At 70.3% G+C, this 56887-nt stretch carries 54 protein-coding genes (2 of these 54 cut by a window edge); 21 read left to right on the top strand and 33 right to left on the bottom strand.

The window, feature by feature from the left end; genetic code table 11:
* The 4 genes from ilvD to OG734_RS28100 all read right to left on the bottom strand — a co-directional run.
* Positions 1–1472, bottom strand: partial view of a dihydroxy-acid dehydratase gene (gene ilvD, locus OG734_RS28115; protein ID WP_330290267.1) — the 5' portion only. Its footprint begins 382 nt before the window's first position; the window shows 1472 of its 1854 coding nt (coding positions 1–1472); the start codon lies at positions 1470–1472; the stop codon falls past the left edge of the window.
* 175 nt (positions 1473–1647) lie between these two features.
* Complete coding sequence (locus tag OG734_RS28110; RefSeq protein ID WP_330290266.1) at positions 1648–2262, bottom strand: TetR/AcrR family transcriptional regulator; 615 nt, start codon at positions 2260–2262, stop codon at positions 1648–1650.
* Positions 2259–3098, bottom strand: coding sequence for a sugar phosphate isomerase/epimerase family protein (locus OG734_RS28105; protein WP_330290265.1), 840 nt, complete (start codon positions 3096–3098; stop codon positions 2259–2261). Before OG734_RS28105 ends, OG734_RS28110 begins: the two co-directional genes overlap by 4 nt.
* Before the next feature lie 179 nt (positions 3099–3277).
* Positions 3278–4222 carry a Ppx/GppA phosphatase family protein gene (locus OG734_RS28100; RefSeq protein WP_330290264.1) on the bottom strand — a complete coding sequence of 315 codons (945 nt, stop codon included), beginning with the start codon at positions 4220–4222 and terminating at the stop codon, positions 3278–3280.
* An 83-nt stretch (positions 4223–4305) separates the two neighbouring features.
* Between OG734_RS28100 and OG734_RS28095 the strand changes: the two genes are divergently transcribed.
* Entirely contained in the window at positions 4306–5181 is an 876-nt protein-coding gene (locus OG734_RS28095; RefSeq protein ID WP_330290263.1) for a hypothetical protein, read from the top strand.
* Positions 5182–5191: 10 nt separating this feature from the next.
* On the opposite strand, the gene OG734_RS28090 is transcribed toward OG734_RS28095, so the two are convergent.
* Entirely contained in the window at positions 5192–6994 is a 1803-nt protein-coding gene (locus OG734_RS28090; RefSeq protein WP_330290262.1) for a hypothetical protein, read from the bottom strand.
* A gap of 218 nt (positions 6995–7212) precedes the next feature.
* Between OG734_RS28090 and radA the strand changes: the two genes are divergently transcribed.
* Both radA and disA read left to right on the top strand, forming a co-directional pair.
* A complete protein-coding gene (gene radA, locus OG734_RS28085; protein WP_330290261.1) occupies positions 7213–8622 on the top strand; it encodes a DNA repair protein RadA in 1410 nt (469 codons plus the stop codon).
* Positions 8623–8703: 81 nt separating this feature from the next.
* Positions 8704–9828, top strand: coding sequence for a DNA integrity scanning diadenylate cyclase DisA (disA, locus tag OG734_RS28080; protein WP_330290260.1), 1125 nt, complete (start codon positions 8704–8706; stop codon positions 9826–9828).
* A gap of 98 nt (positions 9829–9926) precedes the next feature.
* On the opposite strand, the gene OG734_RS28075 is transcribed toward disA, so the two are convergent.
* The 4 genes from OG734_RS28075 to OG734_RS28060 all read right to left on the bottom strand — a co-directional run bounded on the left by OG734_RS28075 (position 9927) and on the right by OG734_RS28060 (position 12810).
* Positions 9927–10781 carry a hypothetical protein gene (locus OG734_RS28075; protein WP_330290259.1) on the bottom strand — a complete coding sequence of 285 codons (855 nt, stop codon included), beginning with the start codon at positions 10779–10781 and terminating at the stop codon, positions 9927–9929.
* 173 nt (positions 10782–10954) lie between these two features.
* On the bottom strand, positions 10955–11545 hold the full coding sequence (locus OG734_RS28070; RefSeq protein ID WP_330290258.1) for a TetR/AcrR family transcriptional regulator: 591 nt from the start codon (positions 11543–11545) through the stop codon (positions 10955–10957).
* Between the two features lie 52 nt (positions 11546–11597).
* Entirely contained in the window at positions 11598–11945 is a 348-nt protein-coding gene (locus OG734_RS28065) for a hypothetical protein (RefSeq protein WP_330290257.1), read from the bottom strand.
* A gap of 49 nt (positions 11946–11994) precedes the next feature.
* Entirely contained in the window at positions 11995–12810 is an 816-nt protein-coding gene (locus tag OG734_RS28060) for an oxidoreductase (protein ID WP_330290256.1), read from the bottom strand.
* A gap of 246 nt (positions 12811–13056) precedes the next feature.
* On the opposite strand from OG734_RS28060, the gene OG734_RS28055 reads away from it, so the two are divergent.
* The 5 genes from OG734_RS28055 (at position 13057) to cseC (ending at position 17802) form a co-directional block, all read left to right on the top strand.
* On the top strand, positions 13057–14007 hold the full coding sequence (locus OG734_RS28055) for an A/G-specific adenine glycosylase (RefSeq protein ID WP_330290255.1): 951 nt from the start codon (positions 13057–13059) through the stop codon (positions 14005–14007).
* A gap of 307 nt (positions 14008–14314) precedes the next feature.
* Positions 14315–14857, top strand: coding sequence for a SigE family RNA polymerase sigma factor (locus OG734_RS28050; RefSeq protein ID WP_319210306.1), 543 nt, complete (start codon positions 14315–14317; stop codon positions 14855–14857).
* 161 nt (positions 14858–15018) lie between these two features.
* The gene (locus tag OG734_RS28045; protein ID WP_330290254.1) at positions 15019–15675 is read left to right on the top strand and encodes a hypothetical protein; all 657 of its coding nucleotides are present in this window, start codon (positions 15019–15021) and stop codon (positions 15673–15675) included.
* A gap of 28 nt (positions 15676–15703) precedes the next feature.
* Positions 15704–16411 carry a two-component system response regulator CseB gene (gene cseB, locus OG734_RS28040; protein ID WP_330290253.1) on the top strand — a complete coding sequence of 236 codons (708 nt, stop codon included), beginning with the start codon at positions 15704–15706 and terminating at the stop codon, positions 16409–16411.
* An 11-nt stretch (positions 16412–16422) separates the two neighbouring features.
* Complete coding sequence (cseC, locus tag OG734_RS28035) at positions 16423–17802, top strand: two-component system sensor histidine kinase CseC (RefSeq protein WP_330290252.1); 1380 nt, start codon at positions 16423–16425, stop codon at positions 17800–17802.
* A 190-nt stretch (positions 17803–17992) separates the two neighbouring features.
* Here the strand turns inward: cseC and OG734_RS28030 are convergent, their stop codons facing one another.
* Positions 17993–19624, bottom strand: coding sequence for an MDR family MFS transporter (locus OG734_RS28030; RefSeq protein ID WP_330290251.1), 1632 nt, complete (start codon positions 19622–19624; stop codon positions 17993–17995).
* Between the two features lie 159 nt (positions 19625–19783).
* Between OG734_RS28030 and OG734_RS28025 the strand changes: the two genes are divergently transcribed.
* The gene (locus OG734_RS28025) at positions 19784–20371 is read left to right on the top strand and encodes a TetR/AcrR family transcriptional regulator (protein WP_330290250.1); all 588 of its coding nucleotides are present in this window, start codon (positions 19784–19786) and stop codon (positions 20369–20371) included.
* Between the two features lie 38 nt (positions 20372–20409).
* Here OG734_RS28025 and OG734_RS28020 read toward each other — a convergent pair whose 3' ends face one another.
* The gene (locus OG734_RS28020) at positions 20410–21006 is read right to left on the bottom strand and encodes a M23 family metallopeptidase (protein ID WP_330290249.1); all 597 of its coding nucleotides are present in this window, start codon (positions 21004–21006) and stop codon (positions 20410–20412) included.
* A gap of 450 nt (positions 21007–21456) precedes the next feature.
* Between OG734_RS28020 and OG734_RS28015 the strand changes: the two genes are divergently transcribed.
* Positions 21457–22116, top strand: a complete 660-nt coding sequence (locus OG734_RS28015) for an HAD family acid phosphatase (protein ID WP_330290248.1) — start codon at positions 21457–21459, stop codon at positions 22114–22116.
* A gap of 149 nt (positions 22117–22265) precedes the next feature.
* Here OG734_RS28015 and OG734_RS28010 read toward each other — a convergent pair whose 3' ends face one another.
* The gene (locus OG734_RS28010; protein ID WP_330290247.1) at positions 22266–24794 is read right to left on the bottom strand and encodes an ATP-dependent Clp protease ATP-binding subunit; all 2529 of its coding nucleotides are present in this window, start codon (positions 24792–24794) and stop codon (positions 22266–22268) included.
* A gap of 440 nt (positions 24795–25234) precedes the next feature.
* On the opposite strand from OG734_RS28010, the gene OG734_RS28005 reads away from it, so the two are divergent.
* A complete protein-coding gene (locus tag OG734_RS28005) occupies positions 25235–25921 on the top strand; it encodes an SCO3374 family protein (RefSeq protein ID WP_330290246.1) in 687 nt (228 codons plus the stop codon).
* Here the strand turns inward: OG734_RS28005 and OG734_RS28000 are convergent.
* The 10 genes from OG734_RS28000 to OG734_RS27955 form a co-directional block, all read right to left on the bottom strand.
* Positions 25900–26235, bottom strand: coding sequence for a histone-like nucleoid-structuring protein Lsr2 (locus OG734_RS28000; RefSeq protein ID WP_330290245.1), 336 nt, complete (start codon positions 26233–26235; stop codon positions 25900–25902). The genes OG734_RS28005 and OG734_RS28000 overlap by 22 nt on opposite strands.
* 227 nt (positions 26236–26462) lie before the next feature.
* Positions 26463–26996, bottom strand: coding sequence for an amino-acid N-acetyltransferase (locus tag OG734_RS27995; protein WP_330290244.1), 534 nt, complete (start codon positions 26994–26996; stop codon positions 26463–26465).
* Positions 26997–27005: 9 nt separating this feature from the next.
* Positions 27006–27401, bottom strand: a complete 396-nt coding sequence (locus tag OG734_RS27990; protein ID WP_443064922.1) for a BlaI/MecI/CopY family transcriptional regulator — start codon at positions 27399–27401, stop codon at positions 27006–27008.
* 102 nt (positions 27402–27503) lie between these two features.
* The gene (locus tag OG734_RS27985; RefSeq protein WP_330290243.1) at positions 27504–27686 is read right to left on the bottom strand and encodes a hypothetical protein; all 183 of its coding nucleotides are present in this window, start codon (positions 27684–27686) and stop codon (positions 27504–27506) included.
* Positions 27687–27783: 97 nt separating this feature from the next.
* On the bottom strand, positions 27784–28425 hold the full coding sequence (locus OG734_RS27980; protein ID WP_330293808.1) for a hypothetical protein: 642 nt from the start codon (positions 28423–28425) through the stop codon (positions 27784–27786).
* Between the two features lie 193 nt (positions 28426–28618).
* Complete coding sequence (locus tag OG734_RS27975; protein ID WP_189150564.1) at positions 28619–29416, bottom strand: type III pantothenate kinase; 798 nt, start codon at positions 29414–29416, stop codon at positions 28619–28621.
* 7 nt (positions 29417–29423) lie between these two features.
* Positions 29424–30401 carry a carboxylating nicotinate-nucleotide diphosphorylase gene (gene nadC / locus OG734_RS27970; RefSeq protein WP_330290242.1) on the bottom strand — a complete coding sequence of 326 codons (978 nt, stop codon included), beginning with the start codon at positions 30399–30401 and terminating at the stop codon, positions 29424–29426.
* A gap of 5 nt (positions 30402–30406) precedes the next feature.
* Positions 30407–32170 (bottom strand): L-aspartate oxidase, encoded by a 1764-nt coding sequence (locus tag OG734_RS27965; RefSeq protein WP_330290241.1) that lies wholly within the window; start codon positions 32168–32170, stop codon positions 30407–30409.
* Entirely contained in the window at positions 32167–33189 is a 1023-nt protein-coding gene (gene panC / locus OG734_RS27960) for a pantoate--beta-alanine ligase (protein WP_330290240.1), read from the bottom strand. The genes OG734_RS27965 and panC overlap by 4 nt, the downstream gene beginning before the upstream one ends.
* A complete protein-coding gene (locus OG734_RS27955) occupies positions 33186–34139 on the bottom strand; it encodes a Rossmann-like and DUF2520 domain-containing protein (protein WP_330290239.1) in 954 nt (317 codons plus the stop codon). Before OG734_RS27955 ends, panC begins: the two co-directional genes overlap by 4 nt.
* A gap of 194 nt (positions 34140–34333) precedes the next feature.
* On the opposite strand from OG734_RS27955, the gene OG734_RS27950 reads away from it, so the two are divergent.
* Entirely contained in the window at positions 34334–35512 is a 1179-nt protein-coding gene (locus tag OG734_RS27950; RefSeq protein WP_330290238.1) for a threonine aldolase family protein, read from the top strand.
* A gap of 48 nt (positions 35513–35560) precedes the next feature.
* Here OG734_RS27950 and OG734_RS27945 read toward each other — a convergent pair whose 3' ends face one another.
* Together OG734_RS27945 and OG734_RS27940 are read right to left on the bottom strand one after the other, a co-directional pair.
* Positions 35561–36232, bottom strand: coding sequence for a response regulator transcription factor (locus OG734_RS27945; protein WP_330290237.1), 672 nt, complete (start codon positions 36230–36232; stop codon positions 35561–35563).
* 59 nt (positions 36233–36291) lie between these two features.
* A complete protein-coding gene (locus OG734_RS27940; RefSeq protein WP_330290236.1) occupies positions 36292–37494 on the bottom strand; it encodes a sensor histidine kinase in 1203 nt (400 codons plus the stop codon).
* Between the two features lie 119 nt (positions 37495–37613).
* Between OG734_RS27940 and OG734_RS27935 the strand changes: the two genes are divergently transcribed.
* Complete coding sequence (locus OG734_RS27935; protein WP_330290235.1) at positions 37614–38603, top strand: SAM-dependent methyltransferase; 990 nt, start codon at positions 37614–37616, stop codon at positions 38601–38603.
* 54 nt (positions 38604–38657) lie between these two features.
* Here OG734_RS27935 and OG734_RS27930 read toward each other — a convergent pair whose 3' ends face one another.
* Positions 38658–39827, bottom strand: coding sequence for an NADH-quinone oxidoreductase subunit D (locus OG734_RS27930; RefSeq protein WP_330290234.1), 1170 nt, complete (start codon positions 39825–39827; stop codon positions 38658–38660).
* Positions 39828–39858: 31 nt separating this feature from the next.
* On the opposite strand from OG734_RS27930, the gene OG734_RS27925 reads away from it, so the two are divergent.
* Together OG734_RS27925 and OG734_RS27920 are read left to right on the top strand one after the other, a co-directional pair.
* On the top strand, positions 39859–40386 hold the full coding sequence (locus OG734_RS27925; RefSeq protein ID WP_330290233.1) for a PH domain-containing protein: 528 nt from the start codon (positions 39859–39861) through the stop codon (positions 40384–40386).
* On the top strand, positions 40383–41720 hold the full coding sequence (locus tag OG734_RS27920) for a PH domain-containing protein (RefSeq protein WP_330290232.1): 1338 nt from the start codon (positions 40383–40385) through the stop codon (positions 41718–41720). Before OG734_RS27925 ends, OG734_RS27920 begins: the two co-directional genes overlap by 4 nt.
* A 53-nt stretch (positions 41721–41773) precedes the next feature.
* Here the strand turns inward: OG734_RS27920 and OG734_RS27915 are convergent, their stop codons facing one another.
* Positions 41774–43105, bottom strand: coding sequence for a hypothetical protein (locus OG734_RS27915; RefSeq protein ID WP_330290231.1), 1332 nt, complete (start codon positions 43103–43105; stop codon positions 41774–41776).
* A 124-nt stretch (positions 43106–43229) separates the two neighbouring features.
* Entirely contained in the window at positions 43230–44351 is a 1122-nt protein-coding gene (locus OG734_RS27910) for an alpha/beta hydrolase (RefSeq protein ID WP_330290230.1), read from the bottom strand.
* A 233-nt stretch (positions 44352–44584) separates the two neighbouring features.
* Between OG734_RS27910 and OG734_RS27905 the strand changes: the two genes are divergently transcribed.
* The 6 genes from OG734_RS27905 to OG734_RS27880 all read left to right on the top strand — a co-directional run bounded on the left by OG734_RS27905 (position 44585) and on the right by OG734_RS27880 (position 49787).
* A complete protein-coding gene (locus OG734_RS27905; protein WP_330290229.1) occupies positions 44585–46393 on the top strand; it encodes a phosphatidylglycerol lysyltransferase domain-containing protein in 1809 nt (602 codons plus the stop codon).
* Positions 46394–46604: 211 nt separating this feature from the next.
* The gene (gene folP, locus OG734_RS27900) at positions 46605–47501 is read left to right on the top strand and encodes a dihydropteroate synthase (protein WP_330290228.1); all 897 of its coding nucleotides are present in this window, start codon (positions 46605–46607) and stop codon (positions 47499–47501) included.
* Complete coding sequence (locus OG734_RS27895; protein WP_330290227.1) at positions 47498–48007, top strand: nuclear transport factor 2 family protein; 510 nt, start codon at positions 47498–47500, stop codon at positions 48005–48007. The genes folP and OG734_RS27895 overlap by 4 nt, the downstream gene beginning before the upstream one ends.
* Positions 48008–48274: 267 nt before the next feature.
* The gene (folB, locus tag OG734_RS27890; protein WP_189150548.1) at positions 48275–48634 is read left to right on the top strand and encodes a dihydroneopterin aldolase; all 360 of its coding nucleotides are present in this window, start codon (positions 48275–48277) and stop codon (positions 48632–48634) included.
* Positions 48631–49242, top strand: a complete 612-nt coding sequence (gene folK / locus OG734_RS27885) for a 2-amino-4-hydroxy-6-hydroxymethyldihydropteridine diphosphokinase (RefSeq protein WP_330290226.1) — start codon at positions 48631–48633, stop codon at positions 49240–49242. The genes folB and folK overlap by 4 nt, the downstream gene beginning before the upstream one ends.
* 59 nt (positions 49243–49301) lie before the next feature.
* Positions 49302–49787, top strand: a complete 486-nt coding sequence (locus OG734_RS27880; RefSeq protein ID WP_330290225.1) for a DUF3180 domain-containing protein — start codon at positions 49302–49304, stop codon at positions 49785–49787.
* A 48-nt stretch (positions 49788–49835) separates the two neighbouring features.
* On the opposite strand, the gene folE is transcribed toward OG734_RS27880, so the two are convergent.
* From folE to dacB, 6 genes are all read right to left on the bottom strand, one after another.
* Positions 49836–50441, bottom strand: a complete 606-nt coding sequence (folE, locus tag OG734_RS27875; RefSeq protein ID WP_330290224.1) for a GTP cyclohydrolase I FolE — start codon at positions 50439–50441, stop codon at positions 49836–49838.
* A gap of 148 nt (positions 50442–50589) precedes the next feature.
* On the bottom strand, positions 50590–52626 hold the full coding sequence (gene ftsH / locus OG734_RS27870) for an ATP-dependent zinc metalloprotease FtsH (protein ID WP_330293807.1): 2037 nt from the start codon (positions 52624–52626) through the stop codon (positions 50590–50592).
* Between the two features lie 232 nt (positions 52627–52858).
* Positions 52859–53419, bottom strand: coding sequence for a hypoxanthine phosphoribosyltransferase (gene hpt / locus OG734_RS27865; protein WP_330290223.1), 561 nt, complete (start codon positions 53417–53419; stop codon positions 52859–52861).
* A gap of 63 nt (positions 53420–53482) precedes the next feature.
* Positions 53483–54526, bottom strand: coding sequence for a tRNA lysidine(34) synthetase TilS (tilS, locus tag OG734_RS27860; RefSeq protein ID WP_330290222.1), 1044 nt, complete (start codon positions 54524–54526; stop codon positions 53483–53485).
* A gap of 190 nt (positions 54527–54716) precedes the next feature.
* A complete protein-coding gene (locus tag OG734_RS27855; RefSeq protein WP_330290221.1) occupies positions 54717–55850 on the bottom strand; it encodes a zinc-dependent metalloprotease in 1134 nt (377 codons plus the stop codon).
* Between the two features lie 181 nt (positions 55851–56031).
* Positions 56032–56887, bottom strand: partial view of a D-alanyl-D-alanine carboxypeptidase/D-alanyl-D-alanine endopeptidase gene (dacB, locus tag OG734_RS27850; protein WP_443064920.1) — the 3' portion only. 881 nt of this gene lie beyond the right edge of the window; only the last 856 of its 1737 coding nucleotides appear in the window; its start codon lies beyond the right edge, outside the window — the gene reads right to left on this strand; the stop codon is at positions 56032–56034.

Here is a 56887-nt window from a genome sequence, read left to right as displayed (position 1 = left end):
CCCTTGGGACCCTCGTAGCGGATAACGACGACGTCGCCGTCCGTCACCTGCTTGTTGAGGATCTTCTCGACGGCCTCCTCCTGCGACTCGCAGACGACCGCGGGGCCCTCGAAGGTCCAGATCGACTCGTCGACGCCGGCCGTCTTCACGACGCAGCCGTCGACGGCGAGGTTGCCCTTGAGGACCGCCAGGCCGCCGTCCTTGGAGTACGCGTGCTCGGCGCTGCGGATGCAGCCGCCGGCCGCGTCCGTGTCCAGGGCCTCCCAGCGCTCGGACTGGGAGAAGGCCTCGGCGGAGCGGACACAGCCGGGCGCCGCGTGCCACAGTTCCAGGGCCTCCGGCGACGGCGAGCCGCCGCGCACGTCCCAGGTCTTCAGCCAGTCCGCGAGGGACGAGCTGTGAACCGAGTTCACGTCCTCGTTGAGCAGGCCCGCGCGGTGCAGTTCGCCGAGGAGGGCGGGGATGCCGCCGGCCCGGTGCACGTCCTCCATGTAGTACGTGCGGTCCTTGGCGACGTTCGGCGCGACCTTCGCCAGACACGGCACCCGGCGCGAGACCTCGTTGATCTCGTCGAGGCCGAACGGGACGCCCGCCTCCTGGGCGGCGGCCAGCAGGTGCAGGATCGTGTTGGTCGAGCCGCCCATCGCGATGTCGAGGGCCATCGCGTTCTCGAAGGCCGCGAGGGTGGCGACGTTGCGGGGCAGGACCGTCTCGTCGTCCTGCTCGTAGTAGCGGCGGGTGATGTCCATCACCGTGCGGCCCGCGTTCTCGTACAGCGCCCGGCGGGCCGTGTGCGTGGCCAGGACCGAACCGTTGCCCGGGAGGGCCAGCCCGATGGCCTCCGCCAGACAGTTCATCGAGTTGGCCGTGAACATGCCGGAACAGGAACCACAGGTCGGACAGGCGTTCTCCTCGATACGGAGGATGTCCTCGTCCGAGATCTTCTCGTTCACCGCGTCGGAGATCGCATCGACCAGGTCGAGCGTGCGGACCGTGCCGTCGACCAGCGTGGCCCGGCCGGACTCCATCGGGCCGCCGGAGACGAAGACCGTGGGGATGTTGAGCCGCAGCGCGGCGTTCAGCATGCCCGGGGTGATCTTGTCGCAGTTGGAGATACAGATCAGGGCATCGGCGCAGTGGGCCTCGACCATGTACTCCACACTGTCCGCGATCAGATCGCGGGACGGGAGGGAGTACAGCATGCCTCCGTGGCCCATCGCGATGCCGTCGTCGACAGCGATCGTGTTGAACTCGCGCGGGATGCCTCCAGCGGCGGTGATGGCCTCGCTGACGATGCGGCCGACCGGCTGGAGGTGCGTGTGGCCGGGCACGAACTCGGTGAAGCTGTTCGCGACCGCGATGATCGGCTTCCGCCCGATGTCGGCACCCGGTACACCGGAGGCACGCATAAGGGCGCGGGCGCCCGCCATATTGCGGCCGTGGGTGACTGTGCGGGACCTCAGCTCGGGCATCTTCGCTCGCCTCGCTACTTCGGAGAGTAATGACTCCGTCGAGCGTACGCCGGTTATCCACGGATCGGACGTTCGGTCCGGAATGCGGGATGGTTGTCTCGGCTTTCGAGTGCGGGTTGTGGTGGGTTGCTCGCGCCCACGCGGCGGAGCCGCACATGTCACAGCCCCGCGCCCCTTACGGGGCTGTCAGGTGGACCTGTATTACAGGGGCCACCCTCTCGATGATCAGCTCCGGGGCCGCCGAGGCCAGAGGCTCCACCTTGATGACGTAGCGCAGCATCGCGATGCCCACGAGTTGGGCGGCGGCCAGTTCGGCGCGCAGTTCGGCGTCCGGGAGGTCCAGCTGGACGGCGATGCGGCGCAGCAGCTGGGCGGAGATCAGGCGGCGGAAGACGCCTGCCGCGGCCTCGTTGTTCATGGCGGAGCGGACGATCGCGAGGAGCGCCTTGCGCGTGGCCGGGTTCTCCCAGACCCCGAAGAAGAAGCGGGCCAGCCGCTCGCCGACGCCGTCGAGGGGTCCTTCGCCGATCGAGCCGGGGGCGTTCAGGAGGGGTCCGACGGCGACCTCGATGGACGCCTCGAAGACCTGCTCCTTGGTGCCGAAGTAGTGGTGCACGAGCGCCGGGTCCACGCCTGCGGCCTTGGCGATGCCGCGTACGGACGTCTTCTCGTAGCCCCGCTCGGCGAACTCATCGCGGGCCGCCGCCAGGATGCGGTCGCGGGCGGCGGGGGTGTCCGCGGAGTCCGTACGGGAGGGGCGTCCCCGGCGGCGGGGGGCCGCGCTGGTCATGGGCGCGGTCCCCCGCCGGGAACGACTCTGACGGCCGAGGCCAGGTGGAGGCGGGTGAACGCGAGCGCCTCGGCGAGGTCGGCCTCGCGCTCGACGCCGGACATCGCGCGGCGGGTGTTCACCTCGATGACGACATGGCCGTCGAATCCGGTGAGCGCGAGCCGTTCCAGCAGCTCGGCGCAGGGTTGCGTGCCGCGGCCCGGGACCAGGTGCTCGTCCTTGTTGGAGCCGTTGCCGTCGGCGAGGTGGACGTGGCCGAGACGGTCGCCCATGAGGCCGATCATCTCCATGGCGTCGCTGCGGGCCGTCGCGGTGTGGCTGAGGTCGATCGTGAAGTGGCGGTAGTCGTCCTTCGTGACGTCCCAGTCGGGGGCGTACGCGAGCATCTCGCGGTCGCGGTAGCGCCAGGGGTACATGTTCTCGACGCCGAACCGGACGTCCGTCTCGTCGGCCATGCGCCAGATGCCGGTGACGAAGTCACGCGCGTACTGGCGCTGCCAGCGGAAGGGGGGGTGTACGACGACGGTCGACGCGCCGAGCTTCTCGGCGGCCGACTGAGCTCGCTGGAGCTTGGTCCAGGGGTCCGTGGACCAGACGCGCTGGGTGATGAGCAGGCAGGGCGCGTGGATGGCCAGGACGGGGATCTGGTGGTAGTCGCTCAGCCTGCGCAGGGCTTCGATGTCCTGGCTGACGGGGTCCGTCCAGACCATGACCTCGACACCGTCGTAGCCGAGACGCGCGGCGACCTCGAAGGCCGTCGCCGTCGACTCCGGGTACACGGAGGCTGTGGACAGCGCGACCTTCGCATCCGGGATGCGTACGACTGGTTCCGCCACGGGGACAGGGTACGGGGTGTGTATGTGGGGGTGGGTCGGGGGCGCCTGGTCGCCGTTGGGGTTCGGTGGTTCGGCGGGTGCGGGTCCGTGCGTGGCTTGTCGCGCAGTTCCCCGCGCCCCTGAGGTATGTGCAGCACAGGTTGATCGAGAAGTGCCGGAGCTTGTCCCGTGAGAGGGACCTACTCCGTGCCCATGTGGGTGCCCATGTGGTCCAGGCGGCGGAGGATGACGCCCTCCCGCAGGGCCCAGGGGCAGACCTCCAGGGTTTTTACGGCGAAGAGGTCCATCGCCGCCTCGGCCACTAGGGCGCCCGCGACGAGCTGGTTGGCTCGGCCTTCCGAGACTCCGGGGAGGGCTGCTCGTTCCGCCGTCGTCATGGAGGCCAGTTCGGGCACGAGGGCCTGCAGAGACTCGCGCTTCAGTTCGCGCTGGACGTAGAGGCCGTCCGTGGAGCGGGCCGCGCCTGCCAGGCGGGCGAGCTGCTTGAACGTCTTCGACGTGGCGACGACGTGGTCGGGAGCGCCGAAGCGGCTGAACTCGCCCACCGTACGGGCGATCTGGGCGCGTACATGGCGGCGCAGGGACCTGATGTCGTCGGGGTCGGGCGGGTCGCCGGGGAGCCAGCCCGCGGTCAGACGGCCGGCGCCGAGCGGGAGGGAGACGGCGGTGTCGGGCTCCTCGTCGATGCCGTAGGCGATCTCCAGGGAGCCGCCGCCGATGTCGAGGACGAGGATCTTGCCGGCCGACCAGCCGAACCAGCGGCGGGCGGCGAGGAAGGTGAGACGCGCCTCCTCGGAGCCGGTCAGGACCTGGAGCTCAACGCCTGTTTCGGCCTGCACGCGCGCGAGGACGTCGTCGGCGTTGCTGGCCTCGCGCACGGCGGAGGTGGCGAACGGCAGCAGGTCCTCGACGCCCTTGTCCTCGGCGGCCTGGAGCGCGTCCTGGATCACGGCGACGAGTTTGTCGACCCCCTCGGGGCCGATGGCTCCGGCGTCGTCGAGGAGCTGGGCGAGCCGCAGCTCGACCTTGTGCGAATGCGCGGGCAGGGGGCGCGCGCCGGGGTGCGCGTCCACCACCAGCAGATGCACCGTGTTCGATCCCACGTCGAGGACACCGAGTCTCATGGGCGGAACGCTACTGCCAGCCGCGCCCGCATCCGTCGCCGGAGCGGTGCCGAAAGAGAGCCCGGGCGTCTTACCCTGGACGCGTGCCAAAGACGAAAAAGGCAAAGGCCGACAAGTCGGCAACGTCAGCCCTCTCCGCGAAGTCTGCGAAGTCCTCGACGTCCCCGAAATCTGCGAAGTCCACAAAATCTTCGACGTCAGCCAAGGTGAGTGACGAGAAGGGCCTCGACTTCGCGCGCGCGTGGGTGGAGTTCCCTGATCCGGCGGACGCCGAGCAGGTCTTCCGCTGTGATCTGACCTGGCTGACCTCTCGCTGGAACTGCATCTTCGGAAGCGGCTGCCAGGGCATCCAGGCCGGCCGCGCGGACGACGGCTGCTGCACGCTGGGTGCCCACTTCTCCGACGAGGACGACGAGAAGCGCGTCGCCGGACATGTGGCACGGCTCACGCCCGACATCTGGCAGCACCACGACATCGGCACCACGTCCGGCTGGACCTCCGAGGACGATGAGGGGTCGCGGCAGACCCGGCCGTACCAGGGGTCCTGCATCTTCCAGAACCGGCCCGGGTTCGCGGGCGGCGCGGGGTGCTCGCTGCACATCCTGGCGCTGCGCGAGGGCCTGGAGCCGCTGGAGACCAAGCCGGACGTCTGCTGGCAGCTTCCGGTGCGGCGGACGTACGACTGGATCGACCGACCCGACGACACGCGCGTGCTCCAGGTGTCGATCGGTGAGTACGACCGGCGCGGCTGGGGGCCGGGCGGCCACGACCTGCACTGGTGGTGCACGTCGGCGACCTCGGCGCACGGCGCGGGCGACCCGGTGTACGTGTCGTACCGGCCGGAGCTGGTCGAGCTGATGGGCAAGGCGGGGTACGACCGGCTGGTCGAGCTCTGTGAGGAGCGGCTGGCTTCGCAGTTGCCGCTGCTGGCTCCGCATCCGGCTGATCCCGTTCGCTGACGCGGCGGGCTCAGAAGGCCGTCGCGGGGCTCGGGGTGCCGCTGTCGACGGGTGGCGACGAGCCCCCGGGGTCGGCTGGCGTCGAGGTCACCGAGGCCGTCGGGGTGGAGGTCGGGGTGGGCTCCGGGTCCGGTGACGAGGACGGTGGCGGGTTGCTGGGTGGCGGGGTCGACGGCGCGGTGGGCGTCGGGTGCGGGGGCGGGGTGCTCTGGTGCGGCGGGCCGGGGGCCGGTGGGTTCGCCGGGGCCGGGTCCAGGGGTGTGGGCGCGGTGCCGTACCCCTCGATGGAGACGACGGCGGACGCCGGTGCGATCGACACCCGCGCGCTCCAGTGGCCGGCCGGCTCGCGCAAGGGATCGACGTACACCTTGATCGTGAACGACTCGCCGGGCCTCAGCGTTCCCGTCGACCGGCTCGGGTACAGCCAGGACGCCCCGGTGTACGCCGTCCAGCGCACCGGCGTGTGCCCGGACGCGGTGAGGGTGATGAGCGTCGTGTCGCCGTCGCTGGACGCCTCCACGGTGAGCAGGCCCGGGCTCTCCTTCGCGCCGGGGACCGCGCTGACGACCTCCACGGAGACGTCCGGGGTGCCGTGGTCCTTTTTGACGATGCCGCTGTCGGGGCCGGTGCCGACGTTGCCCGCGTTCCCGGCGTTCTCGTAGCCGCCGCCCGTTGCCTCGCCGTCGAGGGTGTCGGGGCGCTGCGCCTCGCTCGCCGTGGCCGACCGGTCCCCGGGGACGCCCTCGCCTGTCACCGGCGCCCCACGGTAGGCGGCCCACAGGGCGAGCACGGGGGCGGCGACCACGGTGGCGACGACCGTGGTCGTGACGGCACGCGCGCGTAGGCGGTCCCTTCGGGCGGCGCGGTCCTTGGGGTCCATCGGGAAGCCGCGCCGGTCGAAGCGTGGGGCGGCGGCGCCCCGCGCGCGCGGGAGGTGCGCCATGGCGACATGGAGGGCCGCACGGGGTGCCTCCAGGACGGGCAGTTCGGCGGGCGTGACCTCGGCGCCGGGCCAGGTGCCGGGGACGGCTCGCTCGGCGATACGGCGGCACCGCGGACAGTCGTCGACATGCCGGACCAGTTCGCGGCGCAGCGCGCTGCTGAGCACCAACTGGTGGTCGCCGGTGAGGCGCGCGACGCTCGGACAGGTGCCGGTCTCGACGACGGCGAGGGCGGCGCGGGTGCGTTCGACCTCGCAGGCGGCGGAGGCGAGCAGTTCACGGGCCGCGGTGGCGTCCAGGCCCAGGACGGCGGCGACCTCGGGGGCGGCGAGCTTGTGACGCACGGCGAGTTCGAGCGCCTCGCGCTGTTCGGGGGTGGTACCGGCGGCCTCCGGCCAGGCGAGCTGGGCCAGTTCACGGCGGTGCGCTTCCTGGGCCTCCGCGGAGACGGGGGCTGGGGAGGAGGCCGCGGAGTCGGGGGCGGCCTGCGGCGCGGGCGTGGCGGACGCCTGCCGCTTTCCGCGCCGGCCGGCCGCGTGCGTGCTCTGACGTTTCTGCTTGGCCTCGGCGAGCTTGCGCAGACAGGACCAGCGGGCGAGGGCGTACAGCCAGGCCCTGCGGTCACCGGCGGACTCCGGACCGCGCGGGCTGCGGCGCTCGGCGAGCGCGAGGACGTCACCGAGGGCGGCGGTGGCCGTGTCGTGGTCGCACAGGACGGACAGGCAGTAGGTGAACAGGCCGTCCAGATACGGCTCGTAGCGCGCGGGCGGGCGCTGGACCAGCGTGCGCCCCGCCGACCGGTCGCGCGCCTCACGGTGCGCCCGGTGTGCACCGGTGCTGCGGGTCGGGGTGTCCGGACTGCTGCTCGTCATCCGTGCGACCGTAGGCGTCTTACGACGACCCCTTCGCCTACCTTGAGCACTTTTAATCCGTACGGGTGAAACGATCCCTCAATGGGGGACAGGAACCCCGGATTCCGTGGCCTGTTCCCGTCCTGACGTGGCTGATTAGCGCGGGGAGCATCGGCTTCCGGCACCCGTCGGCGACGGTGACGACGGTGATGTCAGTGGGCCCGGATACGGTTCGTCTCATGGCTGTCCGTACGAAGACCGCGAAGGACCGACCGTCCTACCGATGCACCGAGTGCGGCTGGCAGACGGTCAAGTGGCTCGGCCGCTGCTCCGAGTGCCAGGCGTGGGGCACGGTGGAGGAGTACGGCGCGCCCGCGGTCCGTACGACGGCACCGGGCCGCGTCACCACCTCCGCGCTCCCCATCGGCCAGGTCGACGGCCGCCAGGCAACCGCCCGCTCCACCGGTGTACCCGAGTTCGACCGCGTCCTGGGCGGCGGGCTGGTCCCGGGAGCTGTGGTCCTGCTGGCCGGTGAACCGGGCGTGGGCAAGTCGACGCTCCTCCTGGACGTGGCGGCGAAGTCGGCGAGCGACGAGCACCGCACGCTCTACATCACGGGTGAGGAGTCCGCGAGTCAGGTCCGGCTGCGCGCCGACCGCATCAAGGCGATCGACGACCACCTGTACCTCGCCGCGGAGACCGACCTGGCGGCTGTCCTGGGCCACCTGGACGCCGTGAAGCCGTCCCTCCTGATCCTCGACTCCGTCCAGACCATCGCCTCGCCCGAGATCGACGGCGCGGCGGGCGGCATGGCGCAGGTCCGCGAGGTCGCCGGGGCGCTGATCCGCGCATCCAAGGAACGCGGCATGTCGACGCTCCTTGTGGGCCATGTCACCAAGGACGGCGCGATCGCAGGACCGCGCCTCCTGGAACACCTGGTGGACGTGGTCCTGTCCTTCGAGGGCGACCGGCACGCCCGCCTCCGCCTCGTCCGGGGCGTCAAGAACCGCTACGGCACGACGGACGAGGTCGGCTGCTTCGAACTGCACGACGAGGGCATCACGGGCCTCGCCGACCCGAGCGGACTGTTCCTGACCCGGCGCGCCGAGCCGGTGCCGGGCACCTGCCTGACCGTCACCCTGGAGGGCCGCCGCCCGCTCGTCGCCGAGGTCCAGGCCCTCACCGTCGACTCACAGATCCCCTCCCCCAGGCGTACGACATCGGGTCTGGAGACGTCCCGGGTCTCGATGATGCTCGCGGTTCTCGAACAACGGGGCAGGATCAGCGCGCTCGGAAAGCGCGACATCTATTCGGCGACGGTGGGCGGGGTGAAGCTCTCCGAGCCGGCCGCGGACCTCGCGATCGCCCTCGCGCTGGCCTCCGCCGCGAGCGACACCCCGCTGCCCAAAAACCTGGTGGCGATCGGCGAAGTGGGCCTCGCGGGCGAGGTCAGACGGGTGACGGGGGTCCAGCGACGACTGGCCGAAGCCCACCGTCTGGGCTTCACCCACGCCCTCGTTCCGTCGGACCCCGGCAAGATCCCCGCCGGTATGAAAGTCCTCGAAGTCGCCGACATGGGGGAGGCTCTGCGGGTGCTCCCGAGGTCGCGTAGGCGAGAGGCACCACGGGACGAGGAGGACCGCCGGTAGACTTTGCGCAGGTCTCGCCCGTCCGTACGAACAACGTGTGCGAAACGGGAGCGCCTAAGAACCTGCGACCGGAGGAGTGCAGTGGCAGCCAACGACCGGGCAGCAGCTCCCGGAAAGTCCGGTGGGAGCTCCGGTGCCGATGGCCTGATGCGCGCCTCACTGAGCGCTGTGGCACCCGGCACGGCGCTGCGCGACGGGCTTGAACGGATTCTCCGCGGTAACACCGGCGGACTCATCGTGCTCGGCTCCGACAAGACTGTCGAAGCGATGTGCACAGGCGGTTTCGTCCTGGACGTCGAGTTCTCGGCGACGCGGCTGCGCGAGCTGTGCAAGCTCGACGGCGGCATCGTGGTCTCCTCGGACCTGTCCAAGATCCTGCGGGCCGGCGTACAGCTGGTCCCCGACCCGATGATCCCCACCGAGGAGACAGGCACCCGGCACCGCACCGCCGACCGCGTGTCGAAACAGGTGGGCTTCTCGGTCATCTCGGTCTCCCAGTCGATGAGACTCATCGCGCTGTACGTGGACGGCCAGCGCCGGGTCCTGGAGGACTCGGCGGCGATCCTCTCCCGCGCGAACCAGGCCCTGGCGACCCTGGAGCGCTACAAGCTCCGCCTCGACGAGGTCGCGGGCACGCTCTCCGCCCTGGAGATCGAGGACCTGGTGACGGTCCGGGACGTCTCGGCGGTGGTGCAGCGTCTGGAGATGGTCCGCCTCATCGCGACGGAAATCGCCGGGTACGTGCTCGAGCTGGGCACCGACGGGCGGCTTCTGGCCCTCCAGCTGGAGGAGTTGATCGCGGGCGTGGAGCCGGAGCGCGAACTGGTGGTCCGGGACTACGTACCCGAGCCGACCGCCAAACGCTCGCGCACGGTCGACGAGGCGCTCGCGGAACTCGACGCGCTCAGCCACGCCGAGCTGCTCGAACTCTCCACGGTGGCCAAGGCCCTGGGCTACACGGGCTCACCCGAGACCCTCGACTCGGCGGTCTCCCCCCGCGGCTTCCGCCTCCTGGCGAAGGTGCCACGCCTGCCCGGCGCGATCATCGACCGCCTGGTGGAACACTTCGGCGGCCTGCAGAAGCTGCTGGCGGCGAGCGTCGACGACCTCCAGACGGTGGACGGGGTCGGCGAGGCGAGGGCGCGCAGCGTGCGGGAGGGGCTGTCGCGGCTGGCGGAGTCGTCGATTCTGGAGCGGTACGTGTAGGTGGGGTGCGTGGAGACGGGGTCGAGGGGCCGAACTGCTCGGCCCTTCTCGGTCCTTCTCCGTCCTTCTGCGTCTTCCCCAGTCCTTCTTGGTCCTTCTCAGTCCTTGTCCAGTACGAAGGACGTCTGGGCCTTCGGGAAGCCCTGGGCCTGTGCCTCCACGAGGTAGGTGTCGGCCGTTGCCGACCCCGCCTTCGGAGTAGCGCACTCAGGGGCGCTCGCCTTGCGGTCCCACTCGAACGTGTACGTGATGCTGTCTCCGGCCGAGACACGGAACAGCAGACCGGACGTGTCCTTCGGGCAGTCGTCCGAGGACCAGATGTCGTCGTCGCTACTCGTCTGCGTGATCGTCACGACCGCCGTCCTGGGGCCGAGGTCGATCTTGCAGTCGTTGGCGGAGGAGTTCTTGGCGACCAGCTGGAAGGTGGGCGTCTCGTCGGGTGCATACGCGTTCTGCACACTGCGCAGGCTCAACTGGACGACACCGGCGGTGCAGTTGGGCAGGGTGGAACCGGCGGGAAGGGTGTCGCCGCTGCCTACGCTGCCGTTGACGCCGTCGTCCGTACCGGCACCGCCGCCACCCGTCCCGGCGGAACCGCTGTCGCCGCCGGAACCGGAGTTCGAACCGCCGGAGCTCGCTGAACCCCCGGAGCCTCCGGAGCCCCCCGAGGCGGAACCGGAGTCCGCGCCGCCGCTGCCCGTGCTGCCCGACTCGTCGCGTCCGCCCGGGGCTTGACTGATCGCGGGCCCCGAACCGGACGGTCCCGGGGTGATCGTCTGCACGGGATCCTTGCCGTTGGCGCCGTCCGTACCCTTGTTGCCGCCTCCGCCGCCGGAAGCGACGATCCAGATGCCCAGCAGCGCCAACAGGGCGAGCACAGACAGCAGAACGGCCCTCCGTCGCCAGTAGATGGAGGAGGGAAGCGGCCCGACCGGATTGCGCATAGATCCCACGGCGCAAACTGTACGAGAGATCAGACAGTTCACTCGCCCCACCCGCCGCCGGGGCACCAACTTTTCCGGATCATCATCCCGGCGAAGGGGGTGGTGACGTGGCTGAACTCCCCCCGGAGGGGAAACCGTTCACACCGGGGCCGCCTCTGCCCACCCGCCCCCACCGCTCCTTCTCAGTCGAGCTGCTCGGCATCCAGTAGTGCGAGGGCGTTGCGGATGCCCTGTTCGAGGAGTTGGTCGGCGAGTTGCTGGTCGGTCAGGGCGCGGGAGAGTTGCAGTGTCCCGGCCATCATGCCGAGGAGGCCGAGTGACTTCAGGCGTGCCGAGGGTGGGTCGTGGGGTGCCAGGCGGGCGGCGAAGCCGTCGATGAGGATCAGTGCCCTGTCGGTGTACGCCTGTCTGGTGCGATCCGTGGAGCGTCCGATCTCGTCGAGGAGGGCGGCGTTGGGGCAGCCGTCGTCGATGTTGTCGCGCTGTTCGGTGGAGAAGTACCAGCGGATCAACTGCTCGAGTCCGGCTCGGCCGGGTGCCGCCTGCGCGACGATGTTCTCGTGCTGGGCGCGCACCTGGTCGGCGACCGCGGTGGCGATGAGTTCGTCCTTGGAGGCGAAGTAGGCGTAGAAGGTGCCGTTGGTCAGGCCGGCGTCCTTCATGAGCGTGGAGATCCCCGAGCCGTCGATGCCGTCGCGCTTGAACCGGCGGCCGGCCGTCTCGACGATCCGCTGCCTCGTCTCCTGCTTGTGTTCTTTCGCGTAGCGCACCATGTGTTCCTCCATGGCAGCCGGGGCCTGCGCCCCGGCTGTCGTCCTGGTCGGGTCAGTGTGCCGCGCCTGCGAGGAGCGCGGGGAAGTTGATCCTGGCGGTCTGTAGTTTCGGGTCGTGGGGGTCGGGGACTCCGCCGTCGGTGATGTAGAGCCGGTCGCCGCGGACCGCGGTCGCGGAGGGCGAGGCGAGACCGTCCGCGCCGGTCAGGACGGGCTTGATGGTGCCGTTGGGGTAGATCACCACGACCCTGTCCGGGCCGTTGTTCGAGGAGGAGCCGTTCTGCGCCGCGAACACCACATCGGAGAAGGGGGTCAGGAAGCTGAGGTCGTCGATGTTGGGCAGGCCGCCCGCGACCTGGCGGACGGGACCGGCCGCACCGGTGGCGGCGATGTCGGGCACATCGGAGATCTTCGGGCGGAATCGATGCCCTGGAAGCCGGACCGGGAGGTCAGGCGGGCATGCGGTTGCTCTTGCGGATCTGCTTGTCGAACACTCCGGCAGGGACCAGGCGGCGCGCGGTGGTGACGCGCGAGGCCAGCGGCCCGGCGGCGTAGCGCAGCCTGGGCTTCTTGTCGGTGGCCGCGGTGACGATCACCTTGGCGACGACGGCGGGGTCGTCGCCGTCCTTCATCGCCTGCGCCATCACCTCGTCGAAGACGCGCCGCCGCTCCGCATACAGGGGCAGCGGGGTGTCGGGCTGCGCGGCGTTGGTGTCGAAGCTGGTCCTGGTGTAGGCGGGCTGGACGAGGAGGACCCGGACGCCGTGCTCGCGGACCTCGTGGTCCAGCGACTCGGTGTAGCCCTCGATGGCGTGCTTCGTCGCGACATAGAGGGCCATGAAGGGCTGGGGGACGACCCCGAGGACGGACGAGACATTGATGACCCGCCCGCCACCCTGGGCGCGCATGTGCGCCAGGACGGCCTTCGTCATACGGATGACACCCAGGACGTTGATGTTCAGGACGTTCTGGGCCTGAGCGACGGAGTTCTCCTCGACGGCGCCCGCCGAGCCGAGGCCCGCGTTGTTGACCAGGACGTCGATGCGCCCGAACCGGTCGATCACCTCTGCGACCGCGGCGGTGGCCGAGTCGTCACTGCCCACGTCGAGATCGATGTACGTCACACCGGCGGGCGGAGTGAGCCCGGAAGTCCTACGGCCGGTGCCGATCACCTCGAAACCCGCCGCGACGAAGGCACGGGCCGTCTCCTTGCCGATCCCCGATGAGGCACCTGTCACGAGCACCACCGGCCGAGTTGTCGCCATCAGGATCTCCCACGCCTTTAAATTACGCTCGTATGTCTTACGTCTGTACGACCATACGGGGATCGTCGATCGATGGCAAGTGGACACGGCCGCCGATTCAGAGAAGGCCCGGCATTCCAGCCCGTCCGGCGTTTGAGGACGAGGTCCCTTCAGGGCCGAAGGGGGGCCTCGGGGCGAAAACAACCCGCCCCGTACCGCACCGCATCGCGCACCCCCGCACCCCCACATGGCAGGATCGGAACCGCCATGACTGCGCCCACGAAGCCCCCGCACCGCGACGACAGCACGCCCGCCGGCACCCCCGTCCACACCCCCGCCGCCGACGGCACCCCCCTCCACTCCCCCGTCATCGACTGGTTCGACGACCACGCCCGCGACCTCCCCTGGCGGCGGCCGGACGCCGGGCCCTGGGGTGTGATGGTCAGCGAGTTCATGCTGCAGCAGACGCCCGTCAGCCGCGTGCTCCCGGTCTACGAGCAGTGGCTCGCCCGCTGGCCCCGCCCCGCCGACCTCGCCGCCGACCCCTCCGGCGAAGCCGTCCGCGCCTGGGGCCGGCTCGGCTACCCGCGCCGCGCCCTGCGCCTGCACGGCGCCGCCGTCGCCATAACGGAACGCCACGGTGGCGACGTACCCACGAACCACGCCCAGCTGCTCGCCCTGCCCGGCATCGGCGAGTACACCGCCGCGGCCGTCGCCTCCTTCGCCTACGGCCAGCGGCACGCCGTACTGGACACCAACGTGCGCCGCGTCTTCGCTCGCGCCGTCACCGGCGTCCAGTACCCCCCGAACGCCACCACCGCCGCCGAACGCAAGCTCGCCCGCGCCCTGTTGCCCGACGACGAGCCCACGGCCGCCCGCTGGGCAGCCGCCTCGATGGAACTCGGCGCGCTCGTCTGCACGGCCAGGAACGAGACCTGCCACCGCTGTCCGATCGCCGCCCAGTGCGCCTGGCGGCTCGCCGGGAAGCCCGAGCACGAGGGGCCGGCGCGCCGCGGCCAGACGTACGCGGGCACGGACCGTCAGGTACGCGGCAAGCTGCTCGCCGTACTCCGCGAAGCCCACACCCCCGTACCGCAGGCCGCGCTCGACCGCGTGTGGCACGAGCCGGTCCAGCGTGCCCGGGCCCTCGACGGCCTGGTCTCCGACGGCCTGGTCGAGCCCCTGCCGGACGGGCTGTACCGCCTGCCGCACAGCTGAGACAGACAGCCGAGACACGCAGCCGGACCCACATGACCTGCAAAGCCGAAACACATGCTCGGCGTCCTGTAACGCCGCGACACACTCCCGCCCCGCTCCCAAATCCCCCCATACCGCCATGATTTACCCTCCCCGCTTACCCCTTCCCCATTTCCGTTACACAACCGACGGACAGCCGCGCGCTCCCCGCAGGCTGGCTCGGACACCCCCGTGACAACGCCTCCGTAGCTTCATCCCTGTACAGACCACAAGGCAGTGAAAGCCGGCCGGAAGACAGGTCGGAAACGGGGAGCGGGAGGCGGTCGACATGGCGCAGCAGGGCGAGGTGCTCGAGTTCGAGGAGTACGTCCGCACACGGCAGGACGCGCTGTTGCGCAGCGCCCGTCGACTGGTCCCGGACCCCGTCGACGCGCAGGACCTGCTGCAGACGGCGCTCGTGCGTACGTACGGCCGCTGGGAGGGCATAGCGGACAAGCGGCTCGCGGACGCCTACCTCCGCCGGGTGATGATCAACACCCGGACGGAGTGGTGGCGGGCGCGCAAGCTGGAGGAAGTGCCCACCGAGCAGCTCCCGGACGCGTGCGTCGACGACTCCACCGAACAGCACGCGGACCGCGCACTTCTGATGGACGTCATGAAGGTTCTCGCACCCAAGCAACGGAGTGTCGTCGTGCTGCGACACTGGGAGCAGATGTCCACGGAGGAGACGGCCGCCGCCCTCGGCATGTCGGCCGGAACGGTCAAGAGCACGCTGCACCGGGCGCTCGCCCGGCTCCGGGAGGAGCTGGAGGCCCGCGATCTGGACGCACGCGCGCTGGAGCATGAGGAGCGGGAGCGTTGCGCGGCCTAGGCACAGGGGCGACCGACTCCGGGATACCCCGGACACGGACGGATTCCGGCACGGGCTCGGACTCGCCCCCGGGCCATGGTCCGCCTGGTGCGGATGCGAGTCCGGGCGCGAGTACCGGTACGGGTTCACGGGGGTGGCCGGAGCATGCTCCGGGGCTGCTCATGGGGCCGTCGGCCCTGTCCGCCCCTGCCCGGCGGGCCTTTCAGGCGGTGATCACGGCGACTGCCGTGCTCGCCGCCCTCGGCCTGTTTGTCTCCGCCTGCGCCACCGGCGGCACCGGCGCCCGTGACGAGGGCCCGGCGGGCGCCGACGCCGTCGCGGGCAAGCTCAAACCCACGACCCCGATGGCCTCCGCGTACGCCACTCCGGACGACGTGGACGCGGTCAGGCTCGTGCTGGACGACCCGGGGGTCGCGCCCTCGGTCAAGCGCGCGCTGCAGCCGTGCGTCGGGGACGAGTACCCGGTCGACGTGTCGTACGGGGACCTGACCGGCGGGTCCGGCGACGACGTCGTCGTCAATGTCATGACGTGCAGCGATGCCGTCGGCGTCGGCTCCTTCGTGTACCGCGAGGCGGGTGACGGGTACCGGAACGTCTTCAGGGCCGAGGAATCCCCGGTGTACGCGGAGATAGACCGCGGCGATCTGGTGGTCACCAAACAGGTGTACAAGAAGGACGACCCGGTGACGAGCCCGTCCGGCGAGAATGTGATCACCTACCGCTGGACGGCGGGCCGCTTCACACTGGAGTACCGCACACACAACGAGTACAGCAGCGCGGTCGACGGCGCCGACGCACCGACGACGGCCCCGAACTGACACAAGACGAGAACTGAGAGCACCCGGGATGGCAGACCAGACCCACGTCCTCTTCGTCGAGGACGACGACGTCATCCGCGAGGCCACCCAACTCGCCCTGGAGCGGGACGGCTTCGCGGTCACCGCCATGCCCGACGGGCTGTCGGGCCTGGAGGCGTTCCGCGCGGACCGACCCGACATCGCGCTCCTGGACGTCATGGTCCCGGGCCTCGACGGGGTCAGCCTGTGCCGGCGTATCCGCGACGAGTCCACCGTGCCGGTGATCATGCTGTCGGCGCGTGCCGACTCGATCGACGTGGTCCTCGGCCTGGAGGCGGGCGCCGACGACTACGTCACGAAGCCCTTCGACGGTGCCGTCCTGGTCGCCCGGATCCGCGCGGTCCTGCGCCGCTTCGGCCACGCGAGCGGCCCGAACGCGGCGGCCGCTGAGGGCAGCGCGCCCGTGACCGGCGGGGTGCTCGTCTTCGGCGACCTGGAGATCGACACCGAGGGCATGGAGGTCCGCAAGGAAGGCCGGACGGTGGCCCTGACTCCCACCGAGATGCGGCTGCTGCTGGAGTTCTCGTCCGCGCCGGGCACGGTCCTCTCCCGCGACAAGCTCCTCGAACGCGTGTGGGACTACGGCTGGGGCGGCGACACCCGCGTCGTCGACGTCCATGTGCAGCGGCTTCGTACGAAGATCGGCCAGGACCGGATCGAGACGGTCCGCGGCTTCGGCTACAAGTTGAAGGCCTGAGCGGGGCACCCATGCGCTCCAGAGAAATACGGTCCAGCCGGTCCAGCCAGTTCAGGCGGTCCAGCCAGTTCAACCGGTTCGCGGGCATCCGCACCGGGCTCCGATGGAAGCTGAGCGCCGCCATCGCGCTGGTCGGCGCGCTCGTGGCGGTCACGCTCAGCCTGGTCGTGCACAACGCGGCCCGGGTCTCGATGCTGGACAGCGCACGCGACCTCGCGGACGAACGCGTTCTGATCGGGCAGAGCAACTACAACCTGTCGGGGCGGCCCAACTTCCCCGGCATCAAGGTCGACGACCCGAACCTGCCGGAGGAACTGCGGGAGAAGGCGGCGCAGGGCCGCCGGGCGACCTATGTGACCGACCGGCCGGACGGTGTGCCGGACATCTGGGCGGCCGTACCGCTCAAGAACGGGCAGATCATGTCGCTGCACACCGGGTTCACCGACCGCAGCACGGACATCATGGCCGACCTCGACCAGGCGCTGATCATCGGCTCGATCGCCGTCGTCCTCGGCGGCAGCGCGCTCGGCGTGCTCATCGGCGCCCAGCTGTCGCGCCGGCTGCGCAAGGCGGCGGCCGCCGCGAACCAGGTCGCCAGGGGCGAGACGGACGTACGGGTGCGGGACGCCATCGGCGGTGTCGTACGGGACGAGACCGACGACCTCGCCCGCGCGGTGGACGCGATGGCGGACACCCTGCAGCAGCGGCTGGAGGCGGAACGGCGGGTCACGGCCGACATCGCGCACGAGTTGCGTACGCCGGTGACGGGTCTGCTGACGGCCGCCGAACTCCTGCCGCCCGGGCGCCCGACGGAGCTGGTCCTGGACCGGGCGAAGGCCATGCGCACACTGGTCGAGGACGTCCTGGAGGTGGCCCGTCTCGACGGGGCGTCCGAGCGGGCCGAGTTGCAGGACATCATGCTGGGCGAGTTCGTGGCCCGGCGGGTGCTCGCGAAGGACCCGGAGATCGCCGTACAGGTGGTGCACGAGTCGGAGGTCACGACGGATCCGCGCCGGCTGGAGCGCGTGTTGTTCAATCTGCTGGCCAACGCGGCACGGCACGGGAAGGCGCCCATAGAGGTCTCCGTCGAGGGCCGGGTCATCCGCGTACGCGACCACGGCACCGGCTTCCCCGAGGACCTGCTGGCGGACGGCCCGAGCCGCTTCCGTACGGGGAGCAGTGACCGGTCGGGACAGGGCCACGGTCTCGGCCTCACCATCGCCGCAGGCCAGGCCCGAGTCATGGGCGCCCGCCTCACATTCCGCAACATACGCCCGCCGGGCGCCCCGGAGGACGTCCCCGCAGAGGGAGCGGTAGCAGTCCTGTGGCTCCCGGAACACGCCCCGACCAACACGGGCAGCTACCCGATGCTGCCGCGCACGAGCCGTTGAGAGCCGGCACCCCCGGCCCGGCCGGCGCTTGAGGACAAGGCCCTTCAGGGCCGGAGGGGGGTTTGGGGGCACAGCCCCCAAGAAGGGATGGGACGGGTAGGGGCGGCGGGGGCGAGAACAAAAGCCGAAGACCCCCGGGGCAGACACCACCCGAGGGCCTTCAACGCCTCACCGTCCCCCCACCACCACGTCAAACCGCCTCAACCGCAGGCCCCTTGACCGAAGGCGATTGCGACCCCGAAGCCGAGCCCGGGCCCGAGCCCTCATCCCCCTTCTCCGGCCCCGCCCCCTTCAACGGAACCTCCGTGACGAACACCGCCGTCACCAGCACCACGACCGCCACCACAGCCCCCAGCAGAAACGCCGAGTGCGTCCCGGAGGACACCGCGTACTGGTACGCCTCCCGCGCCGCCGCAGGCAACTTCGCCAGGCTCGCCGCATCCAGCTGCGCCGACTGCTCGGTCACCTTGGACCCCAGCGCCCCGGCCCGCTCGCTCATGACGTCCTGCACGCGGCTGTTGAACAGCGCCCCCATGATCGCGACCCCGAACGAGGACCCGAGCGTACGGAACAGGGTGGTCGTGGAGGACGCGACGCCCATGTCCTTCATCTCTACGCTGTTCTGCGCGACCAGCATGGTGATCTGCATCAGGCAGCCGAGGCCCGCCCCGACCACCGCCATGTACACACCGGACGTCAGCCGCGAGGTCTCCGTGTCCATCTGCGCGAGCAGATACAGCCCCACGCTCAGCAGCACACCGCCGGCCAGCGGGAACACCTTGTACTTGCCGCTGCCCGTCGTCACCCGCCCCGCGACCATGGACACGATCATCATCGCCGCGAGCATCGGAAGCAGCAGCAGCCCGGAGTTGGTCGCGGACGCGCCCTGCACGGACTGCTGGTACAGCGGCAGGAACAGCACCGCGCCGAACATCACGAACCCGGTGATGAAGCCGATGATCGACATCAGCGTGAAGTTGCGGTTGCGGAAGATGTGGAGCGGGATGATCGGCTCGGCGGCCTTGGTCTGCCAGAACACGAACCCGACGAGCGAGGCGACGCCGATCCCGATGAGCTCCATGATCATGGCGGAGCTCCACGCGTACTCCGTGCCGCCCCAGGTCGTGACGAGCACGATCGAAGTGATACCGACTGTCAGCAGCGCGACGCCCGGGTAGTCGATCCGCGTCTTTGCGCGCTTCTTCGGCAGGTGCAGTACGGCGCTGATGGCGGCGAGCGCCACCACACCCAGCGGCAGGTTGATGTAGAACGACCAGCGCCAGCCCAGGTGGTCCGTCAGCGCTCCGCCGACCAGCGGTCCGCCGATCATGGCGAGCGCCATCACACCGGCCATCATGCCCTGGTACTTGCCCCGCTCACGCGGCGGAATAAGGTCCCCGATGATCGCCATGACGCCGACCATCAGGCCACCCGCGCCGAGCCCCTGCACGGCACGGAAGCCGATCAGCTGTCCCATGTCCTGGGCCATACCGCTGAGCGCCGAGCCGATCAGGAAGAGCACGATCGAACTCATGAAGACGCCCTTGCGCCCGTACATGTCGCCGAGCTTGCCCCAGATCGGGGTGGAGGCGGCGGTGGCGAGCGTGTAGGCGGTCACGACCCACGCCAGGTGTTCGAGCCCGCCCAGTTCGCCGACGATCGTCGGCATCGCCGTACCGATGATCATATTGTCCAGCATCGCGAGCATCATCGCGATCATGAGCGCGAGCAGCACCACCCGCACACTCCGCGGCTGCTTGCCCTGCCCGTCCTGCTCGCCCTGCCCGCCCTGCTCATCCACAACTGCCCGCGTGTCCGCCATCGTCTCCGACCCACTCCCCCAGGAACTCCTACTTACTTGCCGCCCGGCAAGTTGACTACACTGGGGAAGCTAGACCCCTAACTAGCCGGGCGTCAAGTAAGTTTTCTCTCAAGGGCCCCCGAGGGTCTTCAGCAGCAGAAGCAGAAGCCGGAGTAGAGCATGGACCGCACCAAGCAGCGCCGCCGCGGGGACACCCGCCAGCGCATCCAGGACGTGGCGCTCGAACTCTTCGCCGAACAGGGCTACGAGAAGACCTCGCTGCGGGAGATCGCGGAACGCCTCGATGTCACGAAGGCGGCACTCTACTACCACTTCAAGACCAAGGAAGAGATCGTCGTCAGCCTGTTCGAGGACCTGACGAAACCGATCGAGGACCTGATCGAGTGGGGCCGGCAGCAGCCGCACACCCTCGCCATGAAGCAGGAGATCGTACGCCGCTACAGCGAGGCGCTCACCGAAGCGGCCCCGCTCTTCCGCTTCATGCAGGAGAACCAGGCGACGGTACGGGATCTGAGCATCGGCGACATGTTCAAGACGCGCATGCTCGGTATGCGGGAGATCATCATCGACCCGGACGCCCCCCTGGTCGACCAGGTCCGCTGCATCAGCGCGATGTTCACTCTGCACGCCGGGATGTTCGTGCTCCATGACCTCGCGGGCGACGCGGACGAGAAGCGCGCGGCGGTCCTGGAGGTCGCGATCGGCCTGGTGACCCAGGCACACGAGGGCGCGGGACAACCGTCATAGGCCCACCGCCCGGGCTGGACAGCCCGCCGTCCCACCCGTCAGACAGTCACACCCTTGGCCCGCAGAAAGGCCACGGGGTCGACGGCTGACCCGTAGTTCGCGCTCGTACGGATCTCGAAGTGCAGGTGCGGGCCGCTGGAGTTGCCCGTGTTGCCGGACAGGGCGATGCGCTGCCCGGTCGTCACGACCTGGCCGACCTTCACACCGATCCGCGAGAGATGGGCGTACTGCGAGTACGACCCGTTGCCGTGCTTGATGACGATGGCATTGCCGTACGCCGGCCCGTCACCGGCGCCGTTGCCGCCGGCCTTGACGACGGTGCCGCCGTGCGCGGCGACGACCTTGGTACCGCTCGGCACGGCGAAGTCCTGGCCGGAGTGGGTGGACGACCACATGTTGCCGGCCTGGTTGAAGCTGGCGCTGAGCTTGTACTTCTTGACCGGGTCCACCCAGGAGACGGCCTTCTTGGCGGCGGCCTGAACCTGTACGGCACCCGTCGCACCGGTCCCGGCGGCAGCAGCGACCCCGGACACCCCCAGGACGATCGACGCCCCGAGGCCGGCGGCCAGAACCGAGACACGGGAGACACGGGCCGTACGGGAGTCGCGGGACGGGGTGGTGGCGCGCTGGAACATCGATACCTCACGGGGACGGGGACAGAAAAGCCACCCGGCACGAGCGTTCCCGCCGGATGGGCAACCCCTTGGTACCCCTGCCCCCCACCCAACCCCAAACCCCCGAACTACGACACAAGGTAGTAATGGTCCATCAATTCACCCACTTATTGACAAAACCACACCACCAATCGCCTCACACAAACCGTGATCCACCCGCACTGTCACCCACTAATCACCCTAGTAACGGACATTTCACCTGTGCATCATGTCACCGGACCGCAAGATCCAGAAACGCACGACTGTGACGCGTACAACGCGCCGAATAAACCCACTCCGACTACTGGCACCTCGTCGCTACCCGTGAGTAATGTGCCCTTCCCACCCGCGCCACTCACTCCCGCAAGCATGCCCCTGACATCTGCATGCCCGGCCACCGCACGGACCTATGTGAGAGGACCCCCAGCCCCGATGACAAGAGGCTCAAGAGGCACAGCAGGCTCCCGGACGCCTTGGACGCGCCGTATCGGCCTGACGGCGGCCGCCGCGGTCGCCGCGGTGACGCTGGCCGGCCCCGGCACCGCCCAGGCCGCGACCACCGCGACCGCCGCGTCCGTGTCGGCGGCTGCCGCCGAGGACGTCGACTACGCCACCTGGCAACAGGACTGCCAGGCCCTGATGGACCAGGCGCTGCCCTATCTGAAGCAGCGCATAGCCGCCGCCTCCAAGGGCGAGAAGCCCGCGATCGTCTTCGACATCGACAACACCACCCTGGAGACCGACTTCGGCTTCAGCTACCCGTCGCCGGCCAACGCGCCCGTGCTGAAGGTCGCCCAGTACGCCCAGGACCACGGCGTCGCCCTCTTCTTCGTCACCGCCCGCCCGGACATCATCGGCCCCGTGACGCAGTACAACCTCACGCACGTCGGCTACGACATCACCGGGCTGTACGTCCGCAATCTGATCGACCTCTTCAAGAACGTGGCCGACTACAAGACCGCGAAGCGCGTCGACATCGAGTCGAAGGGCTACACGATCATCGCCAACATCGGTAACAGCGCCACCGACCTGTCGGGCGGCCATGCCGAGAAGACGTACAAGCTGCCGGACTACGACGGCCAGCTGTCGTAGGTCGTCAGGGCATGCGAGAGGGGCCGGTGCTGTGAAGCACCGGCCCCTCTTGTTCAGGCAGAACCTTCAGGCAGAACCTTCAGGCAGAACCTTCAGGCACATCCTTCGGGCGAACCCTCAGGCAGAGCCCTTGGACGAACCCCGGAGGGTCACGCCTCCTTGCTCAGGTTCGGTCCGGCACCGCCGGCCGCCTGCTCGATCGGCGGGACGTCGGGCAGCGCCGACTTCTCCTCACCCCGGAAGGTGAAGGCCGCGGTCTCGCCCTCGCCCTCCGTGTCGACGACCACGATGTGACCGGGGCGCAGCTCGCCGAAGAGGATCTTCTCGGAGAGCGTGTCCTCGATCTCGCGCTGGATCGTGCGACGCAGCGGGCGGGCGCCCAGAACGGGGTCGTAACCCTTCTTGGACAGCAGCTCCTTGGCGGCCTGGGAGAGCTCGATGCCCATGTCCCGGTCCTTGAGGCGCTCGTCCACCTTGCCCACCATCAGGTCGACGATCTTGAGGATGTCGGCCTGTGTGAGCTGCGGGAAGACGACCACGTCGTCGACGCGGTTGAGGAACTCGGGGCGGAAGTGCTGCTTGAGCTCGTCCGAGACCTTGTTCTTCATGCGCTCGTAGTTGGACTTCTTGTCACCCGAGGCCGCGAAGCCCAGGTTGAAGCCCTTCGAGATGTCCCGCGTGCCGAGGTTGGTCGTCATGATGATGACCGTGTTCTTGAAGTCCACGACCCGGCCCTGGGAGTCGGTCAGGCGACCGTCCTCCAGGATCTGCAGCAGCGAGTTGAAGATGTCCGGGTGGGCCTTCTCGACCTCGTCGAAGAGGACGACGGAGAACGGCTTGCGGCGGACCTTCTCGGTCAGCTGGCCACCCTCTTCGTAACCCACGTATCCGGGCGGGGAACCGAAGAGGCGCGACACCGTGTGCTTCTCGCTGAACTCCGACATGTCGAGGGAGATCAGCGCGTCCTCGTCACCGAAGAGGAACTCGGCCAGCGCCTTGCTCAGCTCGGTCTTACCGACACCGGACGGGCCGGCGAAGATGAACGAACCACCGGGACGCTTCGGGTCCTTCAGACCGGCACGCGTACGACGGATCGCCTTCGACAGCGCCTTGACGGCGTCGACCTGGCCGATGACCCGCTTGTGGAGCTCGTCCTCCATGCGCAGCAGGCGGCTCGACTCCTCCTCGGTCAGCTTGAAGACCGGGATGCCGGTGGCGGTCGCCAGGACCTCGGCGATCAGCTCGCCGTCGACCTCGGCGACGACGTCCATGTCGCCGGCCTTCCACTCCTTCTCCCGCTTGGCCTTCGCGGCGAGGAGCTGCTTCTCCTTGTCACGCAGAGAGGCGGCCTTCTCGAAGTCCTGCGAGTCGATCGCGGACTCCTTGTCGCGACGCACGCCGGCGATCTTCTCGTCGAACTCGCGCAGGTCCGGCGGAGCGGTCATCCGGCGGATGCGCATCCGGGAACCGGCCTCGTCGATGAGGTCGATCGCCTTGTCGGGCAGGAACCGGTCCGAGATGTACCGGTCGGCGAGCGTCGCCGCCTGCACCAGGGCCTCGTCGGTGATCGAGACGCGGTGATGCGCCTCGTACCGGTCGCGCAGGCCCTTGAGGATCTCGATCGTGTGGGGGAGGGAAGGCTCCGCCACCTGGATCGGCTGGAAGCGGCGCTCAAGGGCCGCGTCCTTCTCGAGGTGCTTGCGGTATTCGTCGAGCGTGGTCGCACCGATGGTCTGGAGCTCACCACGGGCCAGCATCGGCTTGAGGATGGAGGCCGCGTCGATGGCGCCCTCGGCGGCACCCGCGCCGACGAGCGTGTGCAGCTCGTCGATGAACAGGATGATGTCGCCGCGGGTGCGGATCTCCTTGAGGACCTTCTTCAGGCGCTCCTCGAAGTCACCGCGGTAGCGGGAGCCGGCGACCAGCGCGCCGAGGTCCAGGGTGTAGAGGTGCTTGTCCTTGAGGGTCTCGGGCACCTCGCCCTTGACGATGGCCTGGGCGAGACCCTCGACGACGGCGGTCTTGCCGACGCCGGGCTCCCCGATGAGGACCGGGTTGTTCTTCGTACGGCGGGACAGCACCTGCATGACCCGCTCGATCTCCTTCTCGCGCCCGATGACCGGGTCGAGCTTGGATTCGCGGGCGGCCTGGGTGAGGTTCCGGCCGAACTGGTCGAGGACCAGGGACGTCGAGGGGGTGCCCTCGGCAGGACCGCCACTGGCGCCGGCGGTCTCCTTGCCCTGGTAGCCGGAGAGCAGCTGGATGACCTGCTGCCGCACCCGGTTGAGGTCTGCGCCCAGCTTGACGAGGACCTGGGCGGCGACGCCCTCGCCCTCGCGGATCAGGCCGAGCAGGATGTGTTCCGTGCCGATGTAGTTGTGGCCCAGCTGAAGGGCCTCGCGGAGCGACAGCTCCAGGACCTTCTTGGCACGGGGGGTGAAGGGGATGTGCCCGGACGGGGCCTGCTGGCCCTGACCGATGATCTCCTCCACCTGCTGGCGGACCGCCTCGAGCGAAATCCCGAGGCTCTCCAGGGCCTTAGCGGCGACACCCTCACCCTCGTGGATCAGGCCCAGGAGGATGTGCTCGGTGCCGATGTAGTTGTGGTTGAGCATCCGGGCTTCTTCCTGAGCCAGGACGACAACCCGCCGCGCGCGGTCGGTGAACCTCTCGAACATCGTTAATCGCTCCTCAGAGCGGTCAGGCAGTAAGGGGACGCTCCCCTCCCTGTCCTTCCGCAGCTTAGTCCCGCAAGCGGGGACCGCTCATTCCAACTGCCGACACCGGACCGAGAACCAACACAGCCTCCTGACCCCGTACGCCGACATATGCTCCAACCCGATCGTGCGAGACGATGTTCCCGCAGGCCAGGCAGATACCCTCACTATCAGTACGCCGATGGCGAACGTGAGACGGCCTTTTCTGCGTGTCGCCCCCTCCCACTAGGGATGTCTTACCCGTACGGACTGACACTCCATGCCGGATGCACGAGTTCCCTCCGCTACGGGCGAACAACCTTGCGCCGCCGACCAGCTCCGCGCGTCCCGAAATCGGCACTCTGCGCATCCGTCGGGACACCCAGCGTAACTCGCGGCCTCTTGTGACGGTTGGCTTTGGCATGGTCTCCGCTGTCCCCCTTCCTCGTCGTCCTCTTGATACGGGCGACACCACGAGTGGTCTCACCAGTAGCGCCGGTAGCGATGTCCCGAGTGACGTCCCGAGTGATGTCCGGCGTTGGTACGAGAACGAACTGGGGTGGGCGACAGTGCCCGGTTCGGGTTCCGCGACACTTCCGCTGCGGCTGGTCGCGGGCCTGCGCTTCGACGTGCTGGACGTGCCGGCGGAAGCGGGCTTCGCGGCGCTGCGGCACCGGGGACAGACACGGGCGCCGCGTTCTCCGGTGGCCCTGAGCGACGACCGGATGCTGCTGCTGGTGGCCGCGGGCAGCGCGGACGAGTTGCCGGGGCTGCTGGACTGGCTGGAATGGGGCCGGCTCACCCCGGACCTGAGGGCGATCGGAGCGGGCGGTGACATCGAGGCGCCCCTGCCGCTCGGACCGCGGGGACAGCCCGGACCGCCCGTCGCTACGGGCGACTCCCCGGGCCGTACAAATCCGCAGGGGGCCGCTGTCTGGCTGCGGCCCCCTGAATCAGGGTGCGGGACGGAAATCCCGCTGCCGACGATGTCGGCCCTGGGGGGCGTCGGAGGCGCCCCCGATCTCGTACGGCTGGTGGACACGCTGGCGACGCAATGCCATCGGGTCCGACTACGGCGCGCGTGCGCTCAGCCGTTGGCCTTCTCGTAAGCCTCGCGAATGGACGCGGGAACACGGCCACGGTCGTTGACCTCGTAACCGTTCTCCTTCGCCCAAGCACGGATCTGAGCGGTGTCCTGGCTGCCACCGGAAGCGACGCGCGCCTTTCCACGCCCACCCGAAGCACGGCCACCGGTACGACGGCCGCTCTTGGCGAAGGGCTCGAGAAGACCGCGAAGCTTGTCAGCATTGGCAGTCGTGAGGTCGATCTCGTACGTCTTGCCGTCCAACGCGAACGTCACGGTCTCGTCGGCCTCGCCGCCGTCGAGGTCGTCGACAAGAAGGACCTGAACCTTCTGTGCCACCGGATTTCCTTTCATCGATAACTTGGGAGCCGAGACCTGCGGCGTGCGCCGCTGTTTCGCGTCCCCTGTTATATGCAGTACTGCAGTACGTCGGAAAGCAAACCGCTTTTGCCGGAAAAACACAAACCCCCGGGAGAGACCGACCGCCCTTCCACCGACCGGAAACGTGCGCGTTTCGGACATAGGGAACCTGGGCAGGGCGGCTCACAGAAATTGCCGGATGCCGATCACAGATGCAGAAGCATCCGGCTGTTGCCCAAGGTGTTCGGTTTCACTCGTTCGAGACCGAGGAACTCCGCGACGCCCTCGTCATAGGAACGCAGCAGCTCGGCGTAGACATCGGTGTCGACGGGTGTCTCGCCGATCTCCACGAAGCCGTGCTTCCCGAAGAAGTTCACTTCAAAGGTCAGACAGAAAACGCGCCGAACGCCGAGCCAGCGGGCGGTCTGCAGCAACTTCTCCAGCAACTGATGCCCGACACCGGAACCTCTGAGGTCCGGGTTCACGGCAAGAGTGCGGACTTCGGCGAGGTCTTCCCACATCACGTGGAGTGCACCGCACCCCACAACCTCGCCGTTGTCGTCGCGTTCCGCGACCCAGAACTCCTGGATGTCCTCGTAAAGGGTCACCGTCGCTTTGTCGAGCAGGATACGGCCACGGACGAACGAGTCAAGGAGTCCGCGTACGGCCTGGACATCGCTGGTCCTGGCCCGCCGGACGGTGATGGCTTTCGCTGGGACTTCGGGACGCGTCGCTGACATGAGCGGACGCTATCGCCCGGTGGGGCCTTGGACCGAGGCGGGGTTCTCGTAGTCGGTTTGTTCCGCGGCTTCCGCCTGTTCCGGCCCTTCGACGATGCGAACGGCATCCCTGAGGGCGAGCCGCTGTTCTTCGCTCATCATGCCGAAGAAGGCGACGAGAGCGGCGGCGGGGTTGTCACTCTGCGACCACGCGTCGTTCATCAGCGCGGCCGCGTAGGCGGCACGGGTGGAGACCGCCTCATATCGATAGGCCCGGCCTTCCGCCTCGCGACGGACCCAGCCCTTCTGATGGAGATTGTCCAAAACGGTCATCACCGTGGTGTACGCGATGGACCGTTCCTGCCGAAGGTCTTCCAGGACTTCTCGAACGGTGACCGGGCGGTTCCACTTCCACACCCGCGTCATGACCGCGTCTTCGAGTTCTCCCAATGGGCGAGGCACAACTCAGCACACTAGTGGGAGAAACAGTGAATAGCGCGATGAACGTGCGCTTTCGCAGCCAAATGCCTACGAAACGGTGCGATCCTGTCCGGCCTGGCGGGTCTGCTCGGCCCGGGCGAGGGCGGCGTCGACGACGGCGTCCTCCTTGGCCTTGTTGGCACCGCCCTGACTCTTCACCATCGTCACGATCACAGCGATGAAGAGCGCGGCCATCACTACGGGGGGCACGAGCGCGGAGACGTAGTCCATGGGGTCCAGAGTAGCCAGGACCGGAGAAAGGCCCGGGCGGGGGCCCGGGCCTTCGGTGATTCCGGCTCTGTTCAGCCTGTCCGTTCAGCCTGTCTGTTCAGCCTGCGGCGAGCTGCTGCGGGGGATTCGCCGGCGGGGCCGGTTTGCGGCGGGGGAAGACCTCGCCCGGGGTGGGGACGGGACGGTCGGGCTTGGGACCGGCGGGCCGGGGCGCGGGTGCGGGCCGCTCCTGAGGCTGCTTCTCCGCCGGCTTCTCGCCGGGCTTACGGGCGGGCTCCTCGGTGGCCAGCCCGCCGGGCAGGGCCAGCAGGCGGGTACGGGAGGCGGGCACCGTAGGCGCGACCGGTTGACGGCCGGCCACTCTGGCGCCCAGCCGGGCCCGTACATCCCGCTCCGCGTGCCGCAGACAGCGGTCGAGGAGGGCGGTGGCGACCGGGTTCCCCCGCAGGGCCCGGAGGGCGGCGAGGTCATCCGGGTCCGGGCGGTACCCGGCGCCCAGCGCCTCCTCCAGGAGCGTGAGAAAGCCGGCGGCGGTGCCGGGCAGGGCGGCGCGATAGCGGGCGAGGTCGGCCACGAGGAAGGCCCGCAGCCTGACCCCCTCGCGCGCCGCCTCGTCGACGGACTCGGCAAGCCGGAGACAGTCCTGGACGTCCGCTGCGGAGGCGGGGGCGGGGCCGGGGTGGAGGGCGAGGGCGAGGGCGCGACGGAGCACACGCAGCTCCTCCGCACCGAACGCCATGCCGCCGCGAGATCCGAATGGCGTGGGCATGCGGCGACGATACGCGCTAATCAGACAAACTCGGCATTACGGATAGGGCGTGGCGCGCTCTTTCAGCCGGTCCGGCGTTTGAGGACGAGCGCGTTCAGCGCGAACGGGGGTTCGGGGGCGGAGCCCCCGAGGATGGGACGGGTAAGGGCGGCGGGGGCGAGACTCACATACGGGACACGTTCCGCTCGTACACCAGCCTCAGCCCGATCAGCGTCAGCCACGGCTCGTGCTCGTCGATCACCGACGCCTCGCCGAGGACCATCGGCGCAAGGCCACCGGTAGCGATCACCGTCACCTCGTCCGGGTCCTCCGCCAGCTCCTTCGCCATCCGGGTCACCACACCGTCGACCTGACCGGCGAACCCGTAGATGATGCCCGCCTGCATCGCCTCGACCGTGTTCTTGCCGATCACCGCCCGGGGCCGCGCCACCTCGATCTTCCTCAGCTGCGCCCCCTTCACCCCCAGCGCCTCGACGGAGATCTCGATCCCGGGCGCGATCACCCCGCCCACGTACTCCCCGCGCGCGGACACCGCGTCGAACGTGGTCGCCGTACCGAAATCGACGACGATCGCGGGGCCCCCGTAGAGCTCGACGGCGGCGACCGCGTTGATGATGCGGTCCGCGCCGACCTCCTTCGGGTTGTCGGTCAGGATCGGTACGCCCGTCTTCACGCCGGGTTCGACCAGCACCGCCGGCACATCGCCGTAGTACCGCCGCGTCACCTCACGCAGCTCGTGCAGCACCGACGGGACGGTCGCGCAGATGGCGATGCCGTCGATGCCGTCGCCCAGCTCGTCGCCGAGGAGGGGGTGCATGCCCATGAGGCCCTGGAGGAGGACCGCCAGTTCGTCGGCTGTGCGGCGCGCGTCCGTGGAGATGCGCCAGTGCTCGACGATCTCGTCGCCGTCGAAGAGGCCGAGGACGGTGTGCGTGTTTCCCACGTCGATGGTCAGCAGCATGGTCGTACTACTCCGCCGCTCGCAGGTCGAGACCGATGTCGAGGATCGGCGAGGAGTGGGTGAGGGCGCCGACCGCCAGGTAGTCGACGCCGGTGTCGGCGTATTCCTTGGCGTTCTTCAGGACGAGCCGGCCCGAGACCTCCAGCAGGGCGCGGCCGTCGACGAGCGCGACCGCCTCGGCGCACTCGCCGGGGGTGAAGTTGTCCAGGAGGATCAGGTCGGCGCCCGCGTCGAGCACCTCGCGGAGCTGGTGCAGCGTGTCGACCTCGACCTCGATCGGTACGTCCGGGAAGGCCTCCCGTACGGCCTCGAAGGCCTGGGCGACGCCGCCGGCGGCCACCACGTGGTTGTCCTTGACGAGTGCCGCGTCCGACAGGGACATGCGGTGGTTGACGCCGCCGCCGCAGCGGACCGCGTACTTCTCCAGGGAGCGCAGGCCGGGCGTCGTCTTGCGGGTGTCGCGGACCCGCGCCTTGGTGCCCTCCAGGACGTCCGCCCACGCGCGCGTGGCGGTCGCGATGCCGGACAGGCGGCACAGGAGGTTGAGGGCGCTGCGCTCGGCCGTCAGGAGGTCGCGGGTGCGGGTCGTGACGCTGAGGAGCTTCTGGCCGGCCTCGACGCGGTCGCCGTCCTCGACGTGCCGCTCGACCTCGAACTCGTCGGTGCAGACCACGGAGACGACCGCCTCGGCGATCCGCAGGCCGGCGACGACGCCTCCGTCGCGGGCGGTGAAGTCGGCGGTGGCGCGGGCGTCCTCGGGGATGGTCGCGACGGTCGTCACGTCCACACCGTTGTCGAGGTCCTCCTGGATGGCGACGTTGGCGATGTCCTCGACCTCCAGGGGGTCGAGGCCGGCGTCGGCGAGGAGGGTGGCGAGCGCGGGGTCGAGCCCGCACTCCAGGTACACGTCGTCCGTTTCGGCGCCGCAGGCGCAGCCGTCGCCGCAGCCGCCGCTCTGGGCGAGGGGAAGGTCGGGGGTGCTCACTTCTGTCACTGCTCCTGGGGACGGTGCTCCGGCTGATGATGCCGGGTCGGGGGGAAGTCTGCGGTGTCGGTGGTGTGTACGGCCAGCGTCCGGTCGGGATTCAGCCGTACGACGATATGGCGGTGCCAGGTCGTGTCGTCGCGCTCGGCGTGGTCCTCGCGCCAGTGGCAGCCGCGGGTCTCCTCGCGCAGGCGGGCGGCTGCGACCAGGACGCGGGCCACGCACAGGAGGTTGGTGGCCTCCCAGGTGTCGACGCCGGGCTCGGCGGTCTTGCCGTTCTCGTCGAGGGCGTCGCGGGCGTCGGTGTGCAGTTTCTGGATGGCCGCCGCGGCGGTGTCCAGGGAGACGGCGGAGCGCAGCACTCCGGCGCCCTCGGTCATGATCCGCTGGATCGCGAAGCGGGCCTCGGGTGCGAGCAGCGGGTGCGCGGGCTTCTCGGGGTGCGGGACGGGGGCGGGCACGCGTGCGTGGAGGCCGTTTCCGGTGTGGGCCTCGGTGATGTCGGCGACGATGCGCTCGGCGTAGACCAGGCCCTCCAGGAGGGAGTTGGAGGCGAGCCGGTTGGCGCCGTGGACGCCGGTGCAGGCGACCTCTCCGCACGCGTACAGGCCGGGGACGGTCGTACGGCCCCGGGAGTCGGTGCGGACCCCACCGGAGGCGTAGTGGGCGGCCGGGGCGACCGGGACGGGTTCGGTGACCGGGTCGATGCCGTGGGCGCGGCAGGCGGCGAGGATCGTCGGGAAGCGGTGCTCCCACATGTGGGCGCCGAAGTGCCGGGCGTCCAGGAACATGTGTTCGGCGCCCTGTTCCTGCATGCGGCGCATGATGCCCTTGGCGACGATGTCCCGGGGCGCGAGTTCGCCGAGTTCGTGCTGGCCGGTCATGAAGCGCACGCCGTCGGCGTCGACGAGATGGGCGCCCTCGCCGCGTACCGCCTCGGAGACGAGCGGCTGCTGGCCCTCGGCGTCGGCCCCCAGGAAGAGCACCGTGGGGTGGAACTGGACGAATTCGAGGTCGCTGACCTCGGCGCCCGCGCGCAGGGCGAGGGCGACGCCGTCGCCGGTCGACACGGACGGGTTGGTGGTCGCCGAGAAGACCTGGCCCATGCCGCCGGTGGCGAGGACCACGGCGGGCGCGTGGACGGCTCCCACGCCGTCGTGCTGGCCCTCTCCCATGACGTGCAGGGTCACACCCGCCGTACGGCCGTCGGCGTCCGTGAGGAGGTCCAGGACGAGCGCGTTCTCGACCGTACGCATGCCCCGCGCGCGGACGGCCTCGACGAGCGCGCGGGAGATCTCCGCGCCGGTCGCGTCGCCGCCGGCGTGCGCTATCCGGCGGCGGTGGTGGCCGCCCTCGCGGGTCAGTTCGAGTCGTCCTTCGGAGGACTCGTCGAAGTGGGCGCCGGTCTCGATGAGCCGGCGTACGGCGTCGGGTCCCTCCGTGACAAGGATCCGTACGGCCTCCTCGTCGCACAGGCCCGCGCCGGCCACCAGGGTGTCGTCCAGGTGCTGTTCGGGGGTGTCGCCCTCTCCCAGGGCCGCCGCGATGCCGCCCTGCGCCCAGCGGGTGGAGCCGTCGTCGAGGCGGGCCTTGGTGACGACGACCGTCTTGAGGCCGGCCGCCTCGCAGCGCAGGGCCGCGGTGAGCCCGGCGACACCGGAGCCGACGACCACGACGTCCGCGGAGAGGGCCCAGCCGGGGGCGGGGGCGTGCAGCCGTATACCGGTGGAGGTGCCGGCACGGCCGGCGGTGGGGCCTGTGGTGCTCACGAGGCGGCTCCGGGGGTTCCGAAAATGAGAGGGATGTTGTCGATCAGCCGGGTCGTCCCGACCTTGGCTGCGACGGCGAGGACGGCTTCGCCCGTGAAGTCGTCCGGGATCTCGGTGAAGTCGGCGGGGTCGACCAGGGCGAGGTAGTCGAGGACCAGCGGGGGCCGGAGGCGGGCCGCGTCGTCCAGGAGGAGGCGGGCGGCGGCCCGGACGGCGGCGGGACCGCCGCCGGGGACCTTCGCGACGGCGTGCGCGTCGGCGGCGGCGCGGGATTCGCCGATCGCGCTGAGGGCCTGGGCACGCGCGCGCGTGGCGGGCACCTCGCGGGCCCGCGCGCGCAGTGCCTCCTCGGCAGCGTGCCGGTCGCTGCCGGCGAACAGGGCCTGGGAGAGCGCGAGCGCCGTACGGCGTTCCTCCGGGGACAGATAGCGGTTGCGGCTGGACAGGGCCAGGCCGTCGGCCTCGCGGACGGTCGGGACGCCGACGATCTCCACGCCGAAGTTCAGGTCGCGGACCATTCGGCGGATCATCGCGAGCTGCTGCGCGTCCTTCTGCCCGAAGAAGGCCACGTCGGGCCGGGTGAGGTGGAGCAGCTTGCCGACGACGGTGAGCACACCGTCGAAGTGTCCGGGGCGCGTGGCCCCTTCCAGCCGCTCCCCCATGGGGCCCGCGCTGATCCGGACCTGGGGCTGTCCGCCCGGGTAGACCTCGTCCACGGAGGGGGCGAACACGGCGTCCGCGCCCGCCTGTTCGGCGAGCTTGACGTCGGCGTCGAGGGTTCGCGGGTAGCGGTCGAGGTCCTCGCCCTGGCCGAACTGGAGGGGGTTCACGAAGACGGTGACGGTCACGAAGCCCTTGGGGCCGACGTGTTCACGGGCGGTCCGGATCAGGGTGGCGTGGCCCTCGTGGAGGGCGCCCATGGTCATGACGACGGCGTTGTGCCCCGGCACCCCGAGGTGCCCGTGGGCGTCCGCCAGAGCGTCGGTGTCGGACACAAGTCCCCAGAAACGGCTGCTCATCGGTCTCCCCCTTTGCTCTTGGGGCTCTCGGGGCCCGCGGGCGGGTTCGTGCCCTCCGCGAGTACCCCGAGGAGGTCCTCGGCCAGCTCCGGCTTGAGGAGGCCGTGCGCGAGTGCGCGGTCGGCGGTCGCGCGGGCCATCGCCAGATAGGCGGCGACGCTCTGCGGTGAGTGCTTGCGCAGCTCGGCGACATGCGCGGCGACGGTGCCCGCGTCCCCGCGCGCGACGGGCCCGGTGAGCGCCGCGTCCCCGGAGCGCAGCGCGTTGTCCAGGGCGGCGCCGAGCAGCGGGCCGAGCATCCGGTCGGGGGCGTCGACGCCGGCCGCGCGGAGCAGCTCCATGGACTCGGCGACCAGTGTGACCAGGTGGTTGGCGCCCAGGGCGAGGGCCGCGTGGTAAAGCGGGCGGCTCTCCTCGGCGATCCATTCGGGCTCGCCGCCCATCTCGATGACGAGGGCTTCGGCGGCCAGCCGCAGCTCGGGGCGCGCGGTGACCCCGAAGGAGCACCCGGCGAGCCGCTGGACGTCCACAGGAGTGCCGGTGAACGTCATGGCGGGGTGCAGGGCCAGCGGCAGCGCGCCGGCCCGCAGAGCGGGGTCCAGGACCTTCGCGCCGTACCGCCCAGAGGTGTGCACGAGCAGCTGGCCGGGTCGAACGGCGCCGGTCTCGGCGAGCCCCTCCACCAGGCCGGGCAGGGCGTCGTCCGGGACGGTCAGCAGGACCAGTTCGGCGCGCTCCATGACCTGGGCGGGCGATACGACGGGCACGTCCGGGAGCAGCTCGGCGGCCCTGCGGACGGAGGCGTCGGAGACCGCGGAGACGGCCACCGGACGGTGCCCGGCGAGTTGCAGGGACGCGGCCAGCGCGGGGCCCACGCGACCGGCGCCGACCACGCCGACGGTGAGCCGGGCGGGACGGTCCCTGGGATCTGGCTGTTGGAATGTACTCACTCGACGGCGGCCTTCCCGTTCCAGTCCGCTCGGGGTACCGGACGATGTACCGGACGATTTCTCGTCATGTTAACGCGATCGGTCCGAGGGGCGTCCGGTTGTCCACAGGCTGTGGGCGCCCGCACACCGTCCGCGCACGGAGTTCACGGAAATCCGCGTGACCGCCCGATCCCGCGCGCGGCATGATCCGGAGCATGAGCGATACGGCGGAAGACGGCGGGCGACCGGGCGACGAACCCGGCGAAGAGCACGGCAAAGACGAACGGCGGCTGCGGCGCCGGGCCGCGCTCCGGGGCGCCGAACGGGTCCTGGCGCGCCCCGGGTTCCTGGGGACGATCGGGCAGCGGCTGGCCCTGCTCGACGAGGCGCGGGAGTCGTACGACCTGGACGAGCCGTCCGACATCTACGGCGGCGGGATCGTCGAGACCCTGGAGGAGCGGATAGCCGGGCTGCTCGGCAAGGAGGCCGCTGCCTTCTTCCCGACCGGCACGATGGCCCAGCAGGTGGCCCTGCGCTGCTGGGCGGGCCGCACCGGCAATCCGGCCGTGGCCCTGCACGCACTCGCCCACCCCGAGGTGCACGAGCGGAACGCGTTCAGCACCGTCAGCGGACTGCGCCCGCTCCGGGTGACGAGCGAGCCCCGGATGCCGACGGCCGACGAGGTGCGCGACTTCGACGAGCCCTTCGGGACGCTGATGCTGGAACTGCCCCTCAGGGACGCCGGTTTCGTACTGCCCACCTGGGAGGAACTGTCCGAGGTCGTGGCGGCGGCGCGGGACCGCGACGCGGTGGTGCACTTCGACGGGGCCCGCCTGTGGGAGTCCACCACCCACTTCGGCCGCCCCCTGGACGAGATCGCGGGCCTCGCGGACAGCGTCTACGTGTCGCTCTACAAGTCCCTCGACGGATACGGCGGCGCCGCCCTGGCCGGCCCCAGGACCCTCATCGAGGAGGCGAAGGCCTGGCGGCACCGGTACGGCGGCGCGGTCTTCCAGCAGTTCCCGACCGTCCTGTCGGCCCTCGTCGGCCTGGACCGCGAGCTGCCGCGCCTCCCGGAGTACGTGGCCCACGCGCGCGTGGTCGCCGCCGCGCTGCGCGAGGGCTTCGCGGCGGCCGGGGTGCCGTGGATGCGCGTCCACCCGGAGGTGCCGCACACGAACGAGTTCCAGGTCTGGCTGCCGTACGACCACGAGGTCGTCGCGGAGGCGGCGGTCCGGCAGGGCGAGGAGACGAAGACCCTCCTGTTCGCCAACGAATGGGCCCGCGGCGGCCCGGGCCTCGCGGTCACCGAGGTGTTCGTCCGTGCCACCGGCCTGGAGTGGACGGCGGACGACGTGAAGGCGGCGGTGACGGAGTTCGTGGGGCGGCTGTAGGGGCCTGTAGCCGCGTTTTCCGGGGCGTTGTCAGTGGGACCAGGGCGATCAGCCGGCCCCGCCCGCACGCACGAGCCCCGTCTCGTATGCGAGGACGACCACCTGCACCCGGTCCCGCAGGCCCAGCTTGGTCAGGATGCGGCCCACATGGGTCTTCACGGTCGCCTCCGACAGCACCAGCCGGGCCGCGATCTCGCCGTTCGACAGGCCCTGGGCGACGAGGATCATGACCTCGCGCTCACGGCCGGTGAGCCGTTCCAGCTCCTTGTGGTGGGGCTGCTTGCCGGTGCTCGGCAGCATCGGCGCGAAGCGGTCGAGGAGCCGCCGGGTCGTCGAGGGTGCCACGACCGCGTCGCCGCTGTGCACGGAGCGAATGGCGGTGAGGAGTTCGCCGGGCGGCACGTCCTTGAGCATGAACCCGGACGCGCCGGCCTTCAGCCCGGAGAAGGCGTACTCGTCGAGGTCGAAGGTGGTCAGGATCAGTACCTTGGGCGGGTCGTCGCCCTGGCAGATCCGCCGGGTGGTCTCCACCCCGTCGAGCTTCGGCATGCGTACGTCCATCAGCACGACGTCGACCTCGGCCTCCCGCAGCACCTGGAGAGCCTCGACACCGTCGCCCGCCTCCGCCACGACCTGCATGTCCGGCTGGGCGTCGAGCACCATCCGGAACCCGGTGCGCAGCAGCACCTGGTCGTCGACGAGCATCACACGGATGTGCATGGCGGGGTCCTCCGGTCGGTACATATCAAACATCTATGCGTTGATCGAACGTGCACGTGTCAGTGGGCGGGTTTGAGTGGCAACAGGGCGCTGATGCGAAAGCCGCCGCCCGGGCGCGGCCCCGCGTCCAGGGTGCCGCCCACCATGCCGACGCGCTCGCGCATGCCGATCAGGCCGTGCCCCTGTCCGTCGACGCCGCCCTCCTCGTAGTGCTCGTGCGGGGCGCCCTTGCCGTCGTCCTCGACGAGCAGGCCGAGTCCGTCGTCGAAGTAGACCAGGCGCACGCTCGCTCCGGTGTTCGGGCCACCGTGTTTACGGGTGTTGGTGAGCGCCTCCTGCACGATGCGGTACGCCGTCAGCTCCACGCCGCTGGGCAGCGGACGCGGTGTGCCCTCGATCTTGTAGTCGACGGGCAGGCCCGACGTACGGCACTGCTCGATCAGGTCGCCGAGCTGCTCGACATCGGGCTGCGGAACGTACTCGCCGCCCTCCTGGTGCTCGCCGGTGCGCAGGACGCCGAGCAGCCGGCGCATCTCGGCGAGGGCCTGGCGGCCGGTGCCGGAGATGGTCTCCAGTGCCTTCTTCGCCTGGTCGGGGGCGGTGTCGAGAACGTAGGCGGCGCCGTCGGCCTGGACCACCATCACGGAGACGTTGTGCGCGACGACGTCGTGCAGTTCACGGGCGATCCGGGCGCGCTCGGCGGCGACCGCGACCTTGGCCTGCGCCTCGCGCTCCTTCTCCAGGCGGGCGGCGCGCTCCTCCAGCTGGGCGAAGTAGGCACGACGGGTGCGCAACGAGTCGCCGAGCACCCAGGCGAGGGCGAACGGCACCGCCAGGAAGACCACCAGGGCGAGATTGCCCGCGGTGCTCGACTCCCTCTCCGGCCAGCGCATCTGGGCCAGCGGGGACGCGCACAGACCGCCGATCAGCGCGAAGCGCGAGGCCCAGCGGGGCCCGCTCACCGCCACGGTGTAGACGATCACCAGCATGGCGAAGTCGGCGGGCAGCGGCCCGACGTCCAGGACCAGTTGCGCCAGCCCGACCGCGGCGGCCAGCACGAGCATCCGCTCGGGCATGCGCCGGCGCAGGGCGATCACCAGGCACAGCAGGATCGTCAGGATGACGTGCACCGCTGGGGACGCGGCACCCTGAATGTCGTTCTGGAGGGCTCCACTCAGCATGGAGATCCCGAACTGGAAGACGGCCCAGAAGCCGTCGACCCATGTCGGGTGTCTGCGGAGGAAGTCATAGACGCGTTGCACGTAACCCAGCGTAGGGAAGCGTTGTGTGTGCGTGGGTCAACCGGAGGGTCGATCCGCAACGCTCCCGCATACTCCGCAAGGTGGAGACCCCGTCCCCTGGGTAGCCCTAGCCTGACCCCGTGGCGGGAGAGACGGCGGGCGAGTGGCGGGGCTGGCGGGCGGCGACCTGGGAGGCGCTGTACGGCGAACACGGGTTCTACCGTCGGCCCGAGGGGCCCGCCGGGCACTTCCGTACGTCCGTGCACGCCTCGCCGCTCTTCGCCGGTGCCGTGGCACAGCTGCTCTGCCGGGTCGACGAGGCGCTGGGCCGTCCCGCGTCGCTCGGCTTCGTCGACATGGGCGCCGGCCGGGGCGAACTCGTCACCGGTGTCCTCGATGCCCTGCCCGCGGAGGTGGCCGCCCGCGCGCGCGGGTACGCCGTCGAGCTGGCCGACCGTCCCGCGGACCTCGATCACCGCGTCGAGTGGCTGACCGAGCCCCCCGGCGGCGTCGCCGGCCTGCTGTTCGCCAACGAGTGGCTGGACAACGTCCCCGTGGAGGTGGCGGAGGTCGACCCGGCGGGCGTACCGCGCCTGGTCCTCGTACGCCGGGACGGGGCCGAGCGGCTCGGGGAGCCGGTTTCCGGTGCGGCCGCGGAGTGGCTGGCGCGATGGTGGCCGCTGCCGCCGGAGCCGGGGGCGCGGGCCGAGATCGGGCTCCCCAGGGACACCGCCTGGGCCGCCGCCAGAGCCACTGTGGACCGGGGGCTCGCCGTCGCCGTCGACTACGCCCACACCGCCGGCACCCGGCCGCCCTTCGGGACGCTCACCGGTTTCCGGGCCGGACACGGGACGGCGCCCGTGCCGGACGGCTCGTGCGACCTGACCGCCCATGTGGCGCTGGACGCGTGTGCGGGGCCGGGGGCGCGGCTGCTGACCCAGCGGGAGGCCCTGCACGCCCTCGGAGTGGCCGGCGGGCGCCCCCCGCTGTCCCTGGCGTCCACGGACCCCGCCGCGTACGTACGGGCCCTGGCGGGCGCCGGAGAGGCCGCCGAACTGACGGCGACGGGCGGACTCGGGGACTTCGGGTGGCTGGTGGAGTCGGCGGGAATCGCCGACCCGCTCCTCTGAGGACCCTCTTTCGAGACTTCGGGCCCACTCGGCGCTGCCTGGCGCTACTCGGCGCTACTTGTCGATGTCCCCGACCACAAAGAACAGCGACCCCAGGATCGCCACCATGTCCGCGACCAGTGTCCCGGGCAGCAGTACCGCCAGTGCCTGGATGTTGTTGTAGGAGGCCGAGCGCAGCTTCAGCCGGTACGGGGTCTTCTCGCCCTTGCTGACGAGGTAGTAGCCGTTGATACCGAGGGGGTTCTCGGTCCACGCGTACGTGTGCCCCTCGGGCGCTTTCAGGACCTTCGGCAGACGCTGGTTGATCGGCCCGGGCGGCAGTTCGGCGAGGCGGTCGAGGCAGGCGTCGGCCAGGTCGAGCGCGTTGTGCGTCTGCTCCAGGAGGCACTCGAAGCGGGCGAGACAGTCGCCCTCCTGCCGGGTGACGACCTTCAGGGTGTCCTGGAGCTCCCCGTACGCCAGATAGGGCTCGTCCCTGCGCAGGTCGAAGTCCACGCCCGAGGCGCGCGCGATCGGCCCGCTCACGCCGTACGCGTGCACGGCCTCCGGCGAGAGCACGCCCACGCCGCGCGTGCGCCCCCGGAAGATCTCGTTGCCGATCACCAGGTCGTCGAACCGGTCCATGCGGGAGCGGACGGACGAGACAACGGCACGCGCGCGGGTGGTCCAGCCCGCGGGGAGGTCCTCCTTGAGGCCGCCCACGCGGTTGAACATGTAGTGCATGCGCCCGCCGGAGATCTCCTCCATGACGTGCTGGAGTTCCTCGCGCTCCGTGAAGGCGTAGAAGATCGGTGTGATCCCGCCCAGTTCCAGCGGATACGAGCCCAGGAACATCAGGTGGTTGAGCACCCGGTTCAGCTCCGCGAGCAGCGTGCGTGTCCACACCGCGCGCGTGGGGACCTCCATGCCGAGCATCCGCTCCACTGCGAGGACCACGCCCAGCTCGTTCGAGAACGCCGACAGCCAGTCGTGCCGATTGGCCAGCATGATGATCTGACGGTAGTCACGCGCCTCGAAGAGCTTCTCCGCGCCGCGGTGCATATAGCCGATCACCGGCTCCGCGTGCTGGATGCGCTCACCGTCGAGCACGAGCCGCAGCCGCAGCACGCCGTGCGTGGACGGGTGCTGGGGCCCGATGTTGAGCACCATGTCCGTGCTCTCCGCGGCGCCGCCGATACCGACGATGGTCTCTACGGGCTCCGTGGTCTCCGTCATGGGACTCATGGACACAGTCTGTCGTACGTACGCTTGCGGCATGGAGACGGGGAGCCCGGAGACCGCGGGCGAAACGCGAGGCGAGGGGCACGACGAAGGGCACGGCGAACCGGTGTGGACCGGGCTGCCGAGGGACCTGCTGCGGATGCGCCGGCTGCTGCTGGTGGTCTGGCTGGCGCCGCTGACGCTCGGTGCGGGGCTGCTGCCCGGCCTGCTCGCCGGGCCCGCCTGGGCGGCCTTCGCGCTGCTGCCGCTCGGCCTGCTGCTGTGGGGCTGGCCGATGCTGGGCCGCAACTGGGCCTCCTGGCGGTACGCCGAGCGCGCCGACGACCTGCTGATCAGCAGGGGTGTGCTGTGGCGCGAGGAGACGATCGTGCCGTACGGGCGGATGCAGCTGGTCGAGGTGACGTCGGGGCCCGTCGCCCGGCACTTCGGGCTGGCCAGCGTGCAGCTGCACACGGCGGCCGCCGCGACCGACGCACTCATCCCCGGCCTCGAGCCGGCGGAGGCGGAACGGCTGCGGGATCGGCTCACCGAGCTCGGCCAGGCCCGATCGGCGGGCCTGTGACGCCCCCCGGCATCGAGGCGGACGTATCCACGGCGGACGGCAAACAGCCGGTCGCCGAGCAGCGGCTGCATCCCGTCACACCGCTCAGGCGCGCGTGGGCGCCGGTCGCCGTGCTCATCGGGTGGGCCGTGCACGACCCTGACCAGGCGCAACGGCAGCTGACCCGGCTGACGACCACTACCCTGCTGCTCGGCCTCGCCGTGTGCCTCGTCGGCGGTGCCCTGTACGGCTTTCTGACCTGGTGGTTCACCCACTTCGCGGTGACCGACAACGAACTGCGCATCCGCACCGGCCTGTTGTTCCGGCGCACCGCGCACATCCGGCTCGAACGCATCCAGGCCGTCGACATCACCCAGCCGCTGCTGGCCCGGGTCGCGGGCGTCGCCAAGCTCAAGCTCGACGTCGTGGGGACGGACAAGAAGGACGAGCTGGCATACCTGGGCGAGGGGCACGCGCGTGCCCTGCGGGCCGAACTCCTCGCCCGCGCGGCCGGGTTCGCGCCCGAGACCGCGCACGAGGTGGGCGAGGCACCGGCCCGGCAACTGCTGCACATCCCCGCGCGCGTGCTCGCCGTCTCCCTGGTGCTGACCGGCGCGACCTGGGGCGCGCTGGCCGCCGCTTTGGTCGTACCGCCGTTCCTCTGGTTCGTCACCCACAGCCTGTGGACGGTGCTCGCGACCGGCGTCCCGCTGCTCGGCGCGGCGGGCGCGAGCAGCGTGGGGCGGTTCGTCGCCGAGTACGACTGGACGGTCGGTGAGTCCCCGGACGGGCTGCGCATCGACCACGGCCTCCTGGACCGCACCCACGAGACGGTGCCGCCGGGGCGCGTGCAGACCGTACGGATCGTGGAGCCGCTGCTGTGGCGGCGGCGCGGGTGGGTCCGGGTGGAGCTGGACGTGGCGGGCTCGTCGAACTCGGTGCTGGTGCCGGTTGCTCCGCGTGAGATCGCGGAGGCGGTCATAGGCCAGGTGCTGCCCGGGGTGACCGTGCCCGCCTCGCTGTCGCGTCCGCCGCGCCGGGCCGGCTGGTGTCTGCCGTTCTGGTGGCGCGGCTACGGCATCGCCGTCACCGACAGCGTCTTCGTCTCCCGGCACGGACTGCTGCGCCGCAGCCTCGCCCTGGTCCCGCACGCCAAGGTCCAGAGCGTACGGCTGGAGCAAGGGCCCTGGGCGCGCTTCAAAGGCCTCGCGGACGTCCATGTGGACACGGGGGCCAACAAGACCGTCACAGCCGGTCTACGGGACGCCCAGGAGGCCGCGGAGCTGCTTCGGGGGCAGGCCGAGCGGTCACGGACGGGACGGCGGGACGCGCTGCCGGACCGGTGGATGGCGTAACAGGCTCATACACACCAACCCGGCAGGGCGTGCGTAACCGGTGTGACCGACCGTCAGGAAACCGCGCTCCGCAGCCCCTGCAGGTCGATCTGCTCGGTCTCGTCGTGCGCTGTCAGGTCGATCACCTGACCGATTCCGATGCCGCGCGACGCCTCGTCCGCGGGCTTGAACTGCGCCTCGGACTCCGCCTTGTGCAGCGCGAGCGCCTCCTGTCCGACGACGTCGGCAAGGTCCTCGTTCTGTACGGCGTCCAGCGCCGCCGACGCCGTCTCCTTCTGCGTACCGAAGAAGTCGAACCCGCCCTCCGCGGTGGGCCTGCGCACGGGCACGCTGGTCGGTACGACGGCCACCGCGGTCGGGACGGTGTAGTGCCCGGCACCGCGCACGGGCTTGGCGGGCTTCGCCTCGGCGGGAGTGGCGGCGGCACGCGTATGCCCGCGGGCCGCCTCGGACTTCCCCTTCGCCTCGTCCTCCGGCGCGGCCTCCGCCTTGTCGGCGGCCGGGCGGTCGGAGGCCTCGGGGGTCGCCGGGACCGGTGCGGATATCTCCGCGGCGGCCAGGGCCGGTCCGGCCTTCGCCGGAGCCTCGCCGTCGAACCTGGCCAGCGCCGCACGCGCCCGCAGGAAGAGCGAGGAACCCTCCGGCGAGAAGATCGCCGGTGCCGCCGGGGTCTCCTCCGAGTCCGAGGACTCCGCGCCGACCGCGCCCAGCGCCGCCGACACACCTGCCGCCGCCGCGTCCAGTGCGGCCGCGTCGGAGTCGACCATGACTGCCGGGTCTGCCTCGTCCGCCTCCGCCTCGTCCGCCGACTCACCGGCCCCGGCGGGAAGCACCCGCGCCGCCCCCTTGGCAGCAGCCGCCTTCACGTCGACGTCGACGTCCGCACCCGCGTCCACGTCCACGTCCGCATCCGTGTCCAGATCCTGTTCCGAAGCTTCCAGCTCCAGCAGGCGCCGGCCCTCCAGCGCGCTGGCCCGCTCGGTCTCCGCCGTGGCGTACCGGCGCAGCAGCGCCGCGTGCTCGTTGCGCAGCCCCTGGAGCTCGGCCCGCTTCGCGCGCAGCTTCTGCTCCAGCTTGACGCGCAGTTCGCGGGACTCCTCCAGGTCGGTCTCCAGTTCGGCGACGCGCTCCTCGTGCCGCCAGTCGTCGCCCGCACGCGCGCGCGTGAGGTCGGCGACCTGCTTGCCCGCCTCGGCGTCCCAGCGGCGCATGACGGCCGCACCCACGACCGTGATCGCCGCGGCGAACGCGGCGAGCACCCGGAGGATGCCGGTATCCGTGAACACCCATGGCCCCAGGGAACAGACGAGCGAGACGCCCGCGATCGCCGCAGGAGGCAGCAATCTGTGCAGAGGGGGTGAATGGCGGTGACGTCCACGTGGCATGGCCAGAAACTTACCGCGAGTAGGCGAATCTTGGTGCCCCGCCCGGTAAAAACACAGACGCCCCAAACCCTTCACAGGGCTTGGGGCGTCTGCGTCCTCGCCGTTCTCGCCGTGCTCGGCGGCGTCAGCGGTCGGTCAACCGCCGGCTCAGCCACTCCAGCGACGCGGGGATCTCCCGCCGCCAGGTGTTGAAGTTGTGGCCGCCGCTCTCCAGGACGATCGTCGAGATCCTGGTCGGGGCCTTCGCCCTGACGAGATCTACGAACCGCATCGTCGAACCGTAGTTGGCCTCTCCGTGCCTGCTCGTGGTGACCAGCAGAGAGACGTCGGGCGGCGGCATGTGCTTGATGTACCACTCCAGATCCGCTTGGCGCTTCAGCTTCTTGTCGCCCTGGAAGAGGTCTCCCGTGGTGGCGTCGACCGGCGCCTTGTAGTACGGCGACAGGCCCACCGCGGCGGTGTACGCGCGCGGGTGGTGCATCGCGATCTTCAGCGCGCAGTAGCCGCCCGTCGAGTCGCCGATGATGCCCCAGCCGCCGGGCCCTGGACCCACCCGGTAGTGGCCGGCGAGGGCCGTGGGCAGGTCCCGGGCGAAGAACGTCTCCGTCTGCGGCCCGCCCGGCACGTCCACGCACTCGGTGTCCCGGGGCGGCGCCACGGTCGGCCGCAGCATCACCAGGATCATCGGCTGCGCCCGGCCCTCCCTCGCCAACTCGTGCGCGGTGTCCGGGAAATTGAGCTTGCTGACCAGGGCCTTGGCGGTCCCGGGATAACCGGTGAGGACGACGACCACCGGGAAGGTGCGCTTCGCGTACTGCGGCTGGAAGTACTCCGGTGGCAGATAGACGTACGCCGGGGAGGTGATGCCCGTCTTCTTGCCGACGACGCCGATCTTCTGGATCTGGCCACCGACCCTGGGCAGATGACCGCCCGGCACGCTCACCGACTGGGTGGAGAGCACCTGAAAGCCGCCGTGTGCCCCGGTGCTCTGGTCGACGACCACGCCCTGGTCGGTCTCCTTGCCCAGGAGGTCGTCCCAGGAGGCGTAGAAACCGAAACTCTGGTTGACGGCGAGACCGACCGAGACGAACACCGCGACCTGGGTGGCCAGCAGCAGCACCGTCCGGCCGCCGACGGCCCGCCAGTTGCGGCGCGCCAGCCGTGGCCAGAACACGATCGTGCCGATGAACAGCAGGGTGGCGGCCAGGATCGCCAGCGCCAGCACTGTCTTGCTCGTGAGACCCATGACTGCAGTTGCCCACTCTCTCCGCCGACGCCGGCCGCTTCCCTCACGTTCCTTCACGACCGCTTGCCCCGGGCTTTGGTTGTCCTTTGGTATGGCTTTCCGTGGGTGAGTGAACCTCGTCCCCCGAGACACCGTCCTAGAGGGCGCAATGTCACCGGATGCCGGATCGGCTCCGGATTCCAGGTCTCTCGCAGAACTAATGGGATGCGATGTCTGTCAGGATAGATGGGGAAATGTCGGGCGAGGTTCCGGAACGATCACGTCGAGTGCCGCGAGTACTGCGCGGTCCACGTCCCGAGGCAGTCCCCGCCTGGGTCGCCCGGGCCTGTGCGCTCGTGGGTCTGGTCGACATCGCCGCGGGAGTCTTCCCGCGCTTCAGGCACAGCCGGATGCACGCGCTCGCGGAGGTGTTGCCCGGCGCGCTCGGCCCGTTCGCCGCCGCGCTCTCGCTCAGCACCGGCGTCCTCCTGCTGCTCCTCGCGCACGGCCTCAGGCGCCGCAAGCGCCGGGCGTGGCGCGCCGCTGTGGCCCTGCTGCCGGCCGGCGCCGTGGCCCAGTTCACCTACCGGCACTCGTTCGTCGGGCTCGTCATCTCCGTACTCCTGCTGGTGATGCTGCTGCGCAACCGTACCGAGTTCGAGGCGCTGCCCGACCCGCGCAGCCGCTGGCGCGCCCTCACCAACTTCGTGCTGATGAGCGCCGGTTCACTCGCGCTCGGGCTGGTCGTGGTGAGCGCCCACGGGGACCGCATGTACGGCGATCCGAGCCTCGCCGACCGCATCACCCACGTCCTGTACGGCCTGTTCGGCTTCGAGGGCCCCGTCGACTACGACGGGCCCACCTCCTGGACGGTCGGTTTCTCGCTCGGCGCCCTCGGCCTGCTCACCGCCCTCACCACCATCTACTTCGCCTTCCGGCCCGAACACCCGGCCGCACACCTGACCCCCCAGGACGAGGACCGCCTGCGCGTCCTCCTCGACAAGCACGGCCGCCGCGACTCCCTCGGCCACTTCGCACTGCGCCGCGACAAGGCGGTCGTCTTCTCCCCCAGCGGCAAGGCCGCCGTCACCTACCGGGTCGTGTCCGGCGTGATGCTCGCCAGCGGCGACCCGATCGGCGACGTCGAAGCCTGGCCCGGCGCCATCGAACGCTTCATGGACGAAGCCAAAGCCCACTCCTGGACCCCCGCCGTCATGGGCTGCTCCGAGACCGGCGGCGAGGTCTGGACCCGCGAAACCGGCCTCGACGCCCTCGAACTGGGCGACGAGGCGGTGGTGGACGTCGCGGATTTCTCCCTCTCCGGGCGCGCGATGCGCAACGTGCGCCAGATGGTCAAACGCATCGAACGCGCAGGCTACGAAACCCGGGTACGGCGCATCCGTGACCTCGGCCAGGCCGAACTGGAACGGATCCGCCACGCCGCCGACGACTGGCGCGGCACCGACACCGAACGCGGCTTCTCCATGGCCCTGGGCCGCATCGGCGACCCCGACGACGGCGACTGCCTCATCGCCACCGCCCACAAGACCGACGACCAACCGGGCCCCTACGGCGACCTCAAAGCCATCCTGCACTTCGTACCCTGGGGCACCGACGGCGTCTCCCTCGACCTGATGCGCCGCGACCGCTCCGCCGACCCCGGCATGAACGAACTCCTCATCGTGGCCGCCCTGGAAGCCGCCCCCCGCCTCGGCATCGCCCGCGTCTCACTCAACTTCGCCATGTTCCGCTCAGCACTCGCCCGCGGCGAGAAAATCGGCGCCGGCCCCGTACTCCGCGCCTGGCGCGGACTACTGGTCTTCCTCTCCCGCTGGTTCCAGATCGAATCCCTGTACAAGTTCAACGCCAAGTTCCGCCCCCGCTGGGAACCACGCTTCGTCGTCTACCGCACCTCCAGCGACCTCCCCCGCATCGGCCTCGCCGCCATGCAGGCAGAAGGCTTCGTCACCCTGGCCCTCCCCCGCTTCTTCCGCCGTCGCACCTCGTCCCCACGGCCCTGCGCCCACGCGGTGGCGGACAGAGGCACGGTGCGCGCGGTGTGAGGACGTGGCAGAGACAGCCCCACGACTGTCTCCGCCCGAGCCGAGAATGCTTCCCGACCGATCCCAGCCTGCTTTCGCCCGAGCCGAGAATGCTTTTCGACCGAGCCGATTGACGGGCCGAGACGGGCGGGTGGGTGGGAAACAAAGGCCCAAGCCACAACGCACCCGCACCAAAGAACCCGCCCGACCGCCGGGGGCCTACGCTGAACGCATGAACAACCACAGCGGACGCGGCCGCGTCGCCGGCCTCCCGGCCTGGGACCGCTGCGCGGTCATGGGCGTCGTGAACGTGACCCCGGACTCCTTCTCCGACGGGGGCCGCTGGTTCGACACCACCACCGCCGTCAAGCACGGCCTCGACCTGGTCACCGAGGGTGCCGACCTGGTGGATGTCGGCGGCGAGTCCACCCGCCCCGGCGCCACCCGCGTCGACGAGGCCGAGGAACTCAAGCGCGTCGTCCCCGTGGTCCGCGGCCTCGCCGCCGAGGGCGTCACCGTCTCCGTCGACACGATGCGCGCCTCGGTCGCCGAACAGGCGCTCGCAGCCGGCGCGGTCCTCGTCAACGACGTCAGCGGCGGCCTCGCGGACCCCGCGATGATCCCGGTCGTCGCGCGGACGGGCGCCCCCTTCGTCGTCATGCACTGGCGGGGCTTCCTGCAGGGCGGCAACGTCAAGGGCGTGTACGCGGACGTCGTCTCCGAGGTCGTCGACGAACTGCACGCGCGCGTGGACGCCGTACTGGCCGGCGGTGTCGCCCCCGACCGGATCGTCGTCGACCCGGGCCTCGGCTTCTCCAAGGGCGCCGATCACGACCTTGCCCTCCTGGCCCACCTCGACCGTCTGCACGGCCTGGGCCACCCCCTGCTGGTCGCCGCGTCCCGGAAACGCTTCCTGGGCCGCGTACTGGCCGGCCCCGAGGGCGCCCCGCCGCCCGCGCGGGAGCGGGATGCCGCCACCGCCGCCGTCTCCGCACTCGCCGCCCACCAGGGCGCCTGGGCGGTCCGCGTCCACGAGGTCCGCGCCACCGCGGATGCCGTACGGGTCGCCCGCGCGGTCGAGGAGGCCCGCGGCGCCGAAGCGGTCCGCAGCACCGAGGGAGCCCGGTGAGCGCGCCCCACACCGACGTCGAGCAGGTCGAGCTCGCCAACACCGCCTTCTACGAGGCGCTGGAACAGGGCGACTTCGACGAGTTGTCCTCGCTCTGGCTCACCCCCGCCGACCTGGGCGTGGACGAGGAGTACCACGACCCGGCGGAGACCGGTGTGGTCTCCTGCGTGCACCCGGGCTGGCCGGTACTGACCGGACGCGGCGAGGTGCTCCGCTCCTACGCGTTGATCATGGCCAACACTGAGTACATCCAGTTCTTCCTGACCGACGTGCATGTCTCCGTCACCGGCGACACCGCCCTGGTGACCTGCACCGAGAACATCCTCAGCGGCGGGCCGGCACCCGAGGACAGCGACGAGCTGGGGCCGCTGGTCGGCCAGCTGGTCGTCGCCACCAATCTGTTCCGCCGCACCCCCGTCGGCTGGAAACTCTGGTCGCACCACGCCTCCCCGGTCCTCGCCGAGAACGACGAAGACGACACCGAGGCCGACGACACACCCTCCTGACGGCCGCCTGACGTTCTCCTGGGCCGAACGCAGCCGAACACGGCCGAACGTGGTTGGAATCACGAACACGGGGTAAGTGCGGCTACCAGCCCGTGAGCAGCCGTGTTCCCACGGGGAAACACTCGATGAACCCTCCTGGTCATCCCTTGGACGGGCCCCTAGTGGGGCGGGCACTGTCAGTGCTCGCAGGTAGATTCGGAAATGGCTGCCGGGCCGACCGCACCCGGTCCGAAGCGGCCGCCAACGACGATTGCAGGAGTGATTCGCGTGGATCGTGTCGCGCTGCGCGGCCTGAGGGCCCGTGGACACCACGGTGTGTTCCCGCAGGAGCGGGAAGAGGGCCAGACCTTCGTCGTGGACCTCTCACTCGGCCTGGACACCCGCCCGGCCGCGGCCGACGACGACCTGGCGAAGACCGTGCACTACGGCATCGTGGCGGAGGAGGTCGTGGCCGTCGTCGAGGGCGAGCCCGTCGACCTCATCGAGACGCTCGCCGAGCGCATCGCGCAGGTCTGTCTGAAGCACCAGGGGGTCCAGGAGGTCGAGGTGTGCGTCCACAAACCGGACGCACCGATCACGGTCCCCTTCGACGACGTGACCATCACCATCACCCGGAGCCGAGTATGACCGCCTCGTTCACCGAGAGTCACAGCGACCCGACCGTCCAACCGGTGCCCGCCTCGGTCGTGCAGCAGGTGGACGCCGCCGACACCACCCTGCACAACCCGAAGCGCGCCGTCATCTCCCTCGGCTCGAACCTCGGCAACCGCCTGGAGACCCTCCAGGGGGCCATCGACGCCCTGGAGGACACCCCGGGTGTCCGCATCAAGGCAGTCTCCCCGGTGTACGAGACGGAGCCGTGGGGCGTTCCGGCGGGCAGCCAGCCGTCGTACTTCAACGCGGTGGTCGTCCTGAAGACCACGCTCCCCCCGTCCTCGCTCCTGGAACGCGCCCACGCGGTCGAGGAGGCCTTCCACCGCGTCCGGGAGGAACGCTGGGGCCCGCGCACGATCGACGTCGACATCGTCGCGTACGCCGACGAGGTCTCCGACGACCCGACCCTCACTCTCCCCCACCCCCGCGCCCACGAGCGGGCCTTCGTCCTCGCCCCCTGGCACGACGTGGACCCCGAGGCCCAGCTGCCCGGTCGCGGCCCGGTGGCGGCGATCCTGGAGGGCGTCGCCCTGGAAGGTGTCGCTGCCCGCGCAGACCTGGAACTCCAGCTGCCGGAATAGCCGTTAAGGTCATGACGACCACAGGTCGGCGGTCCGGTCCGGGGAGCTGAAGGGGCACCGTGAGAGAGCTGCGCATCAAGATGCTGGCCGGCGTGTTCGTCGTCGCCGGAGTGCTCTCCTGGGCGGGCGCCCGGCTGTGGAACGCGGTGGGGACGCTCCCCAGCGTCCCGCTGGCCGCCCCCGTCGTCCTCGCCCTGATCGCCGTGGTCCTGTTGGCCACGGCCCTCTCCCTCCGCGCCCGGCTCAAGGCCCAGCGCGACCGCCGCCCCGGCGCCAAGGGCGTCGACCCCCTGATGGCCGCCCGCGCGGTCGTCTTCGGCCAGGCCAGCGCCCTGGTCGCCGCCCTGGTCGCCGGAATGTACGGCGGCACGGGCGCCTTCCTCCTGGAGTCCCTGGACATCCCGGCCCGCCGCGATCAGGCCATCTACGCCGGCTTCTCGGTCGTGGCGGGCATCGCCGTCATAGCGGCGGCCTTCTTCCTGGAACGGGTCTGCAAACTCCCGGAGGACGACGACAACAACGCGGGCACGGCCCCGGCGGCATAGCTCCGCCCCTCGACCAGCGACCAGCGATCAGCGATCAGCGATCAGCGATCAGCGGGCCATGATCAGACTCATCGCCTCGTTACGAGTGGCCGGATCCCGCAACTGACCTCGCACCGCCGACGTGATGGTCTTCGCACCCGGCTTCCGGACGCCCCGCATCGACATGCACATGTGCTCGCACTGGATGACGACGATCACGCCGCGCGGCTCAAGGATCTTCATCAGGGAGTCGGCGATCTGCGTAGTGAGTCGTTCCTGCACCTGCGGCCGACGGGCGTAGACATCCACCAGCCGGGCCAGCTTCGACAGCCCCGTGATCTTGCCGTCGACAGACGGGATGTAACCGACGTGGGCGACCCCGACGAACGGCACCAGATGGTGCTCACAGGAACTCAGGACCTCGATGTCCTTCACCAGCACCATCTCGTCGTGCCCCAGGTCGAACGTCGTCGTCAGCACGTCCTCGGGCTTCTGCCACAGCCCCGCGAATATCTCCCGGTACGCCCGCGCCACCCGCCCCGGCGTCTCCCTCAGGCCCTCTCGGTCCGGGTCCTCGCCGACCGCGATCAGTAGTTCGCGTACGGCGTTCTCCGCCCGCTTCTCGTCGAACTCGCCGATCGTGCCCTCGCCGTCCAGCGTCACGGGGTCGGTCATCTGGTGCCTCGTTCCTGTCCCTGTCACGCGTGTGGACCACGCGCCGCACATGCGGACATACCGAAATGCCGCGCCCCCCAGGCTAGAACCTGGGGGGCGCGGCATCCATTCCGGGCCCACTGAGCAGGACGGGGCAGGAGAGGCGGGATCAGCTCTCGGTGCGGTCCTCCGGTGCCGACTCCGTCGCGGGGACGGATTCGGTGGCTCCGGCCTTGGCGGTGATCGCCGGCGCCGAGCCGTTGGTCCCGTTCGTCAGCGACAGCTCCTTGGGGGAGAGCACCGGCGGGCGGGTGGACGGCGTACGCCGGGAGGAGCCGGTCCACGCGGGGCGGGCCGGGCGCTTGATGATGGGAGTGAAGACCTCGGCGATCTGCTCCTTGCTCAGCGTCTCCTTCTCCAGCAGCTGGAGCACCAGCGCGTCGAGGACGTCGCGGTTCTCGACCAGGATCTCCCAGGCCTCGTTGTGCGCGTTCTCGATGAGCTTCTTGACCTCTTCGTCGACGAGCGCGGCGACCTCTTCCGAGTAGTCGCGCGGGTGCGACATCTCCCGGCCCAGGAAGGGCTCGGTGTTGTCGCCGCCGAACTTGATCGCGCCGAGGCGCTCGGTCATCCCGTACTGCGTGACCATCGCGCGGGCCGTTGCCGTGGCCTTCTCGATGTCGTTCGCGGCACCCGTCGTCGGGTCGTGGAAGACCAGTTCCTCCGCCGCCCGGCCACCCAGCATGTAGGCCAGCTGGTCGAGCATCTCGTTGCGAGTGGTGGAGTACTTGTCCTCGTCCGGGAGCACCATCGTGTAACCGAGGGCCCGGCCGCGGGACAGGATCGTGATCTTGTGGACCGGGTCGGAGTTCGGGGAGGCCGCCGCGACCAGGGCGTGGCCGCCCTCGTGGTACGCGGTGATCTTCTTTTCCTTCTCCGACATGATCCGGGTCCGCTTCTGCGGGCCCGCCACGACGCGGTCGATGGCCTCGTCGAGCGACGCGTTGTCGACCAGCTTCTTGTCGCTGCGGGCGGTGAGCAGCGCGGCCTCGTTGAGGACGTTGCTCAGGTCCGCGCCGGTGAAGCCCGGCGTGCGACGGGCGACCGCCGACAGGTCGACGTCCGGTGCGACCGGCTTGCCCTTCTGGTGAACCTTGAGGATCTCCAGTCGGCCCAGCATGTCCGGACGGTCGACCGCGATCTGGCGGTCGAATCGGCCGGGGCGCAGCAGCGCCGGGTCGAGGATGTCCGGACGGTTCGTGGCAGCGATGAGAATCACACCGCCCTTGACGTCGAAGCCGTCCATCTCGACGAGCAACTGGTTGAGCGTCTGCTCGCGCTCGTCGTGACCGCCGCCGAGGCCGGCGCCGCGGTGGCGGCCGACCGCGTCGATCTCGTCGACGAAGACGATCGCCGGGGCGTTCGCCTTGGCCTGCTCGAAGAGGTCACGGACCCGGGAGGCACCGACACCGACGAACATCTCGACGAAGTCGGAACCCGAGATCGAGTAGAACGGAACGCCCGCCTCACCCGCGACAGCACGCGCGAGCAGCGTCTTGCCCGTACCGGGAGGCCCGTAGAGGAGCACACCCTTGGGGATCTTGGCGCCGACGGCCTGGAACTTGGCCGGCTCCTGCAGGAACTCCTTGATCTCGTGGAGCTCCTCGACCGCCTCGTCCGCGCCCGCCACATCGGCGAACGTCGTCTTCGGGGTGTCCTTGGTGATGAGCTTGGCCTTGGACTTCCCGAAGTTCATGACCCGGGAGCCGCCGCCCTGCATCTGGTTCATCAGGAACAGGAACACGACGACGATGAGAACGAAGGGGAGCAGCGACAACAGAATGCCGACGAAAGCGTTCTGCTTGGTCGGAGAGACCGTGTAGCCGTCCGGAATCTGCTTGTTCTGGTATTTGTCCTGGAGAGTGTTCGCCAGGTTGACGCCCTGGTCGCCGATGTAGCTCGCCTGGATCTTCGAGCTGCCCTCGACCTTTTGGCCGTCCTTGAGCTGGACCTTGATGACCTGCTCGTCACCGGTGGTGATCTTGGCCTGCTCGACCTTGTTGTCGTTGATCGCCTGGACGACCTGGCCTGTGTCCACCGTCTTGTAGCCGCCGGACGAGCCGACGACCTGCATCAACACGACCACGGCAAGGACGGCCAGCACGATCCACATGACCGGCCCACGGAAGTATCGCTTCACGTCCATCCATACGGAGCGGTGCCGCCCCGTCCCTCCTGCCATAGTGAGTTTGATAAAGACTGTTCTAAAGACTGCTCTTCGGACGGTACCCCAGCATTGTCACCCGAAGGCGCACGGGCGGGCTGGCATCCCGTCTACGAAAGCTCCAACGGCGCGGAGCCCGTCTGGGTTCCCGGGCGTCCCACAGGACTGGCCCTTTGGCTCAGCAGCCGCAGGGGCCACCGCCTCGGCCGCTGGCTCAGCCGCCGTAGACGTGGGGCGCGAGCGTACCGACGAACGGGAGGTTGCGGTACTTCTCCGCGTAGTCGAGGCCGTAGCCGATCACGAACTCGTTCGGGATGTCGAAGCCGACCCACTCCACGTCGATGGCGACCTTCGCGGCCTCCGGCTTGCGCAGCAGGGTGCAGATCTTCAGCGACTCGGGCTCCCGGGAGCCGAGGTTGGAGATCAGCCAGGACAGGGTCAGCCCGGAGTCGATGATGTCCTCGACGATGAGGACGTGCTTGCCCTTGATGTCGGTGTCGAGGTCCTTGAGGATCCGCACCACACCGGAGGACTGGGTGCCCGCGCCGTACGACGACACGGCCATCCAGTCCATGGTGACGGGGGTGGACAGCGCCCGGGCCAGGTCGGCCATGACCATCACCGCGCCCTTGAGGACGCCGACGATCAGTAGGTCCTTGCCCGCGTACTCCGCGTCGATCTTCGCGGCCAGCTCAACCAGCTTCGCGTCGATCTCTTCCTTGGTGATGAGCACCGACTTGAGGTCGGCACCCATGTCTTTCGCGTCCACCCGCATCACTTTCGGTCGTCGCCATTTCGCTGGCTCGTTCGCCCGACCCCTCCCCGAAGGGGGTGAGATTCAGCCTTGCCGAATCACCAGTCTGCCACCCTGCCGCTGGGCGACCACCCGGCCGGGGAGATTGATGGCCCCCTGGCCGCGCCAGCCGGTGATCAGCCGGTCGACTTCCTCGATGTGGCGGGCGAACAGCGAACCGGCCGGAGCGCCCGCCTCGATGGCGGCGCTGCGCAGGATGCGGCGACGTACAGCGGGCGGCAGGGCGTACAGCTTGGCGCACTCCAGGAGGCCCGCCGCGTCCCGTACGGAGGCCCCGGCCTGGCGGGCCCAGGTATCGAGGGCGTCGGCGTCGTCGCGGGAGAGCTGGGCCGTGCGGGCCAGGGCCTCGACGACGCCCTTGCCCAGGGCCTTCTCCAGGGCGGGCAGGCCCTCGTGACGCAGCCGGGACCGGGTATAGGCCGGGTCGGCGTTGTGCGGGTCGTCCCAGACCGGGAGGGACTGGACCATGCACGCCTTGCGGGCGGTCTGCCGGTCGAGCTGGAGGAAGGGCCGGCGGTAGCGGCCGGGGGCCCCGGGTCCTCCGGAGACGGCCGCCATCCCGGACAGGGAGCGGATGCCGGAGCCGCGGGCGAGGCCCAGCAGCACGGTCTCGGCCTGGTCGTCGCGGGTGTGGCCGAGGAGGACCGCGGTGGCGCCGTGGCGCTCGGCGGCGCCGTCCAGGGCGCCGTACCGGGCGTCGCGCGCGGCGGCCTCGGGGCCGCCCTCGCGGCCGACGGTGACGGAGATCGCCTCGACCGGGGCGAGGCCGAGTTCGGTCAGGCGCAGGACGACCTCGTCGGCGCGGAGGTCGGAGCCGGGCTGCAGACCGTGGTCGACGGTGACGCCGCCGGCGCGCAGACCGAGTTTGGGCGCTTCGAACGCGAGGGCGGAGGCGAGCGCCATGGAATCAGCGCCGCCGGAGCACGCCACGAGGACGAGCGGGGAGGACTCGCCGGGGGTGGCGGGGGCGGGGACGAGGCTGTGGGGCGGGGTGTGGGCGGTGAGGATGTCGTGGAGAGCGCGGCGAACCGCCAGGCGTATCGCCGCGACCGCAGGATGGGGACCCATGTCCGGTTCCCTTCATGAAGTTTTCGGGGGGTGAGCCGAGTCCGGTCACTCAGAGTGTGTAGATGGTGACAGAAACGGGGCGTTCCCCGAGCATTGCACGCCTACCCATGCCCCACGGTCCCTCGGACGGGTGATTGAAGGGGCGTTCACCTGCCGTCGGCCGGATTCGTTCACCACGTACCCCAAGGACTCACGATTCCGCCTTGCGGTGCACCCGCGAGACCCAGTCCGCCGGTTTGGCGATCTCGCCCTTCGTCGGAAGGGTGTTCGGGGAGGTCCACACGCGGTTGAAGCCGTCCATGCCGACCTGGTCGACGACGGCCCGGACGAACCGTTCACCGTCCCGGTACTGCTTGAGTTTGGCGTCCAGACCGAGCAGCTTGCGCAGCGCGAGGTCCAGGCGGGAGGCGCCCTTGGCCCGCCGCTGCTGGAATTTCTCCCGGATCTCGGCCACGGAGGGCACCACCGCGGGACCCACGCCGTCCATCACGAAATCCGCGTGTCCCTCCAGGAGGGACATGACCGCGGTGAGCCGGCCGAGGATCTCCCGCTGCGTGGGCGTCTGCACCAGCTCCACCAGGGAACGCCCCCCGTCGTCCTCCTCGCCCTCCGGCCGACCGCCCGCGAGGGACTGCGCGGCCTCCCTGATGCGCTCCAGGAACGTCATGGGGTCGACGTCGGTCTCCCCCAAGAACGACTGGATTTCGCCCTCCAGGTGGTCACGCAGCCAGGGCACGCCCGTGAACTGGGTGCGGTGCGTCTCCTCGTGCAGACACACCCAGAGCCTGAAGTCGTGGGGCTCTACGTCGAGTTCGCGCTCCACGTGCACGATGTTCGGGGCGACGAGGAGCAGTCGGCCGCCGCCGTTCGCGCCCGCCGGCAGTTCGCGGGTGGCCGGGGCGAAGGTCTCGTACTGGCCGAGGACCCGGGACGACAGAAACGACAGCAGCATCCCCAGTTCGACGCCGGTCACCTTGCCGCCGACCGCGCCGAGCACGGCCCCGCCCGGTGAACTCCCGCGCCGCTCCTGCATCTTGTCCAGCAGCGGCCTGAGCACCTCACGGAACCCGGCGACGTTCGCCCGCACCCAGCCGGGGCGGTCCACGACGAGTACGGGGGTGTCGTGGGCGGCATCGGTTCCCATCCGGGTGAAGCCCCGGACGTGCTCCTCAGAGGCCTTCGCGTGCCGGCGCAGTTCCGAGACGATGGCCCGGGCCTCGTCACGGCTCACTTCGGGGCCCGGCCGTACCAGCCGGGTCGCGGTCGCCACCGCGAGATTCCAGTCGACCATCCCAGCAGATGCGGCACCACCGATGCTCGTCATGCGTCAACCGTACGTGAGGGGCCCCTCCGGGGGCAGGCAGCGAGATGGGCAGGGGCCCGGGTCTGTTGGGTCGGCACCCCCGCACCGCGGCACGGACCGAGCCCCGTAGGGGCGCGGGGAACTGCGCGACCAGCCCCCACCGGGCCCGCGGACAAAGAAGCCGCCGCGCCCAGCGGAGCGCTCAGCAGCCGCAGGCCGCCAGTGCCGTTGCCGTGCGGTCCAGGGCTGCCTGGGCCTCCGTCTTGCTGGTGCTGTCGGCGGCCAGGAAGGCGAAGGCCAGGAGGCGGCCGTCGCGGTCGACGACCGTGCCCGCAAGGGCGTTCACTCCGGTCAGGGTGCCGGTCTTGGCCCGTACGACGCCTGCCGCGCCGTCCGTGTAGCGGGTGCTCAGGGTGCCCGTGAAGCCTGCCACCGGAAGGCCCGTGAGGGCCGCGCGGAGTTCGGGGTGGGACGGGTCGCCCGCCTTGGCCAGGATGGCCGTGAGGAGGTTCGGGGTGAGGCGGTCGGCGCGGTTCAGGCCGCTGCCGTCCGCGAAACGGGCGCCGGACATGGGCAGTCCGAGCTTCGCCAACCGGGTGTGGATGGCCCGGGCGCCGCCCGCGAAGTCGGGCCGGACGTCCGTGGCGATCGCGGTCTGGCGGGCGAGGGCCTCCGCGAGGTCGTTGTCGCTGTTGGTCAGCATGCGCTCGACGAGAGCGGAGAGCGGCGGTGAGGAGACCTTCGCGAGGGTGGTCGCGCGGCCGGTGGCCTTGGACGGGCCGGGGGAGGTCGTCTTGATGCCGTGCTTCGCCAGCAGGGTCGCGAAAGTGCGGGCCGCAGACGCTGCCGGGTCGGTGAAGCGCAGGGCCGTACCGCTGGTCGAGTCGTTCGTACGAGCCTCGTCGGCCATCAGGGCGCTGACCGGGGCGAGGTTCTCGTCGGCCCCGATCGGGTGGAGTTCCGGGCCGGCGTAGAGCGTGGTGTCGTACGACAGCGTCACCTGGCGTACGCCGTGCTTCTTCAGGGCGGCGGCCGTCGAGTCGGCCAGGGTGCGCAGG

Origin of the sequence: Streptomyces sp. NBC_00576 (genome assembly GCF_036345175.1) — a bacterium.
Lineage (GTDB): Bacteria > Actinomycetota > Actinomycetes > Streptomycetales > Streptomycetaceae > Streptomyces.
The sequence above is the reverse complement of the archived record's forward strand: the minus strand, read 5'-3'. Positions and strand labels throughout refer to the sequence as shown.

Coding starts and splice junctions, on each gene's coding strand:
- OG734_RS28110 (WP_330290266.1), bottom strand. CDS start 2,262: ATGACCAGCGCGGCCCCCCGCCGCCGGGGACGCCCCTCCCGTACGGAC.
- OG734_RS28100 (WP_330290264.1), bottom strand. CDS start 4,222: ATGAGACTCGGTGTCCTCGACGTGGGATCGAACACGGTGCATCTGCTG.
- OG734_RS28090 (WP_330290262.1), bottom strand. CDS start 6,994: ATGACGAGCAGCAGTCCGGACACCCCGACCCGCAGCACCGGTGCACAC.
- radA (WP_330290261.1), top strand. CDS start 7,213: ATGGCTGTCCGTACGAAGACCGCGAAGGACCGACCGTCCTACCGATGC.
- OG734_RS28070 (WP_330290258.1), bottom strand. CDS start 11,545: ATGGTGCGCTACGCGAAAGAACACAAGCAGGAGACGAGGCAGCGGATC.
- OG734_RS28060 (WP_330290256.1), bottom strand. CDS start 12,810: ATGGCGACAACTCGGCCGGTGGTGCTCGTGACAGGTGCCTCATCGGGG.
- OG734_RS28055 (WP_330290255.1), top strand. CDS start 13,057: ATGACTGCGCCCACGAAGCCCCCGCACCGCGACGACAGCACGCCCGCC.
- OG734_RS28050 (WP_319210306.1), top strand. CDS start 14,315: ATGGCGCAGCAGGGCGAGGTGCTCGAGTTCGAGGAGTACGTCCGCACA.
- OG734_RS28045 (WP_330290254.1), top strand. CDS start 15,019: ATGGGGCCGTCGGCCCTGTCCGCCCCTGCCCGGCGGGCCTTTCAGGCG.
- cseB (WP_330290253.1), top strand. CDS start 15,704: ATGGCAGACCAGACCCACGTCCTCTTCGTCGAGGACGACGACGTCATC.
- cseC (WP_330290252.1), top strand. CDS start 16,423: ATGCGCTCCAGAGAAATACGGTCCAGCCGGTCCAGCCAGTTCAGGCGG.
- OG734_RS28030 (WP_330290251.1), bottom strand. CDS start 19,624: ATGGCGGACACGCGGGCAGTTGTGGATGAGCAGGGCGGGCAGGGCGAG.
- OG734_RS28025 (WP_330290250.1), top strand. CDS start 19,784: ATGGACCGCACCAAGCAGCGCCGCCGCGGGGACACCCGCCAGCGCATC.
- OG734_RS28020 (WP_330290249.1), bottom strand. CDS start 21,006: ATGTTCCAGCGCGCCACCACCCCGTCCCGCGACTCCCGTACGGCCCGT.
- OG734_RS28015 (WP_330290248.1), top strand. CDS start 21,457: ATGACAAGAGGCTCAAGAGGCACAGCAGGCTCCCGGACGCCTTGGACG.
- OG734_RS28010 (WP_330290247.1), bottom strand. CDS start 24,794: ATGTTCGAGAGGTTCACCGACCGCGCGCGGCGGGTTGTCGTCCTGGCT.
- OG734_RS28005 (WP_330290246.1), top strand. CDS start 25,235: ATGGTCTCCGCTGTCCCCCTTCCTCGTCGTCCTCTTGATACGGGCGAC.
- OG734_RS27995 (WP_330290244.1), bottom strand. CDS start 26,996: ATGTCAGCGACGCGTCCCGAAGTCCCAGCGAAAGCCATCACCGTCCGG.
- OG734_RS27990 (WP_443064922.1), bottom strand. CDS start 27,401: ATGACGCGGGTGTGGAAGTGGAACCGCCCGGTCACCGTTCGAGAAGTC.
- OG734_RS27985 (WP_330290243.1), bottom strand. CDS start 27,686: ATGGACTACGTCTCCGCGCTCGTGCCCCCCGTAGTGATGGCCGCGCTC.
- OG734_RS27980 (WP_330293808.1), bottom strand. CDS start 28,425: ATGGCGTTCGGTGCGGAGGAGCTGCGTGTGCTCCGTCGCGCCCTCGCC.
- OG734_RS27975 (WP_189150564.1), bottom strand. CDS start 29,416: ATGCTGCTGACCATCGACGTGGGAAACACGCACACCGTCCTCGGCCTC.
- panC (WP_330290240.1), bottom strand. CDS start 33,189: ATGAGCAGCCGTTTCTGGGGACTTGTGTCCGACACCGACGCTCTGGCG.
- OG734_RS27950 (WP_330290238.1), top strand. CDS start 34,334: ATGAGCGATACGGCGGAAGACGGCGGGCGACCGGGCGACGAACCCGGC.
- OG734_RS27945 (WP_330290237.1), bottom strand. CDS start 36,232: ATGCACATCCGTGTGATGCTCGTCGACGACCAGGTGCTGCTGCGCACC.
- OG734_RS27930 (WP_330290234.1), bottom strand. CDS start 39,827: ATGAGTCCCATGACGGAGACCACGGAGCCCGTAGAGACCATCGTCGGT.
- OG734_RS27925 (WP_330290233.1), top strand. CDS start 39,859: ATGGAGACGGGGAGCCCGGAGACCGCGGGCGAAACGCGAGGCGAGGGG.
- OG734_RS27915 (WP_330290231.1), bottom strand. CDS start 43,105: ATGCCACGTGGACGTCACCGCCATTCACCCCCTCTGCACAGATTGCTG.
- OG734_RS27910 (WP_330290230.1), bottom strand. CDS start 44,351: ATGGGTCTCACGAGCAAGACAGTGCTGGCGCTGGCGATCCTGGCCGCC.
- OG734_RS27905 (WP_330290229.1), top strand. CDS start 44,585: ATGTCGGGCGAGGTTCCGGAACGATCACGTCGAGTGCCGCGAGTACTG.
- folP (WP_330290228.1), top strand. CDS start 46,605: ATGAACAACCACAGCGGACGCGGCCGCGTCGCCGGCCTCCCGGCCTGG.
- folK (WP_330290226.1), top strand. CDS start 48,631: ATGACCGCCTCGTTCACCGAGAGTCACAGCGACCCGACCGTCCAACCG.
- folE (WP_330290224.1), bottom strand. CDS start 50,441: ATGACCGACCCCGTGACGCTGGACGGCGAGGGCACGATCGGCGAGTTC.
- ftsH (WP_330293807.1), bottom strand. CDS start 52,626: ATGGACGTGAAGCGATACTTCCGTGGGCCGGTCATGTGGATCGTGCTG.
- hpt (WP_330290223.1), bottom strand. CDS start 53,419: ATGCGGGTGGACGCGAAAGACATGGGTGCCGACCTCAAGTCGGTGCTC.
- tilS (WP_330290222.1), bottom strand. CDS start 54,526: ATGGGTCCCCATCCTGCGGTCGCGGCGATACGCCTGGCGGTTCGCCGC.
- OG734_RS27855 (WP_330290221.1), bottom strand. CDS start 55,850: ATGACGAGCATCGGTGGTGCCGCATCTGCTGGGATGGTCGACTGGAAT.